Source organism: Ruegeria sp. AE4 (genome assembly GCF_056542185.1).
The window spans coordinates 1-48,575 of the sequence record NZ_JBQFZK010000022.1; the positions used below are offsets into that span (position 1 = coordinate 1).

Genomic DNA, 48,575 nt, shown 5'->3' on the forward strand with positions numbered 1-48,575 from the left:
ACCTGCCGTAACTTCGAGACAATCTCTTCGGGCTTCGGTCGCTTGTTTGCCATTCGTGGTCCTCCGTTTCCTAAACATAGCGGTGGACCAGCTCAGTTGGGGAGGCTCAAGGGACCTTGTTGCAGTCGACTTACTTCACTGCGCGCACAGAAGGAAATCAGTGATTTTGACGCCTTCATTCAAGAATGGGCGTAGAAACGCCCGAGTACCTGTTGTGTTGATATACGTTTCGCCCAAGCGCCAGGAATTCTGCACTTAGCGTTCCTTCAAATGTGCCCCGTGCGAAGACCAACGGTGAATAATCGCAACCCGTGTGTTGAGGTCGCCAAATCAACTCTCGGACCGCATTCAGCTATGATATCTGTTCGATCACGACAGGAAACTGTGCCTCAGGTAGAACAGCACAGCATTTTAACCGCCGTTTTGGGGACGTTGCGGCCCCTCAAAGAGCCTACCGTGAAACCAGTTCGAATCCCATTTGTCCGAACCATTTTTCATTTCCACATGCCAGTCATTCATCAAGAGATTGCAACTTATCCATCTGCACTATTCGTTCGCAACTGCCTGAACATGGGCTGCGAAAGCAGGATTGAACATCAGTGCCTTGCACCTGTCGAAGCGACCCGTAGCATAGGCCCAGAAATCTTCGGCCGGGTTATCATCGGCATGTTGGATCAAGCCCCAGAGTGTCCACAGAAGATCGCACATCGCCTTGTAGATCACCATTCGCCCGAATTGAGCCGCTGTTGGTGCCGCGCCAAAATAGGACGTCAGCATCTCGATTTCCTGCTTCTCGGTCAGCCCGGCTTCGACTGATAAATCGCCGAGGTCCCAAAGAGCATCATTCATCCCGGAATATTCGAAATCCACGATCCACATACGGTCACCGTTGTCGAGAAAGTTCTCGCAAAGCGGATCGCAATGGCTGGGAACCAGCGCGCCCGGCTTGTCTTGCAGCAGCTGTTTGATCGGCGCCGCTTCGGCGACGATTTCAGTATAGCCTTCGGGCAGGGAAATATCCTTTGTTGCCAGGACTTTCAGATATTCATCGATCATCGAAAAGAGTTCGAACCGGAACTCGAAAGGGCGGGGTGACTCGTGTAGTTGCCGCAGGGCATGGCCGGCACGCGCAGCCGCTCCGGTGCGCGTTGCGAAAAGCTCGGGTGTCATGGTGACGATATCGTCAATGCAGTCACTGATCATCACACCGGTATCTGCATCCGCCCAAAGCACAGCGGGACCGATACCAGCTTCGGCTGCGACCCTGGCATTGTGAATCTCAACGCCACGATCGATATAATCCGCGGTTCCGTCTCCGGGGATGCGAACGATCATGGTGTGTCCGCAGGTTTCCACTCTGTAGACCAGGTTGGTCAACCCACCCAGCCGCTTGATTTCGCTGTTTTGTGCTGAGGTGTCCTCAAAGCCTTTCAGGTTGCGAAGTTCACTCAGGACACGGTCAGTGTTTCCGTCAGTCATTTTCTGCCCTCCCCCTCAGGCTTTTAGCCGTTCATTGGCCGGGTCGAACAGAGGCCCGTCCACCCGGCAGATTTGTTTGCGGTCACCGAACAGTTCGAGTTCGAATTCCGTCTGGTCCGTCATCGCCACCGGAAGATAGCCGTAGATGATCGTTTTCCCGACGTGGTACCCATAACCACCGCTGCTGGCGCGCGAAACGGTTACGCCATTGTGCAGGATGGTTTCTCCCCCGGTCATCGGCAGTTTTTCTTCGGTCACGAAGGTACAGAGTATCTGTGCCGTGCCATTGGATTTCTGGTCCTCCAGCACATCGCGCCCTAGGAAACTTTCCTTCGATTTCAGGTGGACGCGAGAGCCCAGGCCCGCTTCTACAGGTGTATAGTCCGGGGTGATGTCGGTGCTCCAGTAAAGATACCCCTTTTCCAGGCGCAGCGAGTCAATGGCCCGGTAGCCGATATCGCGGATGCCATGGGCGTGCCCGGCCTTCCAAAGCTGATCATAGACATGAAGTGCAAATTCGGTTGGGATGTGCAGTTCCCAGCCCAACTCGCCGGTATAGCCTATGCGCACCGCACGCACTCTTGCTGCTCCGACTGTAATGTCGCGCGCTGTTGCAAAGGGAAACGCAGCGTTTGAGATATCCTCTTCGGTTACCGTCTGCAGGACGTCGCGCGCTTTTGGCCCGCACATGTTGATCACCGCGCGGGAAGAGGTAACCTCGATTAAATGTGCTGATCCGTCTTCCGGCAGATGACGTCGGATCCAGTCGGAATCGTGAACCCCGAATCCAGCGCCGGTCACGATATAGAAATGGTCGCGCCCCAGGCGGGTGATGGTGACATCCGCCTCGACGCCGCCTTTGTCGTTACAAAGTTGGGTATAGATTACGCTGCCATCCGGCTTGTCCATGTTTGAGACCGCCAGGTGTTGCAACACATCCAACGCGCCAGAGCCGATCAGCTCGAACTTGGAAAAGCTCGACTGGTCGATCAGAACGACACTTTCGCGGGCAGCGCGGTGTTCTTCGGCCGCGAAGACATGCCAACCGGGATTGAGGAAATCGAGTTGATCCACTGGGGCGACCCCAGCTGGGGCAAACCACAAAGGCCGTTCCCACCCGTTCTTCGATCCATAAACCGCCCCGTGTTCTTTCAATCGGTTATATAGTGGAGACAAGCGCAAATTACGTGCGGTCTCGGCCTCCTGGCCCGGATAGCGCATCTTGTAGTGATGTGCGTAATGTTCGACGGCTCGGGGATACATAAAGGCCTTGGTCGCATGATGTGGGCTGAACCGCCGCACGTCCAATGGCCAAAGATCCAGGCTTGGGCGCCCGTTCAGAATCCATTCGGCGATCATTTCCCCCGCGCCCCCGCCAGCCGCAATGCCGTAGAGGAACCCGGTCGAAAGCATCAGGTTCTTGATCTCAGGGGCCCAGCCCATGACAAAATCACCATCGGCGGAATAGGGGATCGGTCCATTGATGATTTGCCGGATTCCGACCTGGTTCACGACAGGGGTGACGACACCGGCAAGTTCAGCCAGCGGCGCGAAACGGTCAAGATTGTCAGGCAGCAACTGGCGCACAAACTCTCCGGGAATACCCTGTTCTCCAAATGGCAATGTGTCGTCTTCGTAACCTCCGATGACCAGACGCCCGCCAGCATCGGGCTTGTAATAGACCAGACGCTCGGGGTCGCGCAGTGTGGGCAGGCCCTTGACCAATTCCGGCTCTGGCAACGGTTCTGTTACGACATATTGGTGCTCGACAGCGCAGGCTGGCACCACGACGCCCAGTTTTGCCGCCAGTTCACGGCTCCACATGCCCGAGGCCAGCACAACGGTTTCCGCCTCATAGTCGTCGTTGGTTGTCATCACTTTGGTTATGCGACCATTGCGGATTTCGAAATCCTCAACCTTCACCCCCTGCCTGATTTGTGCGCCGTGGTTACGCGCACCGGCTGCAATCGCCAGACACAGGCCAGCGGGGTCGACATGACCGTCCGAGGGAATAAAGGCGGCCCCCTCTAACCCGTCGGCATCGATATAGGGAAACAGGGCCGTCGCTTCGGCTGGTGAGATGATTTCCATCTCCAGGTCAAAACTGCGTGCCATCGTCGCCAGACGTTTTGCCTCCAGTAACCGTTCCTTGGTTGCCGCCAGCCGCAAGCTGCCGACTTTCTTCCAGTCGAATTCCATACCGGTCTCGTCAGCCAGCCGGTCGTAGAGCGCGACTGACCGTTTCAGCATCCGGGTTGTATTGCGGGAAGATCGCAATTGCCCAACCAGCCCGGCGGCATGCCACGTTGCCCCCTCTGTCAGAGATGCCTTTTCCAGAAGGACGACATCCGTCTCACCTGCCTGGGCCAGATGATAAGCGATTGAGCATCCGATGATGCCGCCGCCAATAATAAGGTGTTTTGCAGAATGGGTTGTCATGGCCTCGCCCCTGTCGACAAATTGGGTGCCAGATCACCGTATCGGCCAATATAAATCAACAAAAATTAAACAAGAGTGTTGAAATCTGTTGATTTAAGGGGGTAGCTACAATTTATCCTGTTAAAGTCCAACATCCGAGTGACTGAATGTCAAAATACGAAAAGGACATCCTGAGCGCGGTTAACATGCATGGCCGAATCTCGGTCATGGACCTGGCGCAGAGGCTTAACGTTTCCGATCAGACAATTCGTCGAATTGTAAAGCCGTTGGTGGATGCGGGGCAAATCGACAAGGTTCACGGCGCGTTGATCAGCACCCAAAAGGTTCTGGATCCCCCTTTCATCGCGCGTATGACAACCAACCGCGCAGCGAAAGTCGCCATTGCCAAGTCAATATTGAACCTTGTGCCAGATAACGCGTCCATTGCTATCGATACGGGATCTACGTCGGGTTTTGTGGCCCAAGCCCTCAAGGCGCGCAGAGATCTTACCGTGGTGACGAATTCAGCGTTCATCGCAACAACTTTGGCCATGGGGAACGGCAACCGGGTCTTTATGGCAGGCACACAGCTTCGAAATCATGACGGGGCAGCGTTCGACCGCGCGGCCTTTGACGTTATTGCAAATATGTCGGTGGAGTACTCAATCCTGTCGGCGTCACGTGTGGATCCGAAACAGGGTTTTTTGGTGTTCGAACAATGCGAAGTCGATATTGCGGTCGCAATGAAGGCGATCAGCGAACGATGTTTCATGGCAGTGGACTCGACCAAGTTCCAGGCATCCGAACCCAAACCGGCCTTGCGTCTTCCGGCTCTTTCGGCAAGTGACTTCCTGATAACCGAGCGGAAGCCTGCGCCAAAATTTGAAGGCGTCATAGGTCGGGCAAAGACAGTAATCGCCGCAGATCAGTTTCAAGCTTTTGATGAGTGATTGGCCTTTGGGAACGGACGTTTTTTCCTATTGTTTACCACAAAGCTGTGTGGAGTGGCGGGATTGCGTCGCTTGCATAACGCGTGGGCCGCATCAATATTGTCGGCGACATCTGACATACTCCGGCACTCCAAAATGGCAACTGTCCTGATATCCGCTTCAACGAAATTCCGATATGTTCCGTCCAACGTAGGCTGACTTCCTTGGCCGTGAAATAAGCCAGCGACAGATCGACAGGGCGATCCTCGGCCATCGCCTTGATCGGGAACGCTGCCTGTTCTCGATTGTTCGATGACTTATGGTTGCCCGCACCGACACTGATCCTTCGCTACTGAAGTGGCCCGTCGTTGTGATTGGGAAAACGGAGGAAACACGATGGGAAACAAGTGACAGAACCTGCGACGCCAAGTCAGCGTCGCGCCTGAGTAACGTCGGGCTCAGAGGCCAGTGCAGTCACTCAACCATGCCTATCCGTTCGATCTGTTGCACTAACGTACCACAGCTGATCAGAGCCTGCCCCGTTGTCAGGATCATCTGGGGCAGGATCATCCATTCCAGCGTCCAGGCAACGCCGGAACGTTCCTGCTCATGCACCAGCGCCTGATGCATGCCCGACAGTTGGGTTGCGTTGAAACGAGCAAGTGCGACCAGCAGTTCCGCGCGGACCGGGTTGCGCTTGTGAGGCATCGCCGAAGATCCGCCGCCACCTGCCAGCGAAACCTCGTCCACCCCCTGCTGGGCCATGAGCGACACGTCCTGACCGATCTTTCCCAGCGATCCGGTTATCAATGAAAGCCATGAGGCAAACTCTGCAAGATTGTCCCGGCGGGTATGCCAGTTTGCATCGCAGCTGGCCAGGCCAAGCCTGTCGGCCATATGATCTGCGATTGTCTGTCCGGATCCGAGCATCCCAACGCGGTCGCCAACGGCGCCGCCAAGTTGCAGCACAAGCAATTTGGGCTGCAATTCGGTCAGGCGTTTCTGGTGATCGGCCAAGGGCAACCGCCAGTTTTGTAGGCGCGTGGCAACTGTAATCTGCAATGCCGCCTGCATTCGGGTTCGCCCCATCATCACGCATTCGCCATATGCCTGTTCCAGCGCCACAAGCGCATCTATCAGGTTTGAAAGGCGGGCCGAAAACACCTCCAGAATGTCCTTGATTGACATGACCAGAGCGGTGTCGACAACATCCTGCGACGTCATCCCCTTATGCAGCGCCACGTGGCAATGATCAGGCAATGCCGCTTTGAGCGACCGCACCAGCGCGGGCACCACCACGCCATCCAATGCCGTCCCGTCGCGCAGCGCCTGCATGTCGGGACGGTGTTGTCGGATAAGTTTTGCCGCGGTATCCACCACCTCTGCTGGTACGGTGCCGACCGCCGCCAAAGCCTCTGAATATGCGGCCTCGACGGCCAGCATGTGTCGCAGCTGAGCCTCTGCACCCAGCAACTCTGAGGTCTGTGGGTCCTCAAACAGCCCGCTGAGCCAGGGATGAGTGGAAAGCTGTTCCATCCTATTTGTGGCCTTTGAACTGAAGAGGGCGGATATCAATCGTCATGGCGCCAATTCTCCTTGCGCTCAAAGAGCCAAAATTTCGCGGGCCTGTTGCCATGTTGCGACCGGACGTTCGTGCTTTGCACATAGCTCGGTCACGCGATTGACCAGCGCAGCATTCGAAGGCGCAAGTGTAATCCGGTCCAGCCGGACATTGTCTTCCAGACCTGTTCGCGTGTGCCCACCCGCAGCAATGGCCCATTCATTTACCACAATCTGGTTTGGACCGATCCCGGCAGCACACCATTCAGCATCCGGTGCGCGATCCTGCATGGACTTCACGTAAAAGTCGAATACGGCCCTGTCGACCGGCATCGCGTTTTTGACACCCATGACAAACTGAACATACAGCTTGCCATAAAGCTTGCCTTCCTTGTGCAATCTGATCGCTTGCAGGATGTGGGACAGGTCAAACGCCTCGATCTCGGGTGTGACTTCGTATTTTCGCATCTCGGCTGACAGCCAGTCCACCAGATCGGGTGGATTTTCATAAACCCGGGTGGGAAAGTTGTTCGATCCAACCGACAGCGACGCCATGTCAGGTGACAGGGGCAGCATTCCGCCCCTTGCCTGACCGGCGCCTGACCGCCCACCGGTAGAGAACTGGATAATCATTCCGGGGCAGTGTTTTTGCAAACCCTCTTTGAGGAGGGCGAATTTCTCGGGGTCGCTGCTGGGCGTCTGATCATCGTTGCGAACATGGGCGTGGACGATGCTGGCCCCGGCCTCGAACGCCTCTTGCGTGCTTTCGACCTGTTCCGCAACCGAGATCGGCACCGCGGGGTTGTTCTTTTTGGTGGGCAGGGAACCGGTGATAGCCACGCAGATAATGCAGGGTTTGGTCATGGTGACTTCCTGAAATGAGTGCCGCCTTGGCAAGGCAGCACCAAGTAATCAGATATCAAAAAAGACGGTCTCATCTTCGCCTTGTATCTTGATATCGAAGCGATAGACAACTTGACCGTCCCGATTGGTGCGTTTGGCCAGCAGCGTTGCGCGGCGGCGTTCCCATTCGATGAGATTAAGGACCGGGTCCTTGCTATTGGCCTCTTCCTCGTCCTCGAAATAGATACGCGTATTCAGGCCGACATTGATGCCCCGGGCAACAATCCAAAGGTTGATATGAGGGGCCTGCTGGCCCACGTTTCGTCCCGGTGTCGGACCGGGTTTGACTGTGTCGAACGCCCATTCGCCGGTTTCAAAGTTGGTGATGACGCGTCCCCAGCCGCGAAAGCCGTCTTCGACATCGCCGCCGCCCTCAGGATGGGCATAGACGCCCTTGGCATTTGCTTGCCAAGCCTCAAGCAGAACATCCTTGATGGGAGATCCTGCCCCGTCCACGACCAGTCCTTCGACCCGAATACGCTCACCCTCGGCATTTGGTCCGGCTATGTCCCAGCCCAATTCCTGCCTGTAGATTTCAAATCCGGCAGCCCCGGGCGCCAGACCGATATGGACGTAAGGCCCGGCTGTTTGCGAGGGGGTTTCCTTCAGATAATTCAGCTGTTGCATCTTCAGTTCCCCTCCAGACGGTTTTCAAACAGGGTCGAGCGCCGACCGCGCAAGACCACGTCAAATTTATAGGCGATGGTATCCAGAGGGATCGTTGAATTCATATCGAGCCGCGAAATCAGGCGGCTGATCGCATCGGCGTCAGGAATAGTTTTCACGATCGGGCACCTGTCGATCAACGGGTCACCTTCGAAATAGCATTGTGTGATCAGGCGCTGTGCGAAACCTGTTCCGAATATCGACATGTGGATATGGGCGGGACGCCAGCTGTTCACCCAATTGCGCCAGGGGTAGGCACCGGGTTTCACGGTGCGAAAGAAATAATAACCGTTTTCATCTGTCAGGGTGCGGCCGCAACCACCGAAATTGGGATCGATCGGTGCCAGATAGGTATCTTTCTTGTGTCGATAGCGCCCACCTGCATTCGCCTGCCAGATTTCCACCAACGTGTTTGGCAGCGGACGTCCGTTTTCATCCAGCACCCTGCCGTGCAGAATGATACGCTCGCCAATCGGGCTTTCGCCGGGTTGCGCATAGTTCGAGATCAGGTCGTTATCCAGAGGATCAACATCGTTGTGGCCAAAAACCGGGCCGGTGACCTCACTGATCGAGTTTTGCAGCGAGATCAGCGAATATTGCGGTGAACGGGTCACGCTGGTCTTGTAGTCGGGTGTCAGCGCAGGTGGGTGCCACTCGCGGTCACGCTGGTAGAATTCACCTTGTTTCAACATTGTCGGATCACACTTCCTTTTTGTCTGACTGGGGTTCCTACGCGTTTCCCATTCAGTCCTGTTCCATTTCATCATAGGTCTGTTTTGCCAGTTTGAGGGCCTGATTGGCGCGTGGCACGCCCGCGTAAATTGCGACGTGCTGAAACGCTTCAAGTACATCCTGCTTGCTGGCGCCGGTACGGGCTGTGGCGCGGATGTGCATCGGGATTTCTTCGAAATTGCCCAACGCAGCCAGCAAAGCCAGCGTCAGCATGGATCTCTCACGGTCGCTGATCCCGTCCGAGGCCCAGACGGTGCCCCACGCGCCTTCGGTGATAAGCGTCTGAAATGGACCGTCCAAATCAGACTTGGCGTCTTCGGCGCGATCCACATGGGCATCGCCCAGAATTCTGCGCCGCACTCGCATACCGGACTCGTATTTGTCACTCATTGCGGTTCTCCATCAGGAAGGCGGACAAGTCTTCAGCATAGGTAGCGGGGGCTTCCACACATGGCAGGTGCCCGGTGTTGGGTATTTCGGCATAGCGCGCCCCGGGGATCATAGCACAGGTCTGCCGGACCAGTTCGGACGGGCAGGCGCGGTCATCTGATCCGGCAATGGCCAGAACCGGCAATCGCAGCACCCGGGTCATGGGTTCAAGATCCGCATCTGCAATCGCGTTGCAGCATCCCAGGTACCCAGAAACAGGTGTACGTACCAGCATGTTGCGCCAAAGCAGCACGTTATCGGTTGCCCTGAAACCCGCCGCAAACCAACGGTCCAGAATTGCGTCTGCGACAGGCTCGATGCCGGATGACCGGATCGCGCCCATCCGGTCACGCCACATCTGCGCCGTCCCCATTTTCGTGGCGGTGTTAGACAGAACAAGGGCGCGGATCTGGTCCGGTCTGCGCGAAGCCAGCGCCTGACCGATCATGCCGCCAATAGACAGGCCGACAAACACCGTGTCGCGAACCCCGATATGGTCAAGCAAAGCCTCGGCGTCATCCGCCAGCCCAGCCATGCTGTAAAGCGCCTGAGGGCATTCCGACAGGCCGTGACCACGCAGATCGAACCGGATCAGGCGCAGCCCCTTGGGCAGCAACGGCAAAACCTTGTCCCAAAGGCGCAGGTCAGTTCCCAGCGAGTTGGCAAACACCACAGGCGTGCCATCTGGATCGCCATCCTCACGCCAATGCAGGTGAATGTTATCCAGCGCCGCAATCTGCATCAGTAGGGCAGCCCGACGTAGTTTTGTGCAAACACCGATTGGGCCTCTTTGTTTTCGCACAGGAAATCAATGTCAGCCTTCTGCATTTTCAGGTCAAAGCCGTTCTGTTCCGGAAAACGGTGCAACAGATTGGTCGTGGACCAGCTGAACCGCTCGGCCTTCCAGATCCGGGCCAGCGCTTTTTCGGAATAGCGGTCGATGCCTTCGCTGTCGCGGTCTTCATAGAATTGCAGCAGTGCGTTGTGCAGATAGTGGATGTCGCTTGCCGCCGTGTTAAGCCCCTTGGCCCCTGTGGGGGGCACGATATGCGCGGCATCCCCACACAGGAACAAACGGCCCCAGCGCATTGGTTCGGTCACGAAAGACCGCAGCGCCGCAATTGATTTTTCGACCGATGGCCCGGTAATCAGTGTCTCAGCATATTGCGCGGGGATCCTGCGTTTCAGCTCCTGCCAGAAGGCTTGATCAGTCCAGTCATCGGCACTGTCAGACAGCGAGCATTGAATGTAGTATCGGCTGAGGTTCTCATTGCGCATGGAACAAAGCGCAAAACCGCGTTCCGATCCGGCATATATCAGTTCGTTATGGACCGGGGGTGTTTCGGACAAAACGCCCAGCCAGCCAAACGGATAGACCTTTTCATATTCCCGGCGCACGGTCAGCGGGATGGTTTGACGCGACACCCCATGAAATCCGTCGCAACCGGCGACAAAATCGCAATCAATCCGGTGTCCGGTCCCATCCGCTTGATACGTCACATAGGGTGCATCGCTGTCAGCCCCGTGAATCTGAACATCATCGGCGTTGAAAACGATCTTACCGCCCATTGCCTCGCGCGCATCATACAGGTCACGGGTTACTTCAGTTTGTCCGTAAACAACCACATGACTGCCTGTCAGCTTTTTAAAGTTGATGCCGAATTCGATATCGCCATACGAGATCACTGTGCCGTCATGGACAAAGCATTCCTTGTCCATCCGCTCTGCCACACCGGCTTCGCGCATCAGTTCCACAAAACCGGTTTCCAGAATACCAGCGCGAATGCGGCCCAGAACATATTCCCTGGTTTTGCGCTCTAATACGATGGTGTCTATGCCCTTGCGGTGCAACAACTGGCTGAGCAAAAGACCTGAGGGTCCACCGCCGATGATCGCGACCTGAACGCGCATGTTGGCTCTCCTGATTTCGCGTATCTAATAATTGAACGCCATATCTCGATATGTAAAATGAGTTCTGCTTGGACTTAGTTGCCGGAATTGGAAAGTAATGATAGATCGCCGCATCAAAGTTAGGCATATTCAATGTTTTATTGAGATATGTCGCGAGAAAAGCCTGAAAGTTGCGGCAGAGAAGCTGTTTCTCACGCAACCGGCGATATCCAAGACACTTAAGGAGCTTGAGGATATTCTGGGCACTGTGCTGTTGTCCCGTAACCGGTCCGGTGTTTCTCTGACGCGGCAGGGCGAAGTGTTTCTGCATTTTGCCGAAATGTCACTGGCCGCTTTGCAGCAAGGTTTTTCTGGTGTGGAACAGATCGAGGCGCGGGGCAGGGCCAGCCTTCGGGTCGGGGTGCTGCCTTCGGTTGCGGCCCGTTTGATGCCAGCCGTTGCTACCGAGTTTTCCGAACTTGCGGGCAATGCCCGACTGAGCGTTTTCGACGGTCCACATGGCCATTTGATGGAGCGTCTTCGACTGGGCGACCTAGAGCTTGTTATCGGGCGTTTGGGTCGCCCTGAAACCATGCAGGGCATTTCCTTTACCCAGCTTTACGAGGAGAAGGTCGTCTTTGTCGTGCGCGCGGATCACCCGCTGCTGAAAGCCCCCGATCTCAGGCGGATTACCGAGTGGCAAGTGCTTTACCCGCCTGAAGGATCGGCAATTCGGCCCTTGGTGGATCGCCTCATGATCGCGCACGGGATTGGTGAAATCGAAGATCGTCTGGAAACTGTCTCGGGTGCTTTCGGGCGGGTGTATACCCGGCAGACCGATGCGATCTGGATCATCTCGGCGGGGGTGGTCGCCAATGAAATCAGCGATGGCCACCTTGTGGCGCTGCCGTTTGATACGTCAATCACACGCGGGCCCGTCGGGCTGATGCGTCGGCCTGACCAGGTCCTGTCACCTCAGGCGCAGGTTTTCGGGTTGGCTTTGGACAATGCAATTGCGAGGTTGGGCTTGTCGCCTGATGGTGCGACCTCTGATAACTAAGGCTGGTCCATTCCGCCGGGTGGCGCTAGGACAGGAGCACAAGATGGATGACAAGGAACGCAGAATCCGTGAGGCGATTATCGAGAAATGCCTTTTTCTGAATTCCAGTGGTCTTAGCCAGGGCACATCCGGCAATATCTCGGCCCGATACGAGAACCGGATGCTGATCACACCTTCGGCGACGCCATATGACAAGCTGACCCCGGAGATGATCGTCTCAATGCCATTTGATGGAGAGTTTGGGACCTGGTATGGCCCGCTCAAACCTTCGACCGAATGGCGGTTTCACTTCGACATCCTCAAGACCCGCCCCGATATGGGCGCGGTGGTCCATGCACATCCGATCTATTGCACGGCGCTGGCGATTGCACACAAAGAAATCCCGGCAGCGCATTACATGGTCGCGGCCTTCGGCGGTCCCAATGTTCGCTGCGCACCCTATGCGCGCTTTGGAACGCCCGAGCTGTCGGAGCTGGCGATCGAAGCGCTGCAAGATCGAACCGCCTGTCTGCTTGGAAATCATGGGTCCATTGCCATGGGAGAGGACCTGGACAAGGCCATATGGCGCGCAGTCGAGCTGGAAACCATTGCCCGTCAATATTACCTTTCCCTGACCCTCGGTCCGGTGATCCTGACCGATGAACAGATTTCCGAAACGCTATCCGGTTTCGCTTCTTACGGCGTTCAGGACGACTACAAGGACGTCGCAGCAGGCACTGCGCACGAGCAAAATGCGTCTGAACAGAAGTGAGCGCCAGGATGGCCGCGCTGGGGGTCGGTATATTGGGCTCAAGTCCAGAACTTCGCGACGTGATCAGGAGGTTTTCGCCTGTCGGCGTTGGTGTCACGCATCTGGCCATTCGCGCGGATACGGCTGCCTATTGATTTATTGTCGCGCGTAAAGAAAATGTAAGGTCAAAGCAAAAGAGTTCCGCAAGCGGGTAGGTATGGTAAAAATAAGAAATATGGAGGAGTTCGCGGCCCTGAGCGGGATTTCTCGGCCAACGGTTTCCAAATATTTCCACGACCCGGAAAGCGTTCGTTCCTCTACGCGGGCGCGTATCGAAGAAGCATTGGAAAAGTTCGATTACCGTCCAAATATCTATGCGGTGAACCAGAACCGAAAGCTGACCAAGAATATCGGTATCGTTGTTCCCTATCTTGCCGATCCATTTTTTGCCGAGATGGCCAGATACCTCGAGCAGAGCTGTATTGCGGCCGGGTATCGTCCATCTCTTTTCAGCTCGCATGGTGAGCAGGAACTCGAGAACGAAATACTCGACAGCCTGCGGTCGCTCAAGCCGGCCGGAGTACTGTTTGCTCCTTTGGGGCGCGGGTCGGACCGAGCTCACATCGAGAAATTTTGCGCCGAGGTGCCAACAGTTCTGTTTGACAGCAACCTCGAAGGTTTGGGTGCAGCCTTTATAGGGTCGGACAATTTCAGTTTTGTTTCCCAAACCGTGGAATACATGACCCGGACGGGTGAACCTCCGTCTTTCTTTGAAATGCGCACGCCAGCAAACCCAAACGCCAACAAGCGACGCAAGGCATATATTGAGGTTATGGAACGTCTGGGGTTCGAGCCCCATGTCATAAAAATCGATGGTGAAGGCTGGGCGTTTGAAGAGATCGGGCATCAGGGTGCTTTGAGAGTGTTGGAGAAAGGTGCTCTCAGGACGAATTCAGTTTTGTGCAGCAATGACCGTCTTGCAATCGGATTTCTGGCAGCCTGTTATGAGCAGGGGATTCGGGTTGGGCGAAAGGAAGATTGCTCACTCCGTGTCGCATCAAATGACGACCACCCCTTTGCAAAATTTACCTGCCCATCGCTGACAACAGCTGCGCATGATTATGACAACGTGGCTGGGCGCAGTGTGGATACCTTGTTTGAACTCATTGAAAGCGGCGGAAAATTTGACGATCGGACGGAAACTCTGTTTCCTGCGCGGCTTGTCTTGAGAGAATCCGCGTGAATTAAAACTTAACGCGCGTAAAGTTATTATTGACGCCGCGACAAATTATAAACTAGGGTCTCTGTACAGCATCCAAGCTCAGGGAGGACAGGGATGTATTTGAAGAACGCACTTCGTGCGGCGACTGCGTTGACTTTCGTCGCAACGGCAGCAGCCCAAGCGGAAACCATCACGATCGCGACCGTCAACAATGGCGACATGATCCGGATGCAGGGCTACACAGACGATTTCTCTAAAGCGACCGGCATCGATGTCGAGTGGGTGACGCTTGAAGAAAACGTACTGCGTCAGCGCGTGACCACCGACATCACGACCAAGGGCGGTCAGTTCGATATCATGACCATCGGCATGTACGAAACTCCGATCTGGGGCGCGAACGGCTGGCTGGTACCGCTGGACGGTTTGTCCGATGAATATGATGTTGGTGATCTGCTGCCTGCGATGGCAGGCGGGTTGAGCCATGATGGCACGCTTTACGCTGCGCCGTTTTATGGCGAAAGCTCGATGATCATGTACCGCACCGACCTGATGGAAAAGGCCGGTCTGGAAATGCCCGAAGCACCTACATGGCAATTCATCCGTGAAGCCGCGGCTGCCATGACCGATCGTGACAACGACATCAACGGCATCTGCCTGCGTGGTAAGGCAGGTTGGGGTGAAGGTGGTGCGTTCATTACGGCCATGTCCAACTCGTTTGGTGCACGTTGGTTTGACGAAGACTGGAAGCCGCAATTCGACCAGCCCGAATGGGCGGAAACGCTGAATTTCTACGTTGGAATGATGTCGGAATCCGGACCGGCCGGATATGCCACCAACGGCTTCAATGAAAACCTGTCGCTGTTCCAGCAGGGCAAGTGCGGCATGTGGATCGATGCGACAGTTGCAGCCTCTTTCGTGACCAACCCCAACGACTCGACAGTGGCGGATCACGTTGGCTTTGCTCTTGCGCCAGACACCGGTTTGGGCAAGCGGTCCAACTGGCTCTGGGCCTGGGCGCTGGCCATTCCAGCGGGCACACAAAAACAGGATGCAGCCAAACAATTCATCGAGTGGGCCACGTCCAAGGACTATATTGAACTGGTTGCCGCAGCCGAAGGTTGGGCGAACGTGCCGCCGGGTGCGCGCAAATCGCTGTACGAAAACCCTAACTATCAGGAAGTTCCATTCGCTCAGATGACGTTGAACTCGATCCTGTCTGCCGATCCAAGCAACCCGACAGTGAAGCCGGTGCCTTATGTTGGCGTTCAGTTTGCGGCAATTCCGGAATTTGCGGGTATCGCCACGCAAGTCAGCCAGGAGTTCTCGGCCGTCTATGCCGGACAGCAAACGGTGGATGAGGCGCTTGCCAAAGCGCAGGCCTTCACAGCAGAAGAGATGGAAGCCGCAGGATACTGAGGCAACCTTCCCAGCGGGGGGCAGACCTTCTGTCCCCTGCTCCCACTTCCACAATTCGTGTTTTTCTCGCAGGCTGCCTTACGCCTGAACAGAGAGGTCTTGCACAATGGCAACTCAACATTCCAGATCAGTTGCACGCCTGATGATGGCACCCGCAGTGGTGCTGCTGCTTGGCTGGATGCTCGTGCCGCTGACGATGACCCTGTATTTTTCCTTCAAGAAATACCTTCCCTTGCGGGGCGGTGATCTCGGATGGGTGGGTTTCGACAACTATATCCGGTTTGTTTCGTCCAGTTCGTTCTGGCCCGCCGTACAGGCAACGCTTGTCATTGTTATTGGCGTGTTGGCGATTACGGTCTTACTGGGCATCCTGCTCGCCATGCTTCTGGATCAACCGATGTGGGGCCAGGGGGTGGTGCGCATCCTCGTTATTGCACCATTCTTTGTTATGCCGACTGTGTCAGCTCTGGTCTGGAAAAACATGTTCATGGACCCGGTCAACGGGTTGTTGGCCCATCTGTGGCGCTTTTTCGGGGCTGAACCGGTCTCGTGGTTGTCCGAAGCTTCAATGACTTCGATTATCATGATCGTGTCGTGGCAATGGTTGCCATTTGCGACACTGATCCTTTTGACCGCAATCCAGTCGCTGGACAGTGAGCAACTGGAAGCCGCTGAAATGGATGGCGCACCGCCGCTCAAGCGGTTCTACCACATCATTCTGCCGCACCTGAGCCGTGCAATCACAATCGTAATCCTGATCCAGACAATCTTTCTGCTTTCGATCTTTGCCGAGATTTTCGTCACCACCGGTGGCGCGTTCGGCACCCGTACACTCACCTACCTGATCTTCCAGCGCGTTTTGGAAAGCCAGAATGTCGGTCTCGGATCAGCCGGAGGTGTCTATGCGATCATTCTCGCCAATATCGTTGCGGTCTTCCTGATGCGCATCGTCGGCAAGAACCTGGACGCGTGAAGAGGTAAAACCATGGCCCGCACCGTTACAATCCAACGCAAGTCGCTGAACACTGCCCTGGCCTGGGCCGTCGGTCTGCTGATCTTTTTCCCGATCCTCTGGACCATCCTGACCAGCTTCAAAACCGAAGCACAGGCCATCGCAAGCCCGCCACTGTTCCTGAACTTCGACTGGACGCTCGAGAACTATGCTGTCGTGCAGGAACGATCGAACTACATGCGTTTCCTTTGGAACTCAGTCATCATCGCAGGTGGGTCAACCCTGTTGGGTGTGATCATTGCCGTACCGGCAGCATGGGCAATGGCGTTTGTTCCTTCGAAACGTACAAAGGACATTTTGCTTTGGATGCTCTCTACCAAGATGTTGCCCGCAGTCGGTGTCCTTTACCCGATCTACCTGCTGTTCATCCGTCTGGGGCTGCTTGATACACGAGGTGGACTGGTTGTCGTGTTGATGCTGATCAACTTGCCGATCATCGTCTGGATGCTCTACACCTACTTTCGCGAAATTCCCGGTGAAATCCTTGAAGCCGCGCGGATGGACGGGGCAACGCTGAAAGAGGAAATCCTGCACATCCTGACACCCATGGCTGTACCGGGCATCGCTTCGACTGTTTTGCTGAACTTCATTCTTGCCTGGAACGAGGCATTCTGGACCCTCAACCTGACAGCCGTTGACGCGGCCCCGCTGACCGCATTTATCGCCAGCTATTCCAGCCCCGAGGGCCTGTTCTTTGCCAAGCTCAGCGCGGCTTCGACAATGGCCATTGCACCGATCCTGATCCTTGGCTGGTTTAGCCAGAAACAACTTGTCCGCGGCCTGACTTTTGGCGCTGTGAAATAAGGAAAACTTCTCATGGGACGTATTCAACTCAAGTCCGTGACCAAAAGCTTTGGCGACGTGCAGGTTATCCCGCCATTGGATCTGACCATCGAAGACGGAGAGTTCACGGTGTTCGTCGGGCCATCGGGTTGCGGAAAGTCCACTTTGCTGCGCCTGATTGCAGGGTTGGAGGACATCACCTCTGGCTCCATCGACATTGATGGGGCCGATGCAACAAACGTACCACCTGCAAAACGCGGTCTGGCGATGGTTTTCCAGTCTTATGCCTTATATCCGCACATGTCCGTTCGCAAGAACATCGCCTTTCCCTTGCGCATGGCGAAACTGGATCAGGCCGAAATCGACAAACGTGTGGAAGGGGCCGCGCAGGTTCTGAACCTGACCGACTATCTGGATCGCCGCCCCGGCCAACTGTCTGGTGGCCAGCGCCAGCGTGTGGCCATCGGGCGTGCCATTGTCCGCGAACCCGCAGCGTTTCTGTTCGATGAACCGCTGTCCAACCTGGACGCCGCGCTGCGCGTTGGCATGCGTTTGGAGATCAGCGAGTTGCACGAGCGGTTGGCGACAACCATGATCTATGTGACCCATGATCAGGTCGAAGCGATGACGATGGCCGACAAGATCGTCGTGCTTCAGGCTGGTGTGATCGAGCAGGTCGGAAGCCCGCTGGACCTATATCGAACGCCGCGAAACCTTTTTGTCGCCGGGTTCATCGGTTCGCCCAAGATGAACTTTATCGAAGGCGAAGAGGCTGCAAAACAAGGCGCACATACAATCGGTATTCGCCCCGAACATATTGCTGTGTCCGAGAGCGCAGGAACCTGGAGCGGTGTCGTGGGCGTGTCCGAGCATCTTGGATCAGATACGTTTTTCCACATACATGAAACCGGTCTGGCGGAAACAATCACGGTGCGCGCGGACGGAGAGGTTGGATTTCGGCATGGCGACCGTATCTACCTGACGCCACGTGCCGACGTGCTTCATCGTTTTGACGCCCAAGGGCTGCGGATCGAATGAAGCGACTGGACGGAAAAACCGCGCTCATCACCGGGGCTGCGCGCGGAATCGGGCTGGCCTTTGCAAAAGCTTACGTCGCCGAAGGTGCGCGTGTGGCCATTGCCGACATTGATATCACGCGGGCGCAAGCCGCAGCCTCGGAAATAGGTGGCGCAGCAATGGCGGTCGAAATGAATGTCGCTGATCAGGACAGCATCGACAATGCTGTTGCGCGCACAGTGGATCAGTTCGGCCAGATTGACATTCTGATCAACAATGCCGCCGTCTTTTCAGCAGCGCCAATCACCGAAATCGACCGCGCCGATTACCAGCGCGTCTTCGATATCAATGTCTCGGGCACCCTGTTTACACTGCAGGCCGTCGCGCGACACATGATCGACGCCAATGTCAAAGGCCGGATCATCAATCTGGCCTCACAGGCTGGTCGGCGTGGCGAATCTCTGGTCGCCGTTTACTGCGCCAGCAAGGCCGCCGTAATCTCTTTGACGCAGTCAGCGGGGCTCAATCTGATCGCTCACGGGATAAATGTGAATGCGATCGCACCTGGTGTTGTGGATGGAGAACATTGGGATGGCGTCGATGCCTTCTTTGCGAAGTATGAAAATAAACAACCGGGACAGAAGAAGCGCGAAGTTGCATCAGCGGCACCGTTCGGCCGTATGGGACGTGCCGAGGATTTGACCGGGATGGCTGTGTTTCTGGCGTCTGATGAAGCGGAATACATCGTGGCCCAGACTTACAATGTCGATGGCGGAAACTGGATGAGCTGATGACCCCTTTGGCGGACATAACACCGGTAGAGCTGCGCCTTAACCACCTTGGGGCGCTTCCGGCAGATATCAAGAAACCCGGATACCGGCGAGAAGATTTGGCACCTGGGATTGTTCATATCGGACTTGGGAATTTTCACCGTGCGCATCAGGCGTGGTACATTCACAGGCTGATGCAAAAAGGGTTGGCCCTCGACTGGGCGATCATCGGGGCCGGTGTTCGGGCCTATGACGCGGACATGCGCGAAAAGCTGATTGGGCAGGACTGTCTGACAACTTTGATCGAGCTTGACCCGTCCGGTGTTTCGGCCGAAATCATCGGCCCGTTGATCGACTATCTGCCCATTGAACCCCGAAATGCACCTCTGATCAGGAAGATGTCCGATCCCGCCATTCGGATCGTGTCCCTTACCGTTACTGAAGGCGGCTATTTTCTGGATGCCAAGTCGGGTGTTTTCGACGTGGACCACGGTGATATTCGACACGACGTGCAAAACCCGCAACAGCCTCGCACGGTCTTTGGTGCCATAGTGGCAGCACTTGGCAATCGCCGTGCCGCCGGGTATCTGCCCTTTACGGCATTAAGCTGTGACAACCTTCAGGGCAACGGAACCATCCTGCGCAATTGCGTTGTTGAACTGGCACGCCTTACGGACCCTGATCTTGCGGATTGGATCGATCAGAACGGGGCGTTCCCGAATTCGATGGTGGATTGCATTGTTCCCGCAACCACTGATCATGTCCGAACTCAGACCCGCGCCCTGGGAATTGAAGACTGCGTTCCGGTGTCACACGAGAATTTCCGCCAATGGGTGATTGAAGACGATTTCTGTGCCGGGCGGCCGATGTTGGAGAATGTCGGCGTTACGATCACCAAAGACGTACACGCATATGAAACCCTGAAACTACGTATTCTGAACGGCGGGCACCAGATTCTGGCGAATGTGGGTGAGGTTCTGAACATCCCCACAATCGCGGACTGCATGAACGACCGGGAAATTTCGGCATTCTTCCTGAAAGTACAGACCGAAGAAATTCTTCCTCATGCCATTGCAGTTCCCGGGATGACACCGGAACAGTATCTGGATCTGGTCAATCGCAGGTTTTCGAACACGGCTATTCACGACACCACGCGGCGCGTGGCCTTTGATGGGTCTGCACGACACCCCGGATTCTTGCTCCCGTCGCTTCGCGATGCACTGGCCTCGGGTACATCTGTTACTGGGTTGGCGCTGGTTGAAGCTTTCTGGTGCCGGATGTGCGCCGGTCTGCGTGAGGATGGATCAGAGATTGCGCCCAATGATCCCATCTGGAGCGATTTGCAGAGTGCGGCCCTTGCCGCCAGGGAACAGCCCGAAAAGTGGCTTGAGGCAGCAAACCTGTACGGAAGTACTGGTCGTGAAGCCCAGTTCGCAGAAGCCTTCATACGCTGGTTGCCACGGATTTGGCAGCACGGATGCCGGACGACGATCAAAAGCTATCTGAATGCGCTTTCCTGACGGATGTGATCTCGGTTCAGGTGGTTTCCATTATAGAACTGGTCGCAGGCTTTGAATTTCCGGTTGTCCGATCGAAAACTGCCATAGGCGTCAATCTTTGGATTTCCGCACGATATATACGCCTGCGAGGCAGAGAGCGAAACCAAAGGCGATGCGCCAGGTGACCGGCTCGCCCAGGATCATCCAGGCCAGTGCTATTGCCAAAGGTGTGACAAGGTAAAGCAATGTGGACACGCGGGTCGCGTCGCCGCGCTGAACAAGTGCGACATAGAGGCTGATCGAGATCAGGGAATTGGCGATGACCAGATACGCAAGGGAAAGGATCAGGTTTGGATGCCAGGTGACTTCCATTGTTTCGGTCGCCATTGCGATGGGAAGCAGCACGGCAAATCCGATCACATATTGAACAGCACCACCCAACACTGGGTCGCTGCGCCGCCCGTGACGTTTTTCCAGCAAAGTGGCGGCGGTCAGGCCGACCAATGCACTAACCGCAAGCAGCCCGGCGGAAAGAGGCACTGCGCTGGTCTTGTCAAAGACGCTGATTGCAACCCCCGCAAAACCCAGCGCCAGGCCGACCCACATCACGGGCCGTCCACGCGCTTCTCCGACCAACGGAGAGAAGGCGGCGACAAGTGCGGGTTGCAAGGCCATCACGATGGCAGTGGTGCCGGCACCCAACCCCTGTTTCATCGCCTGGTAGGCCAGACCGAAGTAAACACACTGAATAAGAAACCCACTTGCCGCCATCGCGGCCCAGTGCGCCGGATCACGCGGCAGGGCAGGGCGGAACACCGCCAGCAGCGGCAGAAGACACAGAACAGCCAGACCATAACGGATCGCAAGCATGGTCATCGGTTCCACATAGGGCAGCCCCAGCTTGGCAAAGCTGTAGCCACCCGCCCAGAACAGCACGAACAGAACCGGTGCACCCAACCAGAATATCGATACCGCGCGGGCCGAGGTCATCATCTATTCCAGCTTCGAAGATAATCGCCCAAGCATATCAAGGCATTGGGCCATCTGGTCGACCGAGACGTATTCATCAGGTTTATGCGCCTGATCGATTGATCCGGGGCCGCAGACAACGACGCTCATCCCCAACTGCTGGAATATCCCGGCCTCGGTGCCGAAAGGTACAACGTCGGCGCCATTTGCCCCTGTCAGTTCCATCACAAGGTCACGCGCCTCGTTCTCGTCCATTGGCTCCAGCCCGTCGACCTCACCGATTACTTCGGTCTTGATACCGGCACCGGGATGAACAGTCTGCATTGCCGGGATCAGGGTTTGCGCGCAAAACCGGTGCAGTTCGTCTTTGACGTAATCCGCATCCGCCTTTTGCACTGGTCGCATCTCCCAATCGACCCGCGCCTTACCGGGGATCACATTATGGGCCACCCCGCCCACCAACGTACCGGTATTGATTGTTGTCCATGGCGGGTCGAACGGGCTGTTTGCCGGTGCTCGCCCTTGCAAATCAGCCTTCAGCGCCAGCAGTTTCGACACGTATTGCACCGCGTATTCGACTGCGTTAACGCCGCGCTCGGGGGCCGAGCCATGGCCTTCGAACCCGGTAAAATGCGCTGTATATTCATAGCAACCCTTATGGCCTTCGATGATGCGCATCGAGGTGGGCTCGCCGATGATGACCACAGCGGGTTTGATCGCTTTCTCCCGCAGGGTCTTGGCCAAAGCCTGCGCGCCAAAACAGCCGATTTCTTCATCATAGGTAAAGGCAAAATGCACCGGGCGCTGAAGGTCCAGCTTTGCGTAATACGGGGCCATGACGACTGCCGCCGCTATAAACCCTTTCATATCGCAGGTTCCGCGCCCAAACCACTTGCCGTCCCGCTCCTCCATCACGAACGGGTCCGAGGACCAGTCCTGATCGGCGACAGGCACTACATCGGAATGGCCTGACAGAACGATACCACCGTCGCGCTTTGGGCCCAATGTGGCAAAAAGATTGGCTTTGGTGCCGGTTTCATCATGCCATATTTCAACCTCTGCACCGCAATCGCTCAACCGGTCCGCGAGGTGTTTGATCATGTCCAGGTTGCTGTCTGACGAAACCGTGGGGAAGCTGATCAGTTCGCCCAGCAGGGTCTTGGCGTCTTCGAGGGTGCTCAAGGCTTAGTCTTTCACAAAGAGCTTTCGCTCGATATTGCACAGGGCTTCGGCGGGGCCGTTTTCAGTGATAAGAATGGTTTCCGTGGTCTCAAGCCCCCAGCTGTCCATCCATAGCGCAGGCATGAAATGGAAAACCATGCCCGGTTGCAGAATGGTCTCGTCTTCGGCGCGGATCGACGCTGTCCGTTCGCCCCAATCTGGCGGATAGCTCAGGCCGATAGGGTATCCCATGCGCCCCTCCCGTTCGAGTCCGTGACGGGCAAGAACCTTAAGAAAAGCGGTTGCAATGTCGCTTGTCCGATTGCCAGCCCGTGCAGCCTCTAAACCCGCCGCTATCCCTTCGATCTGCGCGCGTTCCGCGTCCCGCATTTCTGGCGGCGGAGTGCCAAGAAATACCGTGCGGCAAAGCGGAGCGTGGTACCGCCGATAGCAGCCTGATAGTTCGAAAAATGTTGCCTCACCTTCTTTCATCGGCGCGCCATTCCATGTCAGGTGCGCGGCAGTGGCATCCAGCCCTGAGGGTGTCAAAGGGACAATGGCCGGGTAATCCCCCCAATCATCCTCAACCCCGGTAATCCCGGCATGAAGGATATCTGCGACAAGGTCGTTCTTGCGCACGCCCACCGCGGCGCGATCAATGGCCGTTTGGATTACTTTTTCGGAAATCCGGGCCGCCTTTCTAATAAAGACAATTTCTTCTTCCGACTTGATCAGACGCTGCCAGTTCACAAGTGCCGTCGCATCCACCAGCGTCGCTTCGGGCAATTCCTTGCCCAAAACCTCGTGTGCCTTTGCGGAATAGTAATAGTTCTCCATCTCAACGCCGATGCGGGCGGTGCTCAGCCCGAGTGCGCGAATGTGGCCAGCCAGATCCTGCATGGGATGGCGTATGGTTGATTGAACGTAGTGGTCTGCATAGCCGCGAATGTTGTCCCTGGACATCCAGCATGTGCGCAACCCACCCAATGCATCCATCTGGCGTCCCCACCAAATCGGCTCACCTTCCATGCCGAGCAATACGCCCTGATGCACGTAAAAGGACCAACCATCATAGCCAGTCAGCCAAGCCTGGTTCGAAGGGTCGGTGACAAACAGTAGCTCTAACCCCGCTTTTTCCATAGCGCTTCGGGTCTTGGCGATCCTGCGGTCATATTCCGCTTGGCTGAAGGGGGCGTGTTCAATCGGCATGGCATCCTCGGAGGCTGGATATGACACGTACTTGAGCGCAATCTTACCAATTTGTACACAAATGAACTTGTAAGCGATACCTGAACCGAAACCCCTATTAGAAGTTATTGGGTTATCTAACGAGGAGATCATGGTACGCGTACAGGGTATTCGCCCTCAGCATCGAAGGACGCAGTAGAATAGAGCGCTGGAAGCATGCGAAGTCCCTGTTCGGTGGTTAGTGCGCTTCCGAAACCGCGCCAAAAGTCATGAGCCACCGAGGGTCATGAGAAAGTTCTTCAGACCTCATCTGATCGCGGTTTTCGCGGGCCAATCGACTATTTGTGCGGTTTTATGCTGCGCCTGAGCGAGGATCGGCATTTCTCCGCTGGATATGATTGCAAGACGGCAACGGTGGCACCTGATCTCGCGCGCGGCATGGTGCAGAGGGTCGGTGTCTTGGGGCACAGTGAAGGCTCGCTGCCAAACCCCAGATGTCCAAGGACTCAATCAATGCTACACACTGCGCCCACCTGTCGAGAGGCGGCCCCTTGTTTCGATGCATGTCGATCCAGCGCGCTCGACACCAACGGCATTCTCAATTCAACGCGTGCCGCGTCCCCTGTGGTGAACGAGGCAGAGTGTCAAAGCCTGCGCAACTCGGCCGGTCAGAGGAAAGCGCGCAATCTTTGGGGAATGGTTGCGTGGGGTTTGTTGGTGATAGTCCAAATCGCTGCGTACGCCGCCATGTTCTATGGCGTGTTGGTTATGCATATCTCGCTGCTTCCCTACGTATTTCTGGTAGCACTGACAGTCTTATTCTGGCTGGGCTACGATTGCATTCGCGATATGCGCAAGGATGCTTCATCAGCTAACAGTCAAAGTTAGATATCCTTTCTTACCTGAATGACTTCGGGTCAATGACAGTCAATATCTGTGGCCAAACTGCCGGGCCCAGTGGAATGTAAGTGTTGCCCTTCGTGATTTCCTTGGGGCAGGGCGCATTCAGGTTCAAGACACACCCTGGCAACAGGCATCTTTCACGAAAGTCAGTGACAGAGCCGGTTGACAACAGGTTTTGTATTTTGGATACATTTGTCAGGGATATCGCAACGACCTGTATTGTCACTGAACGCTCTGACGACAAAGAGCCCTGCGATTGTCTTGCCAAGTCCATTTCTGGGAGAAAATCATGAAACTCAATCTTCTGGCCGCAACCACGGCAATAGCCCTGTCGGGTGCCGTGGCACAGGCAAATACCCTGGTGTATTGTTCCGAAGGTTCACCCGAGGGGTTTGACCCTGCACTGTTTACCGCAGGAACTACCTTTGATGCCTCGTCGCATCCTATTTACAACCGGTTGCTTGAATTCGAAACCGGTACAACCAATGTGATCCCCGGTCTGGCTGAAAGTGTCGAGGCCAGTGATGATGGCCTGGAATACACGTTCAAGCTGCGCCAGGGTGTCAAATTCCATTCGAATGACGAATTCACCCCGACCCGCGACTTCAACGCTGATGACGTAATCTTTTCCTTCATGCGCCAAAAGGACGAGAACCACCCCTATAACCAAGTGTCTGGCGGCACGTGGGAATACTTCCAGGGTATGGGGATGCCGGATCTGGTCTCTTCTATCGAAAAGATTGATGACTACACGGTGAAGTTCACCCTGTCCAAGCCAGAGGCACCCTTTGTTGCGAACATGGCGATGGATTTTGCATCGATCATGTCAGCCGAATATGGCGATGCTATGATGGCTGCCGGAACGCCTGAAAAACTGAATACTGCACCCATCGGGACCGGGCCTTTCTCGTTCGTGGCCTACCAAAAAGACGCGGTGATCCGCTATGCGGCCAATGGCGATTATTGGAAAGAACCGGCGCAGGTCAAAAACCTGATCTTTGCCATTACGCCGGACGCGTCTGTTCGTTACCAGAAGCTGAAAGCTGGCGAATGCCATGTGATGCCTTACCCGAACCCGGCTGACATTCAGGCGATGAAGGATGATGCAGACATCAACATGATGGAGCAGGAAGGGCTGAACGTCGGGTATCTGGCTTACAACACCACGATGGCGCCGTTCGACAACCCCAAGGTTCGCAAAGCGTTGAACATGGCGATCGACAAGCAGGCGATCATCGACGTGGTTTTCCAGGGTTCAGGCCAGGCTGCCAAGAACCCGATCCCGCCAACCATGTGGAGCTATAACGACGCTATCGTGGACGATCCATACGATCCCGAAGCGGCCAAGGCTATGCTTGATGCCGAAGGTGTCACAGACCTGTCGATGAAGATCTGGGCGATGCCGGTTCAGCGCCCCTACAACCCCAATGCCCGCCGCATGGCCGAGCTGATCCAGGCGGATTTTGCCAAGGTTGGTGTGGGCGTCGAAATCGTCTCGTACGAATGGGGCGAATACCTGTCACGCTCGAAAGAACTGAACCGCGATGGTGCTGTTTTGCTGGGCTGGACCGGGGATAACGGCGATCCGGACAACTTCCTGGCCGTTCTGCTGGGCTGTGACGGGGTCGAAGCATCTAACCGTGCACAATGGTGCCACCAGCCGTTCGAGGATCTGATCCTGAAAGCCAAGCAAAGCACCGATCAGGCCGAGCGGACCAAGCTGTATGAACAAGCGCAGGTCGTGTTCAAAGAGCAGGCCCCATGGGCAACCATTGCTCACTCGGTTGTATTCATGCCGATGAGCAACAAGGTGCAAGGCTACAAAGTGCACCCGCTGGGCGGCCACATCTTCTATGGTGTGAGCGTCGAGTAAGCCACCACTCACTCACCGGAGCCGCCTGTTTGGCGGCTCCGGCTTTCTTATTGAGGAGGTCGGCCTGAATGCCGGATCTGTCCGAATATCGTCAACTGGCACGGGACCTGTCAGTCGACGCAGTAGCTCTTGTGCCTGGCCCGAACTTCACCCGCGCTTTGGGAAAAGCTTTCATGAGCCACGAGCGGCCTTTCGTGGTTATTGTCCCGGCTGAGGGACAGGCCGCAGCGATTGTGCCCAATCTGGAACTGGCGTCATGGGATCTTGTAGGGTTCGAGGGCGCTGTTTTCGATTGGCGCGATCAGACCGGTTATGATGATGCGTTTACTGCTTTGGCCGCACATATGCCGATCCGCTCTCTTGCGGTGGAAGGTCAGGTGATGCGGGTTTTTGTCTCTGTGGCTTTCACACGTGCTATGCCGGACTTGCGGATCGTTGACGGTGAACGCGAAATCTCGGGCCTGCGCATTATCAAAACCGATGAAGACATTGCTGCGATGCAGGCGGCCATCGATATCTCGGAACGTGCTCTGGGTCGTGTGATTGCAGATGTGCGCGTCGGTCAGACTGAAAAACAGGTCGAGCAGGCCCTGATACAGGCGCTGTTTGCAGAAGGAGCCGAGTCTCTGGCGTTTTCGCCAATCGTTGCGGCTGCCGACAACTCTGCACGGCCGCATGGGAAAGCACGCGGCGACTACCAGATCAGGGCAGGCGACGCGTTACTGTTCGATTTCGGCGCCTGCAACGATGGTTTTGCCGCTGACATCACGCGAACCTTCTTTGTTCAAGACGTATCGGACGAGGGTAGGGAAGTCTACGATACCGTTCTGCGCGCCAACAAAGCCGGGTTCGAAGCTTGCCGCCCGGGTGCAACGGCCCATGACATCGACGATGCGGTCATCAGCGTGCTCGAGGCCTCGCCATTTGCGGATCGTATACGTACCAAAACGGGCCACGGGCTTGGCCGGGATGTGCACGAGGCACCTTATATCATGCGCGGAAACCACCAGAAAATTCTGCCGGGCATGGTCTGGACGAATGAACCAGGTCTCTACGCGCTCGAAAGTTTTGGCGTTCGCATCGAAGATGACGTGCTTGTCACTGTGGATGGTTGCCGGTCGCTGACCCATTTCCCCAAAGAGCTTACAGTCATAGGTCGCTGATGTTTGGTTACTTACTCACCCGCATTGGCCTGTTCGTCCCGACTTTTCTGGGCGTGACGTTGATCTCATTCATGTTCATCCGGGTGTTGCCGGGTGATCCGATCATCGTCATGGCCGGCGAGCGTGGCATGACTGAAGAACGCTATCAGGAAATGGTAGAAAAGCTGGGTTTCGACAAACCGGTGTTGCAGCAATACTGGGAATACCTTGCCGGAGTTTTGCAGGGCGATCTCGGCGAAAGCTTTGTCACAAAAAAACCGGTCTGGGAGGAGTTCTTTTCGCTGTTCCCCGCGACAATGGAACTTTCGCTCTGCGCCATGATCTTCGCCATCGCATTGGGTCTGCCTGCCGGTGTGATTGCGGCGGTGAACCGGGGGAAGTTTTTTGACAGGGCACTGATGTCTTCGGCATTGGTCGGGTATTCGATGCCCATCTTCTGGTGGGCGCTGCTGCTGATCATCGTGTTTTCGGGCAATCTTGGCTGGACACCGGTGTCCGGTCGGATCGACCTGCTTTATTACTTCCCAAGTGTCACTGGCTTTATGCTGATCGACAGTCTTTTGTCCGGGCAGGAAGGCGCATTCGGGTCGGCCGTTCGTCATCTGATCCTTCCGACGATTGTGCTGGGTACTATTCCGCTGGCAGTGATCGCGCGTCAGACCCGGTCGGCGATGCTGGAGGTTCTGGGCGAGGATTACATCCGCACTGCACGTGCAAAAGGGTTGTCGCCGACCCGGGTAAACGGGCTGCATGCGCTACGTAACGCGCTGATACCGGTTGTCACGGTGATCGGGTTGTCGGTTGGTACGTTGCTGGCGGGGGCAATTCTTACTGAAACCATCTTCAGCTGGCCGGGCATCGGCAAGTGGATGGTCGATAGTATTTTCCGCAGGGATTACCCGGTGGTGCAAGGGGGTTTGCTGATGATCGCGGTGATCGTGATGCTGGTGAACCTGCTGGTCGATGTTTTGTACGGCATCATCAACCCCAAAATCCGGAGACGATGATGACCGAGCTTTCGTCGACCCAGCCAATAGCCGAAAACCGTCCCAGCGCACTGCGCGAGTTCTGGTATTACTTCAGCGAAAACCGCGGTGCCGTGATCGGGTTGTGGGTCTTTGCAGGATTTGTGTTCTGTGCGGCCTTTGCCCCTTTGCTGGCCCCCTATGATCCGACCGAACAGTTCCGCGACCATATCCTGCAACCCCCTGCCTGGCAGGAAGGTGGAAGTTGGGCCTTCCCCTTGGGTACCGATCCTTTGGGCAGGGATATGCTGTCGCGGCTGATCATGGGGTCACGCTATTCCTTCTTTGTGGGGATCGTTGTGGTCTGTGTTGCCGTGACGGGCGGCGTAATGGTCGGCCTTGTGTCGGGTTTTGCGCCCAAATGGGTTGATACATTGATCATGCGGGTGATGGACATCGTCCTGGCTTTCCCGTCTCTGCTGCTTGCCCTTGTTCTGGTCGCCATTCTGGGCCCATCACTGACCAACGCGATGATCGCCATCGCCATCGTGTTTCAGCCGCATTACGTGCGCCTGACCCGCGCGTCGGTTCTGGCGGAACGGCAGAAAGACTATGTGACCTCGGCCCGTGTGGCCGGTGCGGGCAAGTCGCGGCTGATGTTCATCACGGTATTGCCCAATTGCCTGGCTCCGATCATCGTGCAGGCGGCCCTGTCTTTTTCGACTGCTATTCTGGACGCGGCGGCCCTTGGGTTTCTGGGCATGGGCGCGCAGCCTCCCACGCCGGAATGGGGCACCATGCTGGCTGAAGCGCGCGAGTTCATCCTGCGCGCATGGTGGGTTGTCACCTTCCCCGGTCTCGCAATCCTGGTCACCGTACTTGCCATCAACCTGATGGGCGACGGGTTGCGCGACGCGCTGGACCCGAAACTGAAGCGGAGCTGATCGCATGAGCCTTTTGCAGATCCGTAATCTGACTGTCGAGTTCGCCACATCTTCGGGCAGTTTCCGCGCCGTGGACGGTGTCGATCTGTCGGTCGACAAAGGCGAATTGCTGGCCATCGTTGGCGAAAGCGGTTCAGGCAAGTCCGTGTCGATGCTGGCACTGATGGGCCTGCTGCCCTGGACCGCCACGATCACCGCCGATGAGATGAGTTTTGAGGGCCGTGACCTGTCCGGTATCTCGGCCCGCGAACGGCGCAAGATCATTGGCAAGGACATGGCGATGATCTTTCAGGAACCGATGTCCTCGCTGAACCCCTGTTTTACTGTCGGGTTCCAGATCAAAGAGGCATTGCGCATCCACCTTGGCCTGAACCGAAAGGAACGTCATGAGCGTGCGGTCGAATTGTTCGATCAGGTTGGCATTCCCGCGCCTGAAAGCCGCCTAAATACCTTTCCGCATCAAATGTCGGGGGGCATGAACCAACGGGCTGTGATCGCGATGGCCATTGCCTGCAAGCCCAAGCTGCTGATCGCGGATGAACCGACCACTGCGCTGGACGTGACCATTCAGGCGCAGATTCTGGATCTGTTGATCCAGTTGCGTGATGAGCATGACATGGGCCTTGTTCTGATCACCCATGACATGGGCGTCGTTGCGGAAACCGCCGAGCGGGTTCAGGTGCAATATGCCGGGCAAAAGGTTGAAGAACAGCCTGTCAGGGATTTGTTCCGAACCCCCCGCCATCCCTATACCACGGCCCTGCTAAGTGCTTTGCCGGAGCGGGCGACGTCCAAGATTCTGCCGACGATTCCAGGTGTTGTCCCGGGGCAATTCGACCGTCCAAAAGGATGCCTTTTCAGCCCACGGTGCCGCTTTGCCGATGCGACCTGCGCCCAGACCCCGCCGACCCCTCATGCCGAGGCATTTGGCAAGGCGCGCTGCCACCATGTTGAAAAGATTGCCGCCGGAGAGCTGGTATGACCACACCTATCGTTCAGGCCAACGCCCTGACCCGGTTTTACACGGTCAAAGGCGGGTTGCTGTCCAAGCCCGCAACCGTAAAGGCACTGTCGGGGGTGGATTTCGACCTGCAACCGGGAAAAACACTGGCCATTGTCGGAGAGTCAGGCTGTGGCAAGTCTACGCTGGCCAGACTGATCACAATGATCGAAGAACCAACCTCGGGCAGCCTGACGATCAACGGGGTCGACATTACCCCTTCGCAATGGAGCAAGATGCGAGAGACGGTGCAGATCGTTTTTCAAGACCCTTATAGCTCGTTGAATCCGCGTCAGCGTATTGGCCAGATCTTGCAGGAACCGCTGATTATCAACCGGCCACAGATGACGGCCGCCGAGCGTGAAATGCAGGCACGCAAGATGATCGAGATGGTGGGCCTGCGCCCGGAACATTATGACCGCTATCCGCATATGTTCTCGGGTGGGCAGCGCCAGCGGATCGCCATTGCGCGGGCGCTTATGCTGGACCCCAAGGTGCTGGTTCTGGATGAACCTGTCTCGGCGCTGGATGTGTCGATTCAATCGCAGATCCTGAACTTGCTGGTCGATCTTCAGGAACGGCTGAACCTAGCCTACCTGTTCATTTCACATGACTTGTCGGTTGTCCGGCATTTCGCCGACGACGTGATTGTCATGTATCTGGGGCGCGCGGTTGAAAAAGGCCCGAAAGAGCAGCTGTTCGCGGCACCCCGACATCCGTACTCCAAGGCGTTGCTCTCCACGACGCCTCGTGCCGACCCGGATGCCCGGAAAGAGCGGATCAAGCTGGAAGGCGAATTGCCGTCACCGATGAATATCCCTAAAGGATGCGCTTTTGCGCAACGATGCTGGCTTGCGACTGATCAGTGCAGGCAAACATTGCCTGAACTGGATGACGAAATCCATCAGGTCGCGTGTCTGCATCCTCTTTTCTGAAGAACAAGATGGCCAACGAAAACGCCCGGGCCAAAGGACCGGGCGTCAGGAAATCCGCACGTCCTTGAAGGCGTCAGAGCCCCCATTTCTCGCGGTTTGCTTCAAAAAAGCCTTCCGCTTTTTTCACTTCGATCCAGTTGTTCACATAGTTGATCCAGATCTGATCGCCTTGTGGCAGGATCATCGCAATCGGCGAAGGTGATCGGGGGCCGGCGTTTTTTACGCGGATAACAGGAAACTTCTCCTCAAGGGTCGAGCCCTCGATGTTCGACGTTATGAATACATCAGCACGACCGGCGATTACTTCCTGATACCCGCGGGCGGGGGCCTCGACCACCTTGATCTCGGCGTTTGGGAACCATTCACGGACCCGTTTTTCGAATGTGGTGCCCAAAGTCGTCGCGACCTTCACACCGGCCTGATTGATCGAGTCATACCCGTCGAACTTGTCGGCCTTGTCCTTGGTTGTGTAGGGGAAGAGTTCCACCGAGATATAGCTGTCGGAAAAACCGGCAACTTTCATGCGCGGTGGTGAAATCGATGCAGACCCGGTCAGGTGGTACTTGCCTGCCACCACACCGTTGACCAGTGTTTTCCAGTCCGTGGGGACAAATTCGACCTCAACCCCAAGATCGGCGGCCAATGCATTCATAATGTCGATGTCGTACCCTTTGTAACTGTTGGTTGCCGGGTCGCGCAGTGTCATAGGGTTCCAGTCACCTGTGGTCCCAACCTTGAGAACGCCGGAATCCAGCACCTCGTTCAGCGCAGATTGCGCCTGTGCGGAACCTGACAATACAAGCCCCAACACGGCGACCGCCGCGGCTTTCCAAAAAACGCTCATAGGTATCTCCCGTTGGTGGCGTTACGACCTTGTGATTGCAATCCTCATTGATTTCAGTCCAAAGGGAAAGATAACCTCAAGAAAATATTACAATGGGGCAAAAACGGGGGCAGTTCAGCATATGCCAGGCGCCGCAATCGAGCTTGTGGGCGTGAATAAGTGGTATGACACGTTTCATGTTCTCAAGGACATTAACCTGACGGTCAGCAGCGGCGAAAAGGTGGTGATTTGCGGGCCTTCAGGGTCAGGCAAATCCACCGTCGTTCGATGTATCAACCGGTTGGAAAAACACCAAAAAGGTATCATTCGGATAGATGGGGTTGACCTGACGGATGACGCAAAGTCAACGGCAACCATCCGGTCCGATGTCGGGATGGTCTTCCAGCAATTCAATCTGTTTCCGCATTTGACCGTTTTGGAAAACCTGACTTTGGGTCCGATCAAAGCGCGCGGCCTGAGCCGGAAGGACGCGGAGGAAAAAGCGCGCCGTTATCTGGATCGTGTTCATATTCCCGATCAGGCGGACAAAAAGCCCATGCAGTTGTCCGGAGGTCAGCAGCAACGTGTGGCGATTGCACGATCCTTGTGCATGGAACCGCGCGTGCTGTTGTTCGATGAACCCACGTCGGCGCTGGACCCCGAGATGATCTCGGAAGTGTTGGAAGTTATGGTTGAACTGGCAAATGAGGGCATGACCATGGTGGTTGTGACCCACGAAATGGGATTTGCCCGCAAAGTTGCCGACAAGATGGTCTTCATGGATGCCGGTGAGATTGTCGAAGAAGGCAAGCCGGAGCATTTCTTTACCAACCCTCAGTCTGACCGCTGTCGCAAATTCCTGTCTCAGATTCTGCAGCACTGAGAGGGGCAGATGAAAAAACTTCTACTAATCGTACCTTTGCTGCTGGCAGGCTGTTCTTCATCCCAGACCTGGGGCTGGTATGTGATCGACCCGACTACAGCATCGGGGTGGATCAATGTGAAATTCCTGATCTCGGGGATGGGTGCAACGATTCAGATTTCACTGATCGCCGCCGTGCTGTCGATCGTCATCGGTTTGCTGGTGGCCCTGCCGGGATTGTCCGAAAAACGTGGCTGGCGGCTGGTCAACCGTGTCTACGTTGAATTCATTCGGGCCATTCCCTTGCTGCCGATGCTGTTTTGGGTCTTTTACGGCTTGCCCATCGTGTTCAAGTCGATGGGCATGAACGTACCAATTGACCCGTTCTGGGGTGCAATCATCACCCTGGCGATTTCCGACAGCGCCTTCACTGCGGAAATTTACCGAGCAGGCATTCAATCCATTGCGCGCGGTCAAAGCGAAGCGGCGCAGACCATCGGGCTGAACTATGTGCAGACCATGCGCTACGTGATCCTGCCGCAGGCAATCCGGCGCATTCTGCCGCCCTTGGCAAACCAGTTCATCTACATCGTAAAGATGAGTGCATTCGCCAGCGTCATCGGGATGCAGGAACTGACCCGCCGCGCGAATGAGCTGGTGGTTACGGAATACCGCCCGTTGGAAATCTATACCCTGTTGATCTTTGAATACCTGATCCTGGTTCTGATCATCAGTGCGGGTGTGCGCTGGCTGGAGCGTCGCATGGGCGCGGACGAGCGCGGATAAGGAGAATTGATATGGACTGGAAAGCTTTCATGGCCGAGACCGAGGCCAATATCGGAACTTTTTCGCAGGAAGTGCCCGAAACCGTGCGCGGCTTTGGCATCATGGGCAAGGCCGCCAAGACCAATGGCGCACTAAGTGAGAAAACCAAGGAATTCATGGCCCTTGGCATCGCCATTGCGACCCGCTGCGACAGCTGCATAGGGTTTCACGTGCGTTCCCTTGTCCGGCTGGGTGCAACCCGAGACGAGATGTGCGAGGCATTGGCGATGGCGACCTATATGGGCGGCGGGCCGTCTTATGCTTACAGCGCCAAAGCGCTGAAGGCTTATGATGTGTTTTCCGGGTAATTGCCGCGCATAGCATTAATGCGGGTTGTGATCAGGCGTTTGGTTCCGGTTTCATTTGCCCCATGCCTCCCGCGTTTTCTTCTGCGGTTTTGCGAATAATTGCACCGATTTTCAGAAGGTTTTCGCCCAGCGGGTTGGTCTTTCGCCAGATCAGGCCGATGGTTCGGGTTGGTGGGGTGTCCTGAAAGCGGGCGATGGACACGTCGGCAGACCGGGTTTCCAGCCCCACGGCCATTTCCGGTATCAGCGTCACACCGATGCCCGCCCCGACCATCTGTACCAGTGTGGACAGAGAACTGCCCTCCATAATGTGCTGCGGTTCGATATTGCGGATCGAACAGAAGGAAAGCGCCTGATCTCTGAAACAATGCCCTTCTTCCAGCAACAACAGCCGCATGGTTCTGAGCTGTGACGAACTTGGCATTGGCAACCCGGCGTCCCGCGCCGGGCGAACCAGCAGAAAGTCTTCGCTAAACAACGAAAATTCTCGAAGGCTGGGTTCCGAGACAGGCAAAGCGACAACAGCAAAATCCAGCCTGGAGTCCAATATTTCGCCGATCAGGGTTTGGGTGATGGTCTCTTTGGGCTCGATCGTCAGCTGTGGGAATCGTTGCGACAGTGCCTTGATGATTGATGGCAGCAAGTAAGGCGCGACCGTGGGGATGACCCCGATTCTGATGCGACCCGACAAGGGACCGGCGGAAGATTGCACAAGATTCCCCAAATCCTCGACTCGCGTCAGGATTTCGCGGCCATGTTTTAGGACATCTTCGCCAAGCGCGGTCAGGCGCGTCTCGCGCGCTGCGCGTTCGACCAAGGGGCCACCCATGATGGCCTCCAGCTCTTTGATTTGTATGGAAAGCGCGGGCTGCGATATCGCGCTGGCCGCCGCCGCCTTTCCAAAGTGACCGTGGGTGGCAAGTGCTTCGAAGTAGCGCAGGTGTTTAAGCGTGAGTGACTTCATAGGAAAAACTAATCGCAACGATAGTAATTACAAATTTCCAATTATCGAAACCGTAAGGTACGAGTCAAGACATCTGAACCCCTCGGTAAATACTCAGGAGATTTACAATGGACGGTAATCCCCACAATCACCAATCCGGCGGCTGCCCAGTCTTGCATGGCGGCAACACGGGTACGGGCAACTCTGTCACCAAATGGTGGCCGGATGCGCTGAATCTGGACATTCTGAGCCAGCACGACACGCGCACCAACCCGATGGACGCGGATTACAACCACCGCGAAGCAGTCAAAGGGCTGGATTTCAACGCTGTCCGTGCTGACGTCGAAGCGTTGCTGACCGACAGTCAGGACTGGTGGCCAGCCGATTGGGGCCACTATGGCGGCCTGATGATCCGACTGGCGTGGCACTCTGCCGGGTCGTACCGCCTGGGGGATGGTCGCGGCGGCGCAGGTTCGGGCAACATCCGTTTTGCACCGCTGAACTCGTGGCCGGACAATGCCAGCCTTGATAAAGCGCGCCGTCTGCTCTGGCCGGTGAAAAAGAAATACGGCAACGCGCTGTCCTGGGCAGACCTGATTGTTTTGTCGGGAACGGTTGCCTACGAATCCATGGGTCTGAAGACCTTTGGCTTTGGCTTTGGTCGCGAAGATATCTGGGGCCCGGAAAAAGACGTCTATTGGGGGTCGGAAAACCAGTGGCTGGCCCCGTCCGAGAACCGCTATGGCGATCTGGAAACCCCCGGAACGCTGGAAAACCCGCTGGGTGCGGTGCATATGGGCCTGATCTATGTGAACCCAGAAGGTGTGAACGGCAACCCGGATCCAGCAAGAACTGCGCTGCACATCCGTGAAACCTTTGCCCGCATGGCGATGAATGACGAAGAGACCGCCGCTCTGACCTGTGGCGGTCACACGGTCGGCAAAGCGCATGGCGCGATGGCGGGTGATCATATCGGCGCCGAACCCGAGGCCTGCCCGGTTTCCGGTCAGGGTTTGGGATGGGACAACCCCGATCAAAACGGCAAGGCAACCAACGCGTTCACGTCTGGTATCGAGGGTGCGTGGACGAAAAACCCGACCAAATTCGACATGGGCTTTTTCGATTACCTGTTCGGCTATGAGTGGGAATTGGGTAAATCGCCCGCGGGTGCACAACAGTGGCAGCCTATCGACATGCCGGAAGATGAAAAGCCGGTCGACCCGACCGACCCTTCGGTTCGGCGTATGCCGGTCATGACCGATGCGGACATGGCAATGAAGATCGATCCGATTTACAACGCGATCTGTCAGAAGTTCATGGCTGACCCGGATTACTTTGCTGACACTTTTGCCCGCGCGTGGTTCAAGCTGACCCACCGCGATATGGGGCCACGTGTCAACTATTATGGCCCAGACGTCCCGTCAGAAGAGCTGATCTGGCAGGACCCGATCCCTGTCGGTTCGACCGGGTATGACGTCGATGCCGTCAAAGCAAAGATCGCCGACAGTGGTCTGACCGCGGTCGAGATGATCACCACCGCGTGGGACAGTGCCCGTACCTTCCGTGGCTCGGACAAACGCGGCGGCGCAAATGGTGCGCGTATCCGTCTGGCACCACAGAAAGACTGGGCAGGGAACGAGCCCGAGCGTCTGGCAAAAGTGCTGGGCGTGCTGGAGCCGATTGCAGCGGAAACCGGGGCCTCGATCGCCGACGTGATCGTTCTGGCGGGTAACGTCGGTCTGGAACAGTCGATCAAAGCCGCAGGCTTTGACGTGACGGTTCCGTTCTCGGCTGGTCGCGGCGACGCAACGGATGAGCAGACCGATGCCGATAGCTTCTCGGTGCTGGAGCCGTTGGCGGACGGGTTTAGAAACTGGCAGCTGAAGGAATACGCGGTTTCACCCGAGGCGATGATGCTGGACCGCGCGCAACTGCTGGGTCTGACCGCAGCCGAAATGACGGTTCTGGTGGGTGGCCTGCGTGTGCTGGGCGCCAATCATGGCGGCTCGGCGCATGGGGTCTTCACGGATCGCGCGGGTCAGTTGACCACCGACTTCTTCGTCAACCTGACGGATATGTCGCTCAGCTGGCACCCGGTTGACGGCGGCACATATGAGCTGCGTGATCGCGCCTCGGGCGAGGTCAGGTTCACAGCAACCAGCGCGGATCTGGTCTTCGGCTCGAACTCGATCCTGCGTGGCTACGCCGAGGTCTATGCCCAGGACGATAATGCCCAGAAGTTCGTGCGCGACTTCGTGGCGGCCTGGACCAAGATTATGAACAACGACCGGTTCGATCTGGTAGCCTAAGTCAAAAATCGTCAGGCGAGGGAAACCTCGCCTGATAATGTGTTCGGGTAGACATCTGGTAGTGCCCGATTATCCCGCGCTCACATTCTGTTTTTGAACACCCAGGCCTTCGATGCCCAATTCCATCGTGTCGCCGGGTTTCAGATAGACTTGCGGGTTTTGCCCCATGCCCACACCTGGCGGAGTTCCGGTCGAGATCACATCACCCGGTTGCAGGGACATGAATTGCGACAGGTGTGAGATCACAGTTGCCACCCTGAAATGCATCGTCCGGGTCGAGCCGTCCTGATAACGGTGGCCGTTGACCTCAAGATACATCGGCAGATTCTGAGGGTCTGCAACCTCGTCCCGTGTTACCAGCCATGGACCGATGGGGCCGAATGTGTCTGCCGATTTGCCCTTGACCCACTGCCCCGAGCGGTGAAGCTGAAAATCACGTTCCGACAGGTCATTGACCACACAATAGCCCGCGACGTGATCCATCGCTTCGGCCTCGGAGATGTATTTCGCTTCCTTGCCGATCACCACGCCCAATTCGACCTCCCAGTCGGTCTTGACGGACCCGCGCGGGATTTCCACCGTATCGTTTGGCCCGATAATGGCCGATGTCGCCTTGAAAAAGATCACAGGTTCCTGCGGCAACTCCATACCGCTTTCTGCCGCGTGGTCGGCATAGTTCAGGCCGATGCAAATGAACTTGCCCACTTGGCCGACACACGCCCCTAAACGGGTGTTGCCTTCAACCATCGGCAAATCCTGTGGATCCAGCGCGCGCAGCCGCGCCAAACCTTCGTCGCTCAGAACATCACCCGATATATCGTCGATGACGCCTGACAGGTCGCGAATTGTGCCATCGTCGTGCAGCAACCCGGGCTTTTCAGCACCCAAGGCGCCAAACCGCAGTAGTTTCATATTGTGATCCCTTTCAGCTTAAGTCGCCCATCCGCCATCAATGGCAAAGGGCTGACCAGTGGTAAACGCGCTGCTTTCACTCGCAAGGTAGAGCGCCAGTTCGGCAATCTCGTCCGCGGTCCCAATGCGCCCCATCGGCTGGCGGGCGATGAAATCCGTCATCGCCTTTTCGTAATCGCCCGTCGCCCTCAAACGCTCGTGCAGGCTGGGGCTGTCGACGGTGCCGGGGCAGATGGCATTACACCGGATGCCCTGCGTGACGAAATCGGCGGCGATCGACTTGGTCAGGCCAATTACGGCAGCCTTTGATGCGCAATATACAAACCGGTTTGGAACGCCCTTCATCGACGATGCGACCGAGGACATATTGATGATCGACCCCCCGCCGTTTTTCAACATCACGGGCAGGGTCAGACGGATCAGGCGATACATAGCCTTCACATTAAGATCGAAACTGAAATCCCAGTCGTCCTCTTCGCACTCAAGAATGGTGCCGTTTGCCACGTAACCCGCGCAATTGAACAGGATATCCAACGGTGGCAATTCAGCCACGGCACGTTTTACGGCATGCGCGTCTGTCACGTCGAGATGGATTGGAGAGATCCTGTCGATCTCCGAAAGCCCGGCCAAAGTGGTTTCGTTGATGTCGCTTGCAAAGACATGCGCGCCTTCGGCTGCGAACAGTTCGGCCGTGGCACGTCCGATGCCCTGCCCAGCGGCGCTGATGAATGCGGTTTTGCCTTTTAGTCGGTCAGAAGGCTGATGCGATGTCATTCTGGTCCTCATGATTTTCCCGAAGCCGGGTGGTGTGTTGGGGATAACTGCCTTGTTGTTCGCGCCTCAGGGAAAAGATTGGGCAGGTTCAGCGGGCGCAAAGCAGTGCGTGTTTGGGGTTCGGTGCGGCACCGTCAAATCCTGATGTGATAAGCCTTTGCCGCATTCCCTCCGAGGATGGCCGCACGGTCATTGGAGGAAAGTGCGCTTAGCAGTTCGTCGGTTGCATCTATCCATCGTTCATAGCTGCTGGCCAATGTGCAGACCGGCCAGTCGCTGCCCCAGATCAACCGCGATGGTCCGAACGTGTTCAGTAGGTGATCCACATAGGGGTACAGGTCCCGAACCGTCCAGTCAGGTGCAGCTTCGGTGACAAGACCGGACAGTTTGCAGAACGCGTTGGTGTCCCGCGCGATGGCGGCCATGTCTTCGGCCCACCCGTCAAATGCACCGTCCCGGATCAGAGGTTTCGAGCCATGGTCAATCACAACCCGCATGTCCGGGTGCTGTGTCAGAAGGCGACGCAACGGCCCCAGGTGCCGGGGCAGGGTGAGGGCATCGAAAGTCAGATCTTTAGATTGGATGGCCTCAAAGGCAGGTCTCAGGGCTGCGCCGAGCATCCAGTTCGGATCAGCGATATCCTGAATCATTGGCCGCAGACCAACCAAAGCGGGATGAGTGGCTAGTCTGATGATTTGTGCACGCGCATCAGGGGCGTCGAAACCGACCCAGCCAACCACACCTTTGATAAAAGGTGTCTTGTCCGCCAGTGACAACAGGTACTTCGTTTCGGCGACGGTCGACGCTGCCTGAACCAGAATTGTCCCGTCGATGCCCTGTGCTTGCAACAATGGCGCAAGATCACCTGGCCCGAAGTCCCGGTAAATCTGGCCCAAATCCGGTGTCAGCCACCCATAGTCACCACGTGCCAGCGCCCAAAAATGCTGATGGGCGTCGATCTTCATGCAATCACGCCTTTCTTCAGGATGATGTTGCCGTACAGCCTGCGCTCGCCGGTCTGAATGATGGCAAATGCGGATGCCGCGCGTTGGTAGAAGTCGAACCGGTCCAGACCCTGAATTTGCGCGGGGTTGTCAGCCTGCGCGTCGATGATCTTTTGGAAATCTGCGACGGCCTCGGGCACGGCTTCGGGATCACCTACAACCTGCATGGTCAGCGCGGGGTCGGGCACGAATGTATCCAGCGGCATGACAGACAACACCGCGCCAAGCAGGTCGCTTGCTGTTGAACCATCCGCACGGATGCAGTCGGGCCCAAGGCTTGAGCCCGGGAAATTGGCGTCCGCAATAACGATGTCATCGCCATGGCCCATGGCACGCAGGGCGTACAGCAACTCAGGAGACAACAGCGGGTCGAGGTTACGCAGCATTGACAGGTTCCTTGGGCAAAGGGGCATCTGACCGGATCAGGCCTTCGGTACGCAGGTCTGACCAAAGCTGGGCGGGGATAGTCCGCTCCAGCAGGGCGACATTGGCTTGAACCTCGGCCGCATTGACGGCGCCCGGAACAACCGTTTTCACGGCGGGGTGTCCCAGAACAAATTGCAGCGCGGCTGCGATCAGCGGTGTGTCATGGGCCGCACAGACAGTTTCGATCCTGCGCACCCGTTCAAGAATATCCTCAGGCGCATCGGAATAGTTATACTTGGCCCCAGGCACCGGTCCGGTGGCGAGGATACCTGAGTTATACGGCCCGCCCAGAATGATGCCCACATCGCGTTTCTCGCAAAGTGGCAGAAAACTGTCCAAAGCTTCCTGCTCCAAAAGCGTATACCGACCTGCCAGCAGGAACCCGTCGAAATCGCCAAGACCCAGCAGTTTTTCGCAAACCTGCCATTCATTCACGCCGGCGCCAATCGCAGCGATCTCACCTGCATCGCGCAGTTCAACCAGCGCCTTGTACCCGCCGCCATCGAACAACTCGCGTACTTTGGCGTCTGACATTTCCTGACTGCCCTGACTGAAAGCGCAGACGTCATGCACCAGAAGAATGTCCGCATTGGCAACACCTGTCCGGTCCCGGCTTGCCTCATATGACCGCATGACGCCGTCATAGGTATAGTCGAACACAATGCGTTTCTGCGGAACGTCCACAAACGCTTCGGGTGTCACCTCATGTGGTTCGCAATCCAACAGCAGACGACCGATTTTGGTTGATAGCTGAATGTTCTCACGCCCAAACCGCCTGATCGCTTCGCCAAAGCGATACTCGGACCGCCCCAACCCGTATTGCGGCGCGGTGTCGAAGAACCGGATGCCTGCGTCAAAAGCGGATTGCAAAGCAGCCTGCGCATCAGCTTCCGAGACTTTGCGATAAAGATTGCCCAAGGGCGCGCCGCCAAACCCCATACGGGTCAGCGGTACAGGCCGGGACGTCCTGTTGTTCAGAAGGGCGGTTTGCGAAACGGTCATCCTGCCTCTCGGGTGTTTTGGGGGTTTAAATTGAACAGTTGCGGTCTTTCCTGTTGCAGCCGTTCGATCCGAGGCATCAGTTGCCCAAGGTGATGGCGCATGGCGTCTTGTGCCGCACGTTCGTCATGGGCGCTGATGGCGTCGAATATCGCCCGGTGTTCGGCCAGTGTTTCCGCGATGCGGCCGGGTGTCGGCAACAGCAACATCCGCGCGCGGCTGACCTGTAACGACACGGTCTGTGCCACGTCCGGGAGGCGAAGCATCCCGGTGAATGCCATCAACAGGGCGTGGAATTCCTCATCTGCGTGATAGAACCCGGCAATGTCTTCATCTTCGATCAACAGCTCTTGCAGGCGCACATTGCGGCTCAGCTTTTTGCGCTGATCTTCGGTCAGGTCACGCGCTACCTTGGCCACTGTTGCCAGCTCCAGGGCCTCTCGCAGAAAGGCCCCTTCGCGAATTTCATCCATCGAGAAATAGGACACGCGTGTACCCGATTGCGGCACCACATCCACCAGCCCTTCGGCGGCAAGCCTGGTTATGGCGTCCGCGACAGGTGCGCGGGACACACCCAACTGCGCGCAGATCGGCGCCTTGCGAAGGTTAGCGCCGGGGGGGAAATCCAATGCCAGGATCGCCTGTTTGATGGATTGGTAAACGCGCTGCGCGAGCGACCCCTCAAATGTTGAAATGTCGGGCAGGCGGGTGGCGTCAATGTCATATGGGTGGTTCATGAATCTGAACTATCATACTAACATGTTAGTTGACAATAGCAGATTATCCCCGTAGCTCTGTGGCGAACAAGCGGGGATTCCATGCACCCAGTTTCCAAGAACAAAACCCCAGGCGGCCCGGCCCGTGACACAATCCGGTTGAACCCGGATGACAACGTGATCATCGCGTTGCGCGACCTGAAGGCCGGCGCACAACCGGACGGGCTATCGCTGCAGCTTCCCACGGAAATCGCACGCGGGCACAAGATCGCCACCGTCCCGATTGCGGCAGGTGAGAATGTGATCCGCTACGGACAGATCATAGGTCAGGCCACAGCGGATATCGCCATGGGCGAGCATGTTCATGTCCATAATCTGGGTATGGGGGCGCATCAGCAGGACTACGCATATGCAAGCGCGAACACGCCACTGCCAGAGATTTCAGGCGACCGTATCTTCCAGGGTTTCCACCGCGCCGATGGCAGGGTCGGTACGCGCAACTACATCGGCATTTTGACAACGGTGAATTGCTCAGGCTCCGTGGCGCGGTTCATAGCCGAAGCCGCCGAGAAACGGGGCTTGTTGGACGCGTACCCGAATGTGGACGGCATCGTTCCGATCGTTCATGGCACTGGATGCGGCATGTCGGGCAAAGATGAAGGCTACGCCACACTGTTTCGGACATTGGCTGGGTATGCCCAGCACCCGAATTTCGCCGGTATCCTGCTGATCGGTTTGGGGTGCGAAGTGATGCAGGTGGCCGATCTGGTTGGGGGTCGTCCGATCCGTCCTGATGGCGTGCTGCGTTACATGACCATTCAGAGTGAGGGCGGCACACGCCGTACCATTGAACGTGGATTGAACGAGCTGCGGGGGATTGCCGACCTCGCGAACAAGGCCGAACGCAAACCTGCGCCGATCAGTGCGATAACGGTTGGAATGCAATGCGGCGGGTCAGATGGCTATTCCGGGATCACCGCCAATCCTGCTTTGGGCTATGCGTCGGATCTGTTGGTGCGGCATGGCGGTACGACGATCCTGTCCGAAACCTCGGAAATCTATGGCGCGGAACACCTTTTGACCCGGCGGGCCGAGACCGTTGAGGTCGGGGAAAAGCTGATCGAACGCATTCGCTGGTGGGAGGGATATACTCACCGCAACGGCGGCGAGATGAACAACAACCCAAGCCCCGGCAACAAGCGCGGCGGGTTGACGACCATTCTTGAGAAATCGCTTGGCGCCGTCGCCAAGGGCGGCACCGCGCCCTTGCGCGGTGTTTACAAGTTCGGTGAGAAAATCGACAAGGCCGGCTTTGTTTTCATGGACAGCCCCGGTTTTGATCCATGCTCGGTCACGGGGCAGGTGGCGTCAGGTGCGAACCTGATCGTGTTCACCACCGGGCGGGGCTCGGTTTCGGGATATCAACCAACACCCTGCATCAAGCTGGCAACCAACTCCGAAATGTATGCCCGGATGTCGGAAGACATGGATCTGAACTGTGGGGATATCGTCACAGACGGTGTGAGCATTGAGGCAAAAGGCGAAGAGCTGTTCGAAATGCTGATCCGCGTCGCATCGGGTGAACAAACAAAAAGCGAAGAACTTGGCTTTGGTGGGGTCGAATTTGTGCCCTGGCAAATCGGCGCGGTGATGTAGGCGGCACCACCCCTTGGGGAGAAAGGTGTTTGGGAGGATAAATGACAAAACTGGTCGACATGTCGGGGATCGAGAAACACTTTCCCGGAGTCCATGCGCTGAAATCAGTGCAGTTCGATCTGGTGCCCGGCGAAGTTCACGCGCTGATGGGCGAGAACGGCGCGGGCAAAAGCACGCTGATGAAAATCCTCTCGGGGATATATCAGCGCGACGGCGGCACATTGCAAATCGAAGGGCGTGATGCAAACCCAACCACGCCACGCGAGGCGCAGGCTTTGGGTATCGGCATCATCCATCAGGAACTGAGCCTGATGAATGATCTGACGGTGGCACAGAATATTTTTATCGGCCGCGAACCTCGCAAACGGTTTGGCCGACTGAACGATGCTGCGTTGAATGTACAGACGGCCGAGATTTTTGCGTCCATGAACCTAAACCTCGACCCCAAGGCGCAGGTCGGCAGCTTGACCATTGCGAAACAACAGATGGTCGAGATCGCCAAGGCCCTTTCTTACCGGTCCAGGGTTCTGATCATGGATGAACCGACCGCGGCCCTGAACGATGCTGAAATTGCCGAGCTGTTCGTGATCATCCGCCGTCTGAAGGCTGAAGGCGTGGGAATTGTCTATATCAGCCACAAAATGGATGAGCTGAAGCAGATTGCTGACCGGGTTACGGTGATGCGCGACGGAGAATACGTTGGCACCGTTGACGCGGCAGCAACGCCGATCAGCCAGATTATCGCGATGATGGTAGGTCGCGAAGTCAAGGAAGAGCCGCTGGTTCCCCCCGATCTGAGCGATGCGGAAGTTTCGCTGGAAGTGACCGGGCTGTGTCGGGGTCACGAAATCCGCGATGTCAGCTTCTCGGTGCTGAAGGGTGAGATATTGGGCTTTGCCGGGTTGATGGGTGCCGGACGTACCGAAGTTGCGCGGGCAATCTTCGGGGCAGATCCGAAGGATAGCGGAGAAATCCGGGTGCATGGGCAGGTGGTCTCGATCCGCACGCCATCCGATGCCGTCAAGGCGGGCATTGGCTATCTTTCCGAGGATCGCAAGCATTTCGGCCTGGCCACCGGGATGAGCGTTCGCGACAATGTTGCACTGGCGTCGATGGATATGTTCACCGGACGTGTCGGTGTTCTGAACGATGGTGAAATCAGCACGACGGCCAAGGGTTACATCACGCAGCTGGGCATTCGCACGCCTTCGGACACGCAGGAGGTACGCCTGCTGTCCGGCGGCAATCAGCAGAAAGTTGTCATTGCCAAATGGCTGCTGCGGGATTGCGATATCCTGATTTTCGATGAGCCCACGCGCGGTATCGACGTGGGCGCAAAATCTGAAATCTACAAGCTGCTGGAAGAACTGGCCGGTCAAGGCAAGACGATCATCGTGATTTCGTCGGAACTGCCCGAGATCATGCGCCTAAGCCATCGCATTGCCGTGATGTGCGAAGGCCGACTGACCGGCATTTTGCCGGGCGGCAAAGCCACCACTCAGGAAGACATCATGCATTTGGCGACGCAGCGGGCGGCGGCGATGCAGATAACAGGAACAGCGTAATGACCTCAGCAACGGATATCGAAAAGAAAAGCCCGCTGGCGGGGCTCTCGGAAAGCGGCGCCTACCAAAAGCTGCTGGCCTTCGCCAGCTTGATTGCCTTGCTGATCGGGTTTTCAATCGCGTCGCCGAACTTCATGCAAACTTCGAACATGATCGCCATCTTGCAGGCGACATCGGTCAATGGGGTGCTGGCGGTTGCTGCAACACTGGTCATCATAACTGGCGGGATCGACCTCTCCGTGGGAACTCTGATGACGTTCTGTGCCGTCATCGCCGGTGTCGTGCTGACCTATCTCGGAATGCCACTGTTGTTGGGGGTTACGGCAGCGATTGCGGCGGGTGCGTTCTGCGGGCTGTGCTCGGGCACCTTTGTCGCCAAGATGAAAATCCCGCCCTTCATTGCCACGCTGGGTATGATGCTGATCCTAAAAGGGTTGTCGCTGGTGATTTCCGGCACGCGGCCCATCTACTTCAACGACACGCCGGGCTTTGACCAGATTTCGCGCGGGTCGCTGATCGGAGAGGTTTTTCCCGCATTGCCGATCCCCAATGGCGTGCTGATCCTTTTCCTTGTTGCCATTGCAGCTTCGTACATTCTGGGGCGCACGGTTCTGGGCAGATACACCTTTGCGCTGGGATCAAACGAAGAGGCGGTGCGCCTATCGGGGGTGAATACCGATCTTTGGAAAATGCGTATTTACGCTCTGGCAGGTGGGATCTGCGGTATCGGTGGAATTCTGATCGCGTCGCGACTGAATTCGGCGCAGCCCGCGTTGGGGCTTGGCTACGAGCTGGAAGCCATCGCTGCCGTCGTGATCGGGGGCACGTCCCTGTCCGGTGGGCGTGGTACAATCCTTGGAACCCTGATCGGTGCCCTGATCATGGCAGTTCTGACCAATGGTTTGCGAGTGCTGTCCGTCGCGCAGGAATGGCAGACCGTTGTCACCGGCGCGATCATCATTCTGGCCGTTTACGCCGATATGGCGCGGCGCAGGAAGACAGGTTGAACAGTCACAAGAATCAGAAACGAAGACCAACTGGAGGAGAAGACATGTTAACACGTCGTTTCATTTTGGGGGCCCTGAGTGCGGCCAGCCTTTCGATACCTGCAACTATGTCATCAGCGGAAGACATATATATTCCGCTGGTGTCCAAAGGGTTTCAGCACCAGTTCTGGCAGGCGGTAAAGTCCGGTGCGGAACAGGCCGCCGAAGAATACGGTGTCACGATCACCTTTGAAGGCCCGGACAACGAAACCATGGTGGATCGTCAGATCGACATGCTGGCGGCGGCCTTGGCCAATAACCCCAAGGCCATCGGTTTTGCCGCTCTGGACAGCCAGGCCGCCATTCCACTGCTTAAGCAAGCTGATGAAAAAGGCATTCCGATCATCGCTTTTGACAGTGGCGTTGACAGCGACATTCCGGTTTCAACAGCAACAACGGATAATCAGGCCGCGGCTGCGCTGGCTGCGGACAAGATGGCCGAGATGATTGGCGGCAAAGGCAAAGTGGCCGTTGTTGCGCATGACCAGACCAGCCGCACAGGCATCGACCGGCGCGACGGCTTCGTCAATCGCATTGCCGAAAAATACCCGGACATCGAAGTTGTCACGGTTCAATACGGTCAGGGTGACCACCTGAAATCGACCGAGGTGACCAAAGCGATCCTGACGGCGAACCCCGATCTGAATGGCATCTTCGGCACCAACGAAGGCTCGGCCATCGGTGTGGTGAACGGGGTGCAGGAACTGGGGACCGAGGGGCTGGTCATCATCGGATATGACAGTGGCAAGGCCCAGAGAGATGCGATCAAAAGCGGGCTGATGGCGGGTGCAATCACTCAGAATCCCGTGGGCATCGGGTATGAAACCGTCAAGGCTGCTGTGGCCGCGATGAAGGGTGAAGAAGTTCCTGCCCTGATTGATACCGGGTTCTACTATTACGACGCATCCAACATCGACGATCCGAAGATCGCGGCAGTGCTGTACGACTGATCTTCATTGTCATACTTGTTCCTGGCTCTTGGTTCTCCAAGGGCCAGAAGCTTGTCAGAATCCCTGCATTAGCATGTCGACGCCGGCGGTGATCTGCGCAAAGTGATCATCAAGGTTGTTGACCGGCGATTTTAGAAGGCCCACCGGAACAGCAGCCATGAATTGGGTTGCCATAACAAACGGTTTGCCCTGGATATCAAAGACGGGATTGAGCCGGGTGGCTGGGATCGGCGCGGTCGCTTCGGGAAGCAGTGGCACGACGACGCGTGTGTTCAACCCGCTCAGCAGATCGCTCTGGATGTCCAGAAGATACCCTTCACCTGACGGGTTGGGGAACACGTCGTATTTTGGCATCAGAACTGTCGGTAGGTGTCCAGCGGTAAGCCATTACGCTCGACATACGCGTTGGAACTCTCAAGTGCGGCCTTGTTTTCGGCTTTCCAGCGTTCAGCTTTTGCACTGGCGACTGCGGCCCGAATGCCGTCTTCGGCTGCGCGGGAAAGATTGATCTTCAGATCCCGCGCCTCAGACAGCATATCGCCATCCAGTGATAGATTTGTCGATCTACGAGATGGAGCATTCATTTGATTACCCTCAGATATGCGCCATTCTACCATCACACGGTATGCGCGTCAAACATGCGCATATTACGTGAAAAGCGGAAGCCCTCTGTTCAGCGGTACGTGGCAATCAGGAGGTTTTTGGCCTGAAAAGAGCTTTGCGCTCAGTTCTTGCCTCCCCGGTTATTCTGCGACTTTTTGTTTGTGTTTATTGAACTGTTGGTCGAAGAGGTTTTTGAAGGGTCCGTTTTTCTGCATGAGTTGGTCGAGGTTTCCCTGTT

At 56.4% G+C, this 48,575-nt stretch carries 48 protein-coding genes; 26 read left to right on the forward strand and 22 right to left on the reverse strand.

Annotated elements, in window-relative coordinates:
* Nucleotides 1-195 (forward strand): hypothetical protein (locus tag ACR0EK_RS18480; RefSeq protein WP_480968023.1); only part of this gene is annotated, 195 nt, incomplete at its 5' end.
* A 351-nt stretch (nt 196-546) separates the two neighbouring features.
* On the opposite strand, the gene ACR0EK_RS18485 is transcribed toward ACR0EK_RS18480, so the two are convergent.
* Together ACR0EK_RS18485 and ACR0EK_RS18490 are read right to left on the reverse strand one after the other, a co-directional pair.
* Complete coding sequence (locus ACR0EK_RS18485) at nt 547-1,479, reverse strand: phosphotransferase (protein WP_480488789.1); 933 nt, start codon at nt 1,477-1,479, stop codon at nt 547-549.
* Nucleotides 1,480-1,494: 15 nt separating this feature from the next.
* Nucleotides 1,495-3,918: a GcvT family protein gene (locus ACR0EK_RS18490; protein WP_480901006.1), complete on the reverse strand. Its 2,424-nt coding sequence runs from the start codon at nt 3,916-3,918 to the stop codon at nt 1,495-1,497.
* A gap of 146 nt (nt 3,919-4,064) precedes the next feature.
* Here ACR0EK_RS18490 and ACR0EK_RS18495 point away from each other — a divergent pair, with 146 nt between their 5' ends.
* Entirely contained in the window at nt 4,065-4,847 is a 783-nt protein-coding gene (locus ACR0EK_RS18495) for a DeoR/GlpR family DNA-binding transcription regulator (RefSeq protein ID WP_480488793.1), read from the forward strand.
* Nucleotides 4,848-5,300: 453 nt separating this feature from the next.
* Here the strand turns inward: ACR0EK_RS18495 and ACR0EK_RS18500 are convergent, their stop codons facing one another.
* The 7 genes from ACR0EK_RS18500 to pobA all read right to left on the reverse strand — a co-directional run bounded on the left by ACR0EK_RS18500 (nt 5,301) and on the right by pobA (nt 11,027).
* Nucleotides 5,301-6,362 (reverse strand): 3-carboxy-cis,cis-muconate cycloisomerase, encoded by a 1,062-nt coding sequence (locus tag ACR0EK_RS18500; protein ID WP_480968024.1) that lies wholly within the window; start codon nt 6,360-6,362, stop codon nt 5,301-5,303.
* Between the two features lie 66 nt (nt 6,363-6,428).
* Entirely contained in the window at nt 6,429-7,250 is an 822-nt protein-coding gene (locus ACR0EK_RS18505; RefSeq protein ID WP_480901001.1) for a 3-oxoadipate:acetyl-CoA acetyltransferase, read from the reverse strand.
* 48 nt (nt 7,251-7,298) lie between these two features.
* On the reverse strand, nt 7,299-7,916 hold the full coding sequence (pcaG, locus tag ACR0EK_RS18510) for a protocatechuate 3,4-dioxygenase subunit alpha (protein ID WP_480833294.1): 618 nt from the start codon (nt 7,914-7,916) through the stop codon (nt 7,299-7,301).
* A gap of 2 nt (nt 7,917-7,918) precedes the next feature.
* Nucleotides 7,919-8,647, reverse strand: a complete 729-nt coding sequence (gene pcaH, locus ACR0EK_RS18515; RefSeq protein WP_480900997.1) for a protocatechuate 3,4-dioxygenase subunit beta — start codon at nt 8,645-8,647, stop codon at nt 7,919-7,921.
* A 52-nt stretch (nt 8,648-8,699) separates the two neighbouring features.
* A complete protein-coding gene (gene pcaC, locus ACR0EK_RS18520) occupies nt 8,700-9,077 on the reverse strand; it encodes a 4-carboxymuconolactone decarboxylase (RefSeq protein ID WP_480488803.1) in 378 nt (125 codons plus the stop codon).
* The gene (gene pcaD, locus ACR0EK_RS18525; protein WP_480900995.1) at nt 9,070-9,858 is read right to left on the reverse strand and encodes a 3-oxoadipate enol-lactonase; all 789 of its coding nucleotides are present in this window, start codon (nt 9,856-9,858) and stop codon (nt 9,070-9,072) included. The genes pcaC and pcaD overlap by 8 nt, the downstream gene beginning before the upstream one ends.
* Nucleotides 9,858-11,027, reverse strand: coding sequence for a 4-hydroxybenzoate 3-monooxygenase (gene pobA, locus ACR0EK_RS18530; RefSeq protein WP_480547488.1), 1,170 nt, complete (start codon nt 11,025-11,027; stop codon nt 9,858-9,860). Before pobA ends, pcaD begins: the two co-directional genes overlap by 1 nt.
* Before the next feature lie 97 nt (nt 11,028-11,124).
* Between pobA and pcaQ the strand changes: the two genes are divergently transcribed.
* From pcaQ to ACR0EK_RS18580, 10 genes are all read left to right on the forward strand, one after another.
* On the forward strand, nt 11,125-12,066 hold the full coding sequence (pcaQ, locus tag ACR0EK_RS18535) for a pca operon transcription factor PcaQ (protein WP_480488809.1): 942 nt from the start codon (nt 11,125-11,127) through the stop codon (nt 12,064-12,066).
* A gap of 43 nt (nt 12,067-12,109) precedes the next feature.
* Complete coding sequence (locus ACR0EK_RS18540) at nt 12,110-12,817, forward strand: class II aldolase/adducin family protein (protein WP_480774346.1); 708 nt, start codon at nt 12,110-12,112, stop codon at nt 12,815-12,817.
* A gap of 8 nt (nt 12,818-12,825) precedes the next feature.
* Nucleotides 12,826-12,951 (forward strand): hypothetical protein, encoded by a 126-nt coding sequence (locus ACR0EK_RS18545; RefSeq protein WP_480871470.1) that lies wholly within the window; start codon nt 12,826-12,828, stop codon nt 12,949-12,951.
* A 62-nt stretch (nt 12,952-13,013) separates the two neighbouring features.
* A complete protein-coding gene (locus ACR0EK_RS18550) occupies nt 13,014-14,039 on the forward strand; it encodes a LacI family DNA-binding transcriptional regulator (protein WP_480774344.1) in 1,026 nt (341 codons plus the stop codon).
* A gap of 93 nt (nt 14,040-14,132) precedes the next feature.
* Nucleotides 14,133-15,434 (forward strand): ABC transporter substrate-binding protein, encoded by a 1,302-nt coding sequence (locus tag ACR0EK_RS18555; protein WP_480484636.1) that lies wholly within the window; start codon nt 14,133-14,135, stop codon nt 15,432-15,434.
* Between the two features lie 106 nt (nt 15,435-15,540).
* Nucleotides 15,541-16,407: a carbohydrate ABC transporter permease gene (locus ACR0EK_RS18560; protein ID WP_480488815.1), complete on the forward strand. Its 867-nt coding sequence runs from the start codon at nt 15,541-15,543 to the stop codon at nt 16,405-16,407.
* Between the two features lie 12 nt (nt 16,408-16,419).
* Nucleotides 16,420-17,250: a carbohydrate ABC transporter permease gene (locus tag ACR0EK_RS18565; protein ID WP_209506825.1), complete on the forward strand. Its 831-nt coding sequence runs from the start codon at nt 16,420-16,422 to the stop codon at nt 17,248-17,250.
* A gap of 12 nt (nt 17,251-17,262) precedes the next feature.
* Complete coding sequence (locus ACR0EK_RS18570; RefSeq protein ID WP_480900989.1) at nt 17,263-18,267, forward strand: ABC transporter ATP-binding protein; 1,005 nt, start codon at nt 17,263-17,265, stop codon at nt 18,265-18,267.
* On the forward strand, nt 18,264-19,037 hold the full coding sequence (locus tag ACR0EK_RS18575; protein WP_480900987.1) for an L-iditol 2-dehydrogenase: 774 nt from the start codon (nt 18,264-18,266) through the stop codon (nt 19,035-19,037). Before ACR0EK_RS18570 ends, ACR0EK_RS18575 begins: the two co-directional genes overlap by 4 nt.
* Nucleotides 19,037-20,536 carry a mannitol dehydrogenase family protein gene (locus ACR0EK_RS18580; protein ID WP_480900986.1) on the forward strand — a complete coding sequence of 500 codons (1,500 nt, stop codon included), beginning with the start codon at nt 19,037-19,039 and terminating at the stop codon, nt 20,534-20,536. Before ACR0EK_RS18575 ends, ACR0EK_RS18580 begins: the two co-directional genes overlap by 1 nt.
* A 90-nt stretch (nt 20,537-20,626) precedes the next feature.
* Here the strand turns inward: ACR0EK_RS18580 and ACR0EK_RS18585 are convergent, their stop codons facing one another.
* From ACR0EK_RS18585 to ACR0EK_RS18595, 3 genes are read right to left on the reverse strand one after another with little or no spacing between them, the layout of a single operon-like run.
* Nucleotides 20,627-21,508, reverse strand: coding sequence for a DMT family transporter (locus tag ACR0EK_RS18585; RefSeq protein ID WP_480484641.1), 882 nt, complete (start codon nt 21,506-21,508; stop codon nt 20,627-20,629).
* Nucleotides 21,509-22,666: an acetylornithine deacetylase gene (gene argE / locus ACR0EK_RS18590; protein WP_480488823.1), complete on the reverse strand. Its 1,158-nt coding sequence runs from the start codon at nt 22,664-22,666 to the stop codon at nt 21,509-21,511.
* A gap of 3 nt (nt 22,667-22,669) precedes the next feature.
* Entirely contained in the window at nt 22,670-23,854 is a 1,185-nt protein-coding gene (locus tag ACR0EK_RS18595; protein WP_480488824.1) for a M24 family metallopeptidase, read from the reverse strand.
* A gap of 1,171 nt (nt 23,855-25,025) precedes the next feature.
* Here ACR0EK_RS18595 and ACR0EK_RS18600 point away from each other — a divergent pair.
* The 6 genes from ACR0EK_RS18600 to ACR0EK_RS18625 all read left to right on the forward strand — a co-directional run bounded on the left by ACR0EK_RS18600 (nt 25,026) and on the right by ACR0EK_RS18625 (nt 31,616).
* The gene (locus ACR0EK_RS18600) at nt 25,026-26,609 is read left to right on the forward strand and encodes an ABC transporter substrate-binding protein (protein ID WP_480900982.1); all 1,584 of its coding nucleotides are present in this window, start codon (nt 25,026-25,028) and stop codon (nt 26,607-26,609) included.
* A gap of 68 nt (nt 26,610-26,677) precedes the next feature.
* Nucleotides 26,678-27,772 carry a M24 family metallopeptidase gene (locus ACR0EK_RS18605; protein ID WP_480900981.1) on the forward strand — a complete coding sequence of 365 codons (1,095 nt, stop codon included), beginning with the start codon at nt 26,678-26,680 and terminating at the stop codon, nt 27,770-27,772.
* Entirely contained in the window at nt 27,772-28,779 is a 1,008-nt protein-coding gene (locus ACR0EK_RS18610) for an ABC transporter permease subunit (RefSeq protein ID WP_480477613.1), read from the forward strand. Before ACR0EK_RS18605 ends, ACR0EK_RS18610 begins: the two co-directional genes overlap by 1 nt.
* Entirely contained in the window at nt 28,779-29,681 is a 903-nt protein-coding gene (locus tag ACR0EK_RS18615; protein ID WP_480833306.1) for an ABC transporter permease subunit, read from the forward strand. Before ACR0EK_RS18610 ends, ACR0EK_RS18615 begins: the two co-directional genes overlap by 1 nt.
* A 4-nt stretch (nt 29,682-29,685) precedes the next feature.
* Nucleotides 29,686-30,663 (forward strand): ABC transporter ATP-binding protein, encoded by a 978-nt coding sequence (locus ACR0EK_RS18620; RefSeq protein WP_480900979.1) that lies wholly within the window; start codon nt 29,686-29,688, stop codon nt 30,661-30,663.
* On the forward strand, nt 30,660-31,616 hold the full coding sequence (locus ACR0EK_RS18625) for a dipeptide ABC transporter ATP-binding protein (protein ID WP_480900977.1): 957 nt from the start codon (nt 30,660-30,662) through the stop codon (nt 31,614-31,616). Before ACR0EK_RS18620 ends, ACR0EK_RS18625 begins: the two co-directional genes overlap by 4 nt.
* Before the next feature lie 73 nt (nt 31,617-31,689).
* Here ACR0EK_RS18625 and ACR0EK_RS18630 read toward each other — a convergent pair whose 3' ends face one another.
* Entirely contained in the window at nt 31,690-32,460 is a 771-nt protein-coding gene (locus tag ACR0EK_RS18630) for a transporter substrate-binding domain-containing protein (RefSeq protein ID WP_480488837.1), read from the reverse strand.
* A gap of 121 nt (nt 32,461-32,581) precedes the next feature.
* On the opposite strand from ACR0EK_RS18630, the gene ACR0EK_RS18635 reads away from it, so the two are divergent.
* Genes ACR0EK_RS18635 through ACR0EK_RS18645 form a run of 3 tightly spaced genes read left to right on the forward strand, consistent with a single transcriptional unit; the run spans nt 32,582 to nt 34,434 of the window.
* A complete protein-coding gene (locus ACR0EK_RS18635) occupies nt 32,582-33,322 on the forward strand; it encodes an amino acid ABC transporter ATP-binding protein (RefSeq protein ID WP_480900975.1) in 741 nt (246 codons plus the stop codon).
* Nucleotides 33,323-33,331: 9 nt separating this feature from the next.
* Nucleotides 33,332-34,087: an amino acid ABC transporter permease gene (locus tag ACR0EK_RS18640; RefSeq protein ID WP_267365874.1), complete on the forward strand. Its 756-nt coding sequence runs from the start codon at nt 33,332-33,334 to the stop codon at nt 34,085-34,087.
* Between the two features lie 11 nt (nt 34,088-34,098).
* On the forward strand, nt 34,099-34,434 hold the full coding sequence (locus tag ACR0EK_RS18645) for a carboxymuconolactone decarboxylase family protein (RefSeq protein ID WP_480484652.1): 336 nt from the start codon (nt 34,099-34,101) through the stop codon (nt 34,432-34,434).
* Between the two features lie 31 nt (nt 34,435-34,465).
* Here ACR0EK_RS18645 and ACR0EK_RS18650 read toward each other — a convergent pair whose 3' ends face one another.
* Entirely contained in the window at nt 34,466-35,398 is a 933-nt protein-coding gene (locus tag ACR0EK_RS18650; protein WP_480914955.1) for a hydrogen peroxide-inducible genes activator, read from the reverse strand.
* Nucleotides 35,399-35,505: 107 nt separating this feature from the next.
* Here ACR0EK_RS18650 and katG point away from each other — a divergent pair, with 107 nt between their 5' ends.
* Complete coding sequence (gene katG / locus ACR0EK_RS18655) at nt 35,506-37,686, forward strand: catalase/peroxidase HPI (protein WP_480968025.1); 2,181 nt, start codon at nt 35,506-35,508, stop codon at nt 37,684-37,686.
* Between the two features lie 69 nt (nt 37,687-37,755).
* Here the strand turns inward: katG and ACR0EK_RS18660 are convergent, their stop codons facing one another.
* From ACR0EK_RS18660 to ACR0EK_RS18685, 6 genes are all read right to left on the reverse strand, one after another.
* Nucleotides 37,756-38,598 carry a fumarylacetoacetate hydrolase family protein gene (locus ACR0EK_RS18660; protein ID WP_480968026.1) on the reverse strand — a complete coding sequence of 281 codons (843 nt, stop codon included), beginning with the start codon at nt 38,596-38,598 and terminating at the stop codon, nt 37,756-37,758.
* Nucleotides 38,599-38,616: 18 nt separating this feature from the next.
* Nucleotides 38,617-39,372, reverse strand: a complete 756-nt coding sequence (locus ACR0EK_RS18665) for an SDR family oxidoreductase (RefSeq protein ID WP_480968027.1) — start codon at nt 39,370-39,372, stop codon at nt 38,617-38,619.
* A gap of 134 nt (nt 39,373-39,506) precedes the next feature.
* Nucleotides 39,507-40,337 (reverse strand): amidohydrolase family protein, encoded by an 831-nt coding sequence (locus ACR0EK_RS18670; protein ID WP_480560416.1) that lies wholly within the window; start codon nt 40,335-40,337, stop codon nt 39,507-39,509.
* Entirely contained in the window at nt 40,334-40,762 is a 429-nt protein-coding gene (locus ACR0EK_RS18675) for an RbsD/FucU family protein (RefSeq protein WP_480484658.1), read from the reverse strand. Before ACR0EK_RS18675 ends, ACR0EK_RS18670 begins: the two co-directional genes overlap by 4 nt.
* Complete coding sequence (locus tag ACR0EK_RS18680; RefSeq protein ID WP_480900969.1) at nt 40,752-41,804, reverse strand: aldo/keto reductase; 1,053 nt, start codon at nt 41,802-41,804, stop codon at nt 40,752-40,754. Before ACR0EK_RS18680 ends, ACR0EK_RS18675 begins: the two co-directional genes overlap by 11 nt.
* Nucleotides 41,801-42,538: a GntR family transcriptional regulator gene (locus tag ACR0EK_RS18685; RefSeq protein ID WP_209506849.1), complete on the reverse strand. Its 738-nt coding sequence runs from the start codon at nt 42,536-42,538 to the stop codon at nt 41,801-41,803. Before ACR0EK_RS18685 ends, ACR0EK_RS18680 begins: the two co-directional genes overlap by 4 nt.
* Nucleotides 42,539-42,619: 81 nt before the next feature.
* On the opposite strand from ACR0EK_RS18685, the gene ACR0EK_RS18690 reads away from it, so the two are divergent.
* From ACR0EK_RS18690 to ACR0EK_RS18705, 4 genes are read left to right on the forward strand one after another with little or no spacing between them, the layout of a single operon-like run.
* Nucleotides 42,620-44,173 (forward strand): UxaA family hydrolase, encoded by a 1,554-nt coding sequence (locus ACR0EK_RS18690; RefSeq protein ID WP_480914959.1) that lies wholly within the window; start codon nt 42,620-42,622, stop codon nt 44,171-44,173.
* Between the two features lie 41 nt (nt 44,174-44,214).
* Nucleotides 44,215-45,738 (forward strand): sugar ABC transporter ATP-binding protein, encoded by a 1,524-nt coding sequence (locus ACR0EK_RS18695; protein WP_480508298.1) that lies wholly within the window; start codon nt 44,215-44,217, stop codon nt 45,736-45,738.
* Nucleotides 45,738-46,745, forward strand: a complete 1,008-nt coding sequence (locus tag ACR0EK_RS18700) for an ABC transporter permease (RefSeq protein WP_267367339.1) — start codon at nt 45,738-45,740, stop codon at nt 46,743-46,745. Before ACR0EK_RS18695 ends, ACR0EK_RS18700 begins: the two co-directional genes overlap by 1 nt.
* 44 nt (nt 46,746-46,789) lie before the next feature.
* On the forward strand, nt 46,790-47,734 hold the full coding sequence (locus ACR0EK_RS18705) for a substrate-binding domain-containing protein (RefSeq protein ID WP_480871461.1): 945 nt from the start codon (nt 46,790-46,792) through the stop codon (nt 47,732-47,734).
* A 54-nt stretch (nt 47,735-47,788) separates the two neighbouring features.
* Here the strand turns inward: ACR0EK_RS18705 and ACR0EK_RS18710 are convergent, their stop codons facing one another.
* Nucleotides 47,789-48,088 (reverse strand): CcdB family protein, encoded by a 300-nt coding sequence (locus ACR0EK_RS18710; RefSeq protein WP_480900961.1) that lies wholly within the window; start codon nt 48,086-48,088, stop codon nt 47,789-47,791.
* Entirely contained in the window at nt 48,088-48,318 is a 231-nt protein-coding gene (locus ACR0EK_RS18715) for a type II toxin-antitoxin system CcdA family antitoxin (protein ID WP_480871459.1), read from the reverse strand. The genes ACR0EK_RS18710 and ACR0EK_RS18715 overlap by 1 nt, the downstream gene beginning before the upstream one ends.
* Between the last annotated feature and the right edge of the window lie 257 nt (nt 48,319-48,575).

Excerpts from the sequence above, each read along its gene's own strand:
- ACR0EK_RS18560 (WP_480488815.1), top strand. The coding sequence starts at position 15,541 with ATGGCAACTCAACATTCCAGATCAGTTGCACGCCTGATGATGGCACCC.
- ACR0EK_RS18550 (WP_480774344.1), top strand. The coding sequence starts at position 13,014 with ATGGTAAAAATAAGAAATATGGAGGAGTTCGCGGCCCTGAGCGGGATT.
- pobA (WP_480547488.1), bottom strand. The coding sequence starts at position 11,027 with ATGCGCGTTCAGGTCGCGATCATCGGCGGTGGACCCTCAGGTCTTTTG.
- pcaQ (WP_480488809.1), top strand. The coding sequence starts at position 11,125 with ATGATAGATCGCCGCATCAAAGTTAGGCATATTCAATGTTTTATTGAG.
- ACR0EK_RS18620 (WP_480900979.1), top strand. The coding sequence starts at position 29,686 with ATGAGCCTTTTGCAGATCCGTAATCTGACTGTCGAGTTCGCCACATCT.
- ACR0EK_RS18605 (WP_480900981.1), top strand. The coding sequence starts at position 26,678 with ATGCCGGATCTGTCCGAATATCGTCAACTGGCACGGGACCTGTCAGTC.
- ACR0EK_RS18650 (WP_480914955.1), bottom strand. The coding sequence starts at position 35,398 with ATGAAGTCACTCACGCTTAAACACCTGCGCTACTTCGAAGCACTTGCC.
- ACR0EK_RS18690 (WP_480914959.1), top strand. The coding sequence starts at position 42,620 with ATGCACCCAGTTTCCAAGAACAAAACCCCAGGCGGCCCGGCCCGTGAC.
- ACR0EK_RS18545 (WP_480871470.1), top strand. The coding sequence starts at position 12,826 with ATGGCCGCGCTGGGGGTCGGTATATTGGGCTCAAGTCCAGAACTTCGC.
- pcaC (WP_480488803.1), bottom strand. The coding sequence starts at position 9,077 with ATGAGTGACAAATACGAGTCCGGTATGCGAGTGCGGCGCAGAATTCTG.
- ACR0EK_RS18495 (WP_480488793.1), top strand. The coding sequence starts at position 4,065 with ATGTCAAAATACGAAAAGGACATCCTGAGCGCGGTTAACATGCATGGC.
- ACR0EK_RS18505 (WP_480901001.1), bottom strand. The coding sequence starts at position 7,250 with ATGACCAAACCCTGCATTATCTGCGTGGCTATCACCGGTTCCCTGCCC.
- ACR0EK_RS18600 (WP_480900982.1), top strand. The coding sequence starts at position 25,026 with ATGAAACTCAATCTTCTGGCCGCAACCACGGCAATAGCCCTGTCGGGT.
- ACR0EK_RS18630 (WP_480488837.1), bottom strand. The coding sequence starts at position 32,460 with ATGAGCGTTTTTTGGAAAGCCGCGGCGGTCGCCGTGTTGGGGCTTGTA.
- ACR0EK_RS18625 (WP_480900977.1), top strand. The coding sequence starts at position 30,660 with ATGACCACACCTATCGTTCAGGCCAACGCCCTGACCCGGTTTTACACG.
- ACR0EK_RS18565 (WP_209506825.1), top strand. The coding sequence starts at position 16,420 with ATGGCCCGCACCGTTACAATCCAACGCAAGTCGCTGAACACTGCCCTG.
- ACR0EK_RS18570 (WP_480900989.1), top strand. The coding sequence starts at position 17,263 with ATGGGACGTATTCAACTCAAGTCCGTGACCAAAAGCTTTGGCGACGTG.
- ACR0EK_RS18710 (WP_480900961.1), bottom strand. The coding sequence starts at position 48,088 with ATGCCAAAATACGACGTGTTCCCCAACCCGTCAGGTGAAGGGTATCTT.
- ACR0EK_RS18670 (WP_480560416.1), bottom strand. The coding sequence starts at position 40,337 with ATGAAGATCGACGCCCATCAGCATTTTTGGGCGCTGGCACGTGGTGAC.
- ACR0EK_RS18675 (WP_480484658.1), bottom strand. The coding sequence starts at position 40,762 with ATGCTGCGTAACCTCGACCCGCTGTTGTCTCCTGAGTTGCTGTACGCC.
- ACR0EK_RS18645 (WP_480484652.1), top strand. The coding sequence starts at position 34,099 with ATGGACTGGAAAGCTTTCATGGCCGAGACCGAGGCCAATATCGGAACT.
- ACR0EK_RS18665 (WP_480968027.1), bottom strand. The coding sequence starts at position 39,372 with ATGACATCGCATCAGCCTTCTGACCGACTAAAAGGCAAAACCGCATTC.
- ACR0EK_RS18575 (WP_480900987.1), top strand. The coding sequence starts at position 18,264 with ATGAAGCGACTGGACGGAAAAACCGCGCTCATCACCGGGGCTGCGCGC.
- pcaG (WP_480833294.1), bottom strand. The coding sequence starts at position 7,916 with ATGCAACAGCTGAATTATCTGAAGGAAACCCCCTCGCAAACAGCCGGG.
- ACR0EK_RS18705 (WP_480871461.1), top strand. The coding sequence starts at position 46,790 with ATGTTAACACGTCGTTTCATTTTGGGGGCCCTGAGTGCGGCCAGCCTT.
- ACR0EK_RS18610 (WP_480477613.1), top strand. The coding sequence starts at position 27,772 with ATGTTTGGTTACTTACTCACCCGCATTGGCCTGTTCGTCCCGACTTTT.
- ACR0EK_RS18555 (WP_480484636.1), top strand. The coding sequence starts at position 14,133 with ATGTATTTGAAGAACGCACTTCGTGCGGCGACTGCGTTGACTTTCGTC.
- ACR0EK_RS18660 (WP_480968026.1), bottom strand. The coding sequence starts at position 38,598 with ATGAAACTACTGCGGTTTGGCGCCTTGGGTGCTGAAAAGCCCGGGTTG.
- ACR0EK_RS18635 (WP_480900975.1), top strand. The coding sequence starts at position 32,582 with ATGCCAGGCGCCGCAATCGAGCTTGTGGGCGTGAATAAGTGGTATGAC.
- ACR0EK_RS18700 (WP_267367339.1), top strand. The coding sequence starts at position 45,738 with ATGACCTCAGCAACGGATATCGAAAAGAAAAGCCCGCTGGCGGGGCTC.
- pcaD (WP_480900995.1), bottom strand. The coding sequence starts at position 9,858 with ATGCAGATTGCGGCGCTGGATAACATTCACCTGCATTGGCGTGAGGAT.
- ACR0EK_RS18490 (WP_480901006.1), bottom strand. The coding sequence starts at position 3,918 with ATGACAACCCATTCTGCAAAACACCTTATTATTGGCGGCGGCATCATC.
- ACR0EK_RS18685 (WP_209506849.1), bottom strand. The coding sequence starts at position 42,538 with ATGAACCACCCATATGACATTGACGCCACCCGCCTGCCCGACATTTCA.
- ACR0EK_RS18640 (WP_267365874.1), top strand. The coding sequence starts at position 33,332 with ATGAAAAAACTTCTACTAATCGTACCTTTGCTGCTGGCAGGCTGTTCT.
- ACR0EK_RS18540 (WP_480774346.1), top strand. The coding sequence starts at position 12,110 with ATGGATGACAAGGAACGCAGAATCCGTGAGGCGATTATCGAGAAATGC.
- ACR0EK_RS18585 (WP_480484641.1), bottom strand. The coding sequence starts at position 21,508 with ATGATGACCTCGGCCCGCGCGGTATCGATATTCTGGTTGGGTGCACCG.
- pcaH (WP_480900997.1), bottom strand. The coding sequence starts at position 8,647 with ATGTTGAAACAAGGTGAATTCTACCAGCGTGACCGCGAGTGGCACCCA.
- ACR0EK_RS18485 (WP_480488789.1), bottom strand. The coding sequence starts at position 1,479 with ATGACTGACGGAAACACTGACCGTGTCCTGAGTGAACTTCGCAACCTG.
- ACR0EK_RS18500 (WP_480968024.1), bottom strand. The coding sequence starts at position 6,362 with ATGGAACAGCTTTCCACTCATCCCTGGCTCAGCGGGCTGTTTGAGGAC.
- ACR0EK_RS18715 (WP_480871459.1), bottom strand. The coding sequence starts at position 48,318 with ATGAATGCTCCATCTCGTAGATCGACAAATCTATCACTGGATGGCGAT.
- ACR0EK_RS18615 (WP_480833306.1), top strand. The coding sequence starts at position 28,779 with ATGACCGAGCTTTCGTCGACCCAGCCAATAGCCGAAAACCGTCCCAGC.
- ACR0EK_RS18680 (WP_480900969.1), bottom strand. The coding sequence starts at position 41,804 with ATGACCGTTTCGCAAACCGCCCTTCTGAACAACAGGACGTCCCGGCCT.
- ACR0EK_RS18580 (WP_480900986.1), top strand. The coding sequence starts at position 19,037 with ATGACCCCTTTGGCGGACATAACACCGGTAGAGCTGCGCCTTAACCAC.
- ACR0EK_RS18695 (WP_480508298.1), top strand. The coding sequence starts at position 44,215 with ATGACAAAACTGGTCGACATGTCGGGGATCGAGAAACACTTTCCCGGA.
- ACR0EK_RS18595 (WP_480488824.1), bottom strand. The coding sequence starts at position 23,854 with ATGCCGATTGAACACGCCCCCTTCAGCCAAGCGGAATATGACCGCAGG.
- katG (WP_480968025.1), top strand. The coding sequence starts at position 35,506 with ATGGACGGTAATCCCCACAATCACCAATCCGGCGGCTGCCCAGTCTTG.